Raw genomic sequence first — 44,760 nt, forward strand, 5'->3', positions numbered from 1 at the left:
CCAACCTCGGCGAACATATGCGGCCGCGCTCCCAGCGGGCTGAACTCCGGGTGAGACACGATCGCCATGAACTCGTCAACGTCGCCTGCTTGCGCAGCGACCTCCACCGGACGCATCCCGTAGAAATTCTTGCCGTTGACGTCGTTGGTCAAAGCGTCCCAGCCGTTGGTCTGCCCGTGGGTGATCAATTGATAGTGGTTCATCGATGGTTCATCCAGTTGGTCGAGGCGTCGCCGCCAGTTAGTGGGTGATCCGATAGCCGGACCCATTCGAGACGAGAAACACCTGCTGACCAGCAGCGAATTGCTGATCGTCGACCTGTGTAACGACCACGGTCTGACCGTTGGCGCGACGAAGGAAGACTTCGACACCGCTGTGGCGAGACATAGCCGCGCTTACGCGCTGAGCCACCAACCCTGAAACCGAGCCGGAAAGCGCGCCGGCGATATAGCGGCCGCTCCCGTTGCCGATGACTTGCGAGCCCAGGAAGGCACCTGCTGCTGCGCTAACGATCGATGCAATGCCCGACGAGCCAGAATTGCTCTCGATGGTGATCGGGCGCACGCGCATGATGGTTGCCTGCTCGAACTGGCCGATGCGTTGAACGTCGTAGCGCTGGTAGGTATCCGGCGAGCCGAAGTCCGCCGTGGCGCAGCCAGTCAGAACCGAAAGAAGCATCACGGAACAAAAAAACTTGATCATGGATCACCTCGAATGAACGTGAGGCAATCCATTCCCGAAGGGCTGGTTTGCCCCAAAGGGAAGAGAAACGGGAAATACGCAGCGAAAAGCTACGCGAGTCAGTCGGTAACCGAGGCGATTGCCGTCGAGACGTACACAACGACAACGAGAAACGACAGCATCTTCCAGGCTTCGGCGTCCTGCTTGGCGTACCAGGCGAGGCTACTGAGAGCGTGTTTGAGCATTGGAAACATGGGCAACTCCTGAAAAGGTAGGAGCCGCCCTCGATGGGAGGCTCCCATCAAGGAAAGATTTGGACCTGAAGAAACGGCGTCCAGCGAACTGCACTGGACGCGTCATTTACGAAGACCTACGAGGCGGTATGGCTGAGGTGATGCAGTCTGACACGACCGCTTTGCACCAGATGCCGTTCGGCTTGATGGTTGAGCGAATAGTCCCAATCCACCATTGCCGTGCCGTCGCTCCACACCGAATGAATACGACCGGTGTAAAGCTGCGGCGGGCTGGCCTCGACGTCCTGACCGACCACACGCTGATTCGCCATGAAACCGTTCTTGCTGGAAACTTTGACGACAGGTGCGAGATTGCGAGACATAGACAACTCCAAAAAGATAATGGGAGCTGTCTCCCGGAGGGATAGGCTCCCAACGGGACGAAAAAAGGCGACCAACGAGGGTCGCCAGAAGATTGCCGTCATAGACGGCTGGAGAGAAGATGGTCCTCCAGCACGCTGGAGGGGTAGGTCGATGCGCAAAAGCGCGGGGAATGGAGCACAGTCTACGGAGTCAATCGCGCAGTCGAAGTCGGAAAGCTCAACAAATCGCTATGCCTTTCGCTCCAGTACGGAGACGAACACTTCTCGAGTAGTGACTTCCCGCGCGACGAATCGACGAATCATCCGGAGCGGGGCCGGCAGCACGAAGCCGGGACAAAAAAAAGCGCCTGCTCCATTTCTGAAGCGGCGCTTGAAAGTCCGTCGCAAATCCGAGGGCCGTCGACGAACCTGAGAGAGACGCCATTCTAGCCATCGATACCGTAGCGGATGCGTTCAAAAGGACGCTAAAAACGTCGCTATTTTGAATAAACACCGTCCCAACGACCGGAAGCGAAGTAAATGCAGCGCGCTCCGACAGAAGCGCAAGGTGCAAGGAGACGCTGGTGGCTGCCAATTGCCAGGGCGAAGAAAAGGCCACCCAGGGACGCGCCCTGGATGGCCTCAGTTTTTCTTGTTTTTGTATTGTCTGGTCTCTCAGCACCCTTATTAGCGGGTAGGGTCAATATAAACTGACAAATAAAAACCGACTGTTGGATAGGTCACTTTTCTGTCTCATGCGAGCTTTCTCTTGTGCATCGGAGATTAGCAACTAAGCTATTACTGCGTGTCCTCTTGGCTGTGGACGCGCGCTGTTGTAGATCACATCCAGTAGCCCGCTGTCGTTAGCCGCGACGCGGGCTAATGAGATGGTCACCCCCACCCTACGAGCGGATTACGCTGTAGGGTGTCTTTCTTTCTGGTGAGGGCCATCATGCAAGACGTGACGCTGGTTGGAATCGATCTGGGCAAACATTCCTTTCACCTTCACGGCCAGGACCGGCACGGTAAACCCGTGTTTCGCAAGAAGGTAAGCCGCAAGCAACTGGTCGAGTTCTTCGCCACGTTTCACGCCTGCACCGTGGTCATGGAAGCGTGTGCCGGGGCCCATCATATGGCCCGCAAGCTCGCATCGTTCGGGCATCAGGTCAAGCTCATCTCGCCCCGGTTTGTGCGCCCCTTCGTCAAGAGCAACAAGAATGATTTCGTGGATGCCGAGGCGATCTGCGAGGCGGCGTCGCGACCTGCCATGCGGTTTGTCACGCCTAAGACCGAATCGCAGCAAACCCTGTCCGCTCTGCACCGAGTACGTGAGTCGCTGGTGCGCGACCGCGTAAAGACGAGTAACCAGATGCACGCATTCTGCTCGAATTCGGCATCAGTCTGCCCATCGGACAAGCTGTGATCAGGCGCTTGTCGACGGTACTCGCCGAGCATTCCCTTCCACCGTCGCTGGTTTCCAGCCTTGAGCGCCTGCACGCCCACTTCAAGTACCTGAGCGAACAAATCAACGAGATCGACAAGGAATTAAGCCGCCAGCTCGATGCAGACGACCTCGGCCAGCGCTTGCTGAGCATCCCAGGTGTGGGCCCTATAACGGCGAGCGTGCTGGCCGCCGAAATGGGCGATGGCAAGCAATACGGCTGCAGCCGGGACTTCGCCGCCTCGATCGGGTTGGTGCCGCGCCAGTACAGCACCGGCGGTAAGTCCAACCTGCTGGGCATCAGCAAGAGAGGTGACAAAAACCTCCGCAGACTGCTGGTCCTGGGTGCAAGATCGTACATGCAGCGGCTCGATAAGCACGCCGGTCGATTGGCCGACTGGGTCCGCGCGATGCTGACGCGGCGACACCCGAACGTGGTGGCCTGCGCTCTCGCCAACAAGCTGGCGCGCACCGCGTGGGCGCTGGCGACCCATCATTCGACATTCGACGCGGACTCGGCCTCCATGCCTGCCTGAACAGCCGCCCGGATCCTGCTTTACCGAGTCTACCCATCTGGTTTTGCGATAGCCTGAAATTTGATGACGTGAACGGTACATCGGCCTGACGAACAACCTGCCGAAAAAATTGGCTCTTGAAGCCGATGGGCTTTTCAGGATCGTCAGGCGCGACTCTCATCGTGGCGCGGGGAGATTTCCCCACAACGACGCCGGATAGATTTAAGCAAACCAACCACAACGTCAAAAATCAGGGGTTGCAGAAACGGGGGTGACCATAGATTTTTTCGGGCAGCTCGGCTCAGAAGCCCGCCCAGCTTGACTTTGCGCTGTAGCTGCGAAGATGAATCATCTACCTCGATCCTTCTTCGACCATGCTCCAGACCATCGACCTGTCCTCGCTTCGCACCCGTTCAAACGCCTACGCTCCAGCGCGTGCCCGCGACGTCGCACTTACCCCGGTGGTGGCGGCGCTGCTCACAACGGACGCTGTGGTCGCTATCGGCGTGAGCGGCGGCAAGGACAGCGTCGCCTGCGCCCTCGCGGTCGCCCGCCCCTTGACGCCATTGGCCACAACGGACCTCGTATCCTTGTTCATTCTGACCTCGGCCGTGTCGAGTGGAAGGACAGTGGTCCCGCCTGTGAGCGGCTTGCCGCTCACCTTGGCTGGGAGCTGCTCACGTTGCAACGGAAAGCCGGTGACATGCTCGCCAGATGGGAGAAGCGCTGGTCGAACAACGTCGAGCGCTATCGCGATCTCTCCTGCGTGCGGCTGATCCTGCCGTGGAGCACGCCGTCAATGCGTTTCTGTACATCCGAGTTGAAAGGAAGCCTAATCAATTCTGCGCTGAACAAGCGTTTTCCGATGCACAACATCGTTAGTGTCACCGGTGTGCGCCGTCAGGAAAGCAATGCTCGGAGCAAGATCGCTGTCGCCGCCCCGCTCGCTCCCCTGTCGACCAAGGGCCGCACCGGTGTGACGTGGAATGCGATCATCGAATGGACCGTTGACGAAGTCTTCACTGAGATTGCTGCGGCTGGACTGGCGCTGCATGAGGCGTACACGGTCTACGGCGCGTCGCGCGTCTCATGCGCGTACTGCATCATGAGCAAGGGCAACGGTGGCTGGCTGACGTCGCGCCGCACCTGCTGTCGCCGGAACTGGCGGCCGACGTCGCGCGCGCAAAGGCTGCGGCCGTCGAGCGCCAAGCGATCGAGGCGGAGATTCCTGAGCACCTGCTTTTCTCGTCGGGGTGGCCGACGGCGCGCCCGACGCCCGAGGAAGCGGAATTGCTCGCGAGCGTGCGCCGCCGCGTCGCCCAGACAGTGGGCATCGAGGTCGGCTACACCAGCGCGGCCGACGTTATGCGCCGGTACGACGAACTGCTGGCACAGCGGCAAGGCACACCCTCGTCTGCCGACGCAAATGCCACCGAACACGCAGCCGCGTCAGTCCCGGCGCAAGCAAGTTTCGCCTTCTAGCGGGCGAAAAAAAAGCCACGCCCCGGAAACCGGGAGCGTGGCGTTGATCAAAACAGCACTAGGCGAGGCACAGCGAGAGCTGAACGTCTGCCGCAAAGAATGCAGGATCAGCTCAGCGCCTGCGCGCGTGACTGGCACCTCCCACTGGAGTTGCGCATCGCTGAAAGAACCCAGACCGTACAACAGCCGGTCTGTGTCTTCGCGATTAAGCAAGTCGCCGAACGCAAAGCTGAAGACAGCCGGCGCACATGCGTCCTCAGCCACGAGGCCGAGCGTTCTCGCAAACTCGTCGGCGCGGCGAACCTTCCACTCCTCCGTGCCTTCGGGCGCACGCGTCACGGTGATGCGCGTCGCCGAAGGAACCTGCGGGGCGTTGCTCACGGCGTCGCGGAACGCTGGAATCGCCTTCTTGGCGAAGCCCGGCGCTTCCATCTCCACCGGATAGGCAACCTCCGTGACGAACGAACCGACCGCGCTGTACTGCCAGCCAGCGTGACGCCACGGAGCTGCACCCATTGCAACCAACAGATTGTGCTGGTCGATGGAATGACACCGCACCTCGGGCATCCGCTCTATCGCCGTCTTCGTTGTGGGCGGCACCGGCACTTCGATGTGTGCGGTTGCACAGTCGTACTCCTTGAGCACTCGCCAAACGCTGAGCGGCCCGCTGTTCCCATAGATCGACAGCAGCAGGTCGATGTCCGCGTGCAGCGAAACGCTCAAGCTGCCCCCGACCAACTCATCGATGCGAGACTCGAAGCCAGCGCGGATCAACGAGAGCCGGACATCGTCCAGCTGCGACTCAGGCACCGCCGAGTAGCATGAGGAACCGACTGACAGTTCGATCGCCCGATCCCGAAGAAGCGTGGGCTTGGCGAGTTCACTTCTCCAACTCGCAATGTAGTTTTCCGGCTTAATCGAGCCGTTACGGCTTCGAAGCATTCCGCCTTCGCAACTGGCCGCATGCGAGAAGATGCGGCGCATGACCTGCGCATAGTTGCCCAGTGCCACCGCCGACCAGTGGTCAGTGTGCGGATAGACGTTCGACTCATAGCCACGCTCGAACAACGCGTAGATCCACTCGCCGTCAGCCTTCTGCATTGCGCCTGCGCGCTTACCCGTCAAAATCGAAGAACCCATGTTTTGCTCCAGTGATACGCGGAGCAGCCCCAACGGGCTGCGTACCCGCTGAGGTGAAAGAGAACCGCTCCGCGAGGGAGCGGTTAATGCTGTTACCGCAGACGCGGCATAACGGAGAAGGCCGTCAAGCACTGCATGCTGCACATGACAAAGCCGAGCCAGGCGCCGAACGCTACGCCGAACAGGACGCCGTGTGCGCCGAAGGCGACGCTTGCGCCGATGACCACCACGACGCCGCGCGCAAGGTGCGACATCAGGAAGCGGTTCACGACCCAGTCGCATGCACGGGCAAAGAGCCCTGGGCGGGCGCGGTCTCGCTGACCGGCCACCCGCCATGCCAGCGAGGTCGCCAGAACGCCAAGGACCGCGGCCATGATTCGGCCAATGCCCGATGCGTCGTGCAACAAGTGCTCGTACGCGAACCTGACGGCCATGCCGACGTAGCCCGCCGGCGGGAGCAAATTTGCGGCCGTTGCGACAACAAAGGCCGCACAGCACCACCAGCGCTCTTGCCACAACGCCGCCGCCACTTTGAGCGGTGCCGAAAATACGATTTCAATGTCTTCCGACATTCGGATACTCCTGTTGAGGTTGTCGTGCCCGTTGAGCACGAGAAAAGAAAATGCCGACCCCTTGCGGAGGTCGGCAGTGATGGAACAGCGACTACTTACGCAGCGAGCTTGGCCTTGCGGCTCTTCCTCGCTTTCTTCACGGGCGGCTTCGGGACTTCGTACCCAAAGCGCGCCCACGCGGCCGGATCCAACGGAATCGGATTTGTGCGCCCCGTTGCGAGGTTCACAAACACGCCCGAGAACGGCACCGCGCCGGTTCGAAACATGGTCCAGAGCATGTTGAATGCTTGGACGGCGATCGCCTGATTGATGACCAGCGACTGCTTGCGCAGCGCCTCTGCCATCGAACAGGACGGGGTCTCGTCTTTCGCATCGAGCTTCGCGTCGATCAATTCCGGAAACAACTCGCCCACATGCGGCAGCCGTTCCGGATGTTTCAGCGCGTAGCTCTTGCCACAAACCTGACCGATGACAACTTGGCCGCGATCCGTGTCGTTGCCGCAATCGAGGTAATACGCCCCGCTGTGCTGCGCTGCGCCAACAATCGCGGCCCGAGCAGCACGCGTATCGACGCAGCCAATCACGAGATCGACGTTGTAGAGCGGCTCGCCCGGACCGAATCGCCGGGTTTCCGCCCGCCAGTTCGTGCCCATCAGTGCGTTGAGCCGATTGACGATGAGCGAGGCTTTGTACTCACCCACGTCGTTCGGATAGAAGCCCTGCCGGCCGACGTTGGTCGGGCTGACGGTGTCGTCATCGAACACGGTGCAGTCGATGCCGCCCGGGTGACCCAGTTCCAGCATCGCGTGGTGCAGCCGCGCCAAGCTCGGGAGCACAGCACTTCCGGTGCCGCCCGCGCCTACTACGACCACATTCCAGCTTCGCTCGAGCATCCGCGAAGGAAGTTGATGTCGGATAGTCCCGTTCATGCAACCTCCTGCGCGCGAGCCGCCGCGTACCAACTGCTCGGCACGCGCTCGACGTGCTCGAAGATGCCTTTGGCACACAGTCGCATCGCCATACTCGGCACCGATGACGCGCAGTTGCCGACGACGAAGGCGAACTTCGTCTCGTGTCGGTCATCTTCGTTGTCTGTCGGCGAGAAGTGCGCGGGATGCGCGCCATGCGAATGGCAGTCGATCACCCGCAGTTCACTTCGAAGAAGTTCCGGCCGCTCGTACTTCAGCGACCCGGTCCCCTGCGAAAGCACCTTCACAGGCGCGAGGCGAAACTGCTTCGTCTCGACGTTCCAGACGATCCAGGCACCGGTTTCCAGCGGATGCGCGGCGCGTGCCATCGCGACGAACTCGCCGACCAACTCGGGCGGCACCGCACCGCAACGCAACTCGGTCGACTCTGCCACTTTCCCGTAGGGGATTGCGGTCGGGACCGTGTAGTGCGCAATGCGGCGAACGACTGAGAGCCACGGCAGATCAATTTCTAGAAAGACACCGTTCTCGCCGATCAGCAGTCGCTCACCGGCCGACTGCATCGGCGCGACCGACTCACGCCGGGGCACCATGACGGAAGGAAATGAGCGTTGAAGCGCGGCATCTGCAGGATTCAAAGCACCAGCGTTCATCATCGAACTCCTTGTTTGCCAGCGATTAGCTCAGCGAGGGTAAGGTCCATAGGGACGAGCGCGTCTTTCGGGAATTGCTCGCCGTACTTGCCGTCGAGCATTTCCTTCCAGAAGGCGAATTCACCATTGGGATGCGAAACCCGTTTGTTCCCGTGGTTCGGGTGCGTGAAGGCCGATTCGAAGAATCCGCCCTCCCATCCGCCGATCGACTCGATATCGATCCGCTTAGGAACGTGCGCCGAGCCGATGCAGATCCGCCCCCAGTCCCAGGTGTTAAAGTAAGGCGGTTCGTGCAGCTTCGATTCAGGCGTTGGCCGGCTGTCTTCCTGCAGCGCGAACACGGAAAACCCGCTCGAAGCTGCACGGAACACCAACCCTGGATGCGGGACGACCGCACTGCGCCGCCCGATCTCCTGACAATCGAAGAAGACTCTTCGCATCGCCGGTCTGCACCACCACATCACCGCCTCTTGCGACACCGCGAGCACCGTCTCAGGCAGAAACTCGGCCTTAGGCGCAGCGTTCTGAGCCAGCTCGCGCAGGCAATCGACGAGCGCCATGCGGTCGATCGGCCTTCCGGCACCGATCGTTGCCCGGCCGCTCTTACCCTGCGTCACCGGATGAACGGTGCCGTAGACCGCGCTGCGATCCTGACGGCCGTACAACAAGATGGCGCTGATCGCCGCGAGTTCGTCAACGCGGTCCGAGCCGATATCAAGCCCTTTCATACAAAGCTCCTAGTTATGCCGCGAGACACGCGATGACGCGGTCCAATTGGCCAAGAATGGATAAGCCCTGCGACCAGTCCGCGTACTGCTTGCGGATGGCGTCAGGCGCGGAGGCAAGCGGCGTAAAGCCGAGGTAGGTAGTGCCGTCGCCGGCGCTGGCGAGGTACTCGTAGTGCGAATCGAGTACTTCCCCCACGCGGGTGTCGTTTTCCACGGTGAGGGTGGCCGACGCATAAGCGCAGCGCGGCCGATATTCACAGCCGAAGAGGTCGCGATTGCCGACCCGCTGCAACATCAACGACAGCTTCTCCAACTCCGCACAGATCCGACGCGTGCGACCGGCGGTGAACCGCTGAAGCCGTCTGAGCGCCGCAACGCCAAGTGCCCGTTGAGGCAGATAGCGCCGGGTTTTCGCGTGCCACCGGTAGACGTCCATGTCGTCGGGACAAAGCTGAGGACGTACAACGGAAGGGAGGTAGTAGTCCATCTCCGCCTCGCCTCGCCGAATCGGTCCGTCAGCATCTCGCGCGCTTCCTCATCGGTTGCGTTCGAGTCGCCATCCCAGAACCAGGAAGCGAATTCCCCAAGGAACTCATCCGGCGTCCGAACCCACATCGTGCGTCCGGCTGCACGATTGATCAGCACCATCGCCGTCGACACCAACCGCGGGTGAACATTGCGAAGCTCGGCGGCACGTCTGCCGATCTCGAAGATGCTCTCCTCCGTAATCTCGATGCCGAGATAAACGGGCGAGGTCGGATTGAACTCGCTGCTGTCCTCCTGATACTGGACAACGTCTTGCACCGCCTGCACGTCGCACAGCACGAAGTCAAAGCCAAGGCAGTCCAGACGCGGCGTATGACGCTTGGCCCATGCAAAAACCCCGTGGGCGAGCGCGTCGCCCGCGCCTTTGAACTCCGGTACGTCGCGCGGCCTCAGCACGCCCGAGTTGAACTGGGCGGAGATAAGACCGGCGACATCCTTTTCGGCGTTCCAACGCATCACTGCGCGCGTTTTGACGTCCGAGCCGATGGCCGGCAGGCTTAGAAAATCATTGGGAGTTCGACGTCCGGCAGCGGGAGCGCGTCGCGGTTGCCAAGGCTCTCCCGAGACAGCGACTTCTGCACCAGACGGGCGAGGATCGAAGAGCATTGCTCGATCTCCTTGTCATGAAAAAAAACCGCCCTTCCGGGCGGTTGCTGATGGGAAAGCGCCAGGTCCGGGTCGGACAAGGCTTTAAGGAGGTCGCGCTTACGCATGGACGCTGCAGGGCATGACTGCACCCTTGGCACCGGCCGCGCGCACGAACGTGAACCGCATCACATCGCCTTCCGTCGTCGGCCCGTCGATCGCCGCGGTCGTCAGCTCCGGATACTGCGCGGAATAGAGATCGCGGACATCGTCGGGCGAGAAGGTCGGCCCCGGATCGGGGAACGTCACGCCGTTGTAGACGAACTCGCGCGTGAGCTTCGCAACTTGGATAGCCATGTCTGCTCCTTAGTCGAAAAGCGATGCGAGGTTGGTCCCGGTGTTAGCCGGTTCCACCGATGCTTCCGACGAAGCCGAGCCCGGCGATGCGTTCGGGGCGGTGCTCTGCCCTTCAGCGTCGTCACCTGCGTCGTCATCATCGTTGTCCGCATCGGTGCTCGATCTGCCGGGCGCCGGCAATGCCGGCTTGCTGCCGCCCTTAGCCAGCGTCTTGGTCGCTTTGGAGACTTGCGTCGTCTTGGCGGCCTCGAGGATGGCGGTGGTCGCAGCAACCTGCTCGGCGAGCGACGCGTGCGCGCCGGTGTAGGCCACGAGCGCGTCAATAAAGCCCGCTTCCAGCTCGGCGGCCGTCGCGGTGAGCGCGAGCGGCTGCAGCATGGCGGCGTCTTTTGCCGTGCCTTGCGGCATGACGCAGACAACCATCTCGTCGCCCTTCATCTGCAAGGACAGGGTGAGCTTCGTGCAGTGACGCAGAAGCGGTTCAATAGCTGCAAACATGGAAAACTCCTGAGAAAAAAAGACCGCCATTCAAAGGATGGGCGGCCAATAAAGGATGGAAACTACGATCGATGCACGGGCGAGCCGCGCGTTAGAACTTGAGCACCTTCGGGATCTTGCCCGCGTAGTCGAGGCCTTCGACGGCCAGAAGCGCGTCAATGACCTCGGGCTTGGACTTGCCGAAGACCTTCTTGAAGTTGTCGCCGAGCGCGGCACGAATGCCCAGCTCGTCAGCAACCACCATCATTTCCGACTTCGTGATCAACTCCAGAAACTCTTTGCAGAGCTTCCAGTGCTTCGCGAGATCGAGGTGATGATGCTTGCACAGACGCGTGAGGTGCTGGACGTCGAGACCCTGGATCGCGGCGACCGTCACACCGGTGACGGCATGCGCGAGCTTCGCGTCGTTTGCGGCCGCCGTCGAGGCTGCCGCTTTCGACACATCGCCGGACGCGACTTGCTCTTCGGTGAGCTTTTCCCAGATGCCCGAGAGCGTCTTCTGATCGACGCAGCGCATCTGGTCGGACAGTGCGATCGCAACGAGGTATCGCTGAGCGAGTGCGGGATCGGCGCCCACCTCGCGGCGCAGGGCTTTACGCCACAACGCCACGCGATACGCTTTGATCCGGTCCGACTCAGCCACCACCGTCGCCGGCGGATTGCTTGTCGTCGATGCCGCGGACGAACCGGTCGAGCCCTTCGCTGCTGCAGGCGACGCTTTCGGGCCCCCCTTGGCTGCTTCGGGCTTCGGCTGCGTCGCGGCTTTGACCGCTTGCAGTTGCGCCGCCACCTTCTTCATGTTGCACACGGTGTCAAAACATTGGCCGCGATAGACCTTGCCGATTGAGTCAGGCAGGCCGCTCACCGCCGCGCCGTAGTTCTGGCACGCATGACACGCCTTCGCCTGCTCCTCGCCGACGCCTTTGGAGCCATCGACTGCGAGTTGCACGCGCGTGTGATTGTCGCCAGCACGCACGATGCGCACGACCGGATATTCGTCGCGCAGGCCGGTGGCCGTCGCTTCGAGCATCTTTTCGGTCTTCTCGTTGTAGCAGGTGCGGTTCGTACAGTTTCCGGTACCGATGGACTCTCCGAACATTTCGCCTTGCGTGGACGAGTTGTGCGGACATCCGGCGCACTCGGCCTTGTCGAAGATCGCGGCCGCCAACGAACAGGCGACCTGTTCGATGGTTTTCTTGACCTCCGCCACCGCCTTACCCTCCTTGATGATCACCGGCAGCAGCTTGTCCTGCGTCTCTTTGGGGAGCGCAGCAAGCAGCTCGGCGTGACCGAGGAGGATCTGGCGCGTGCTGAGCGCATCGAGCACGGGCGTGCTGCAGTTCATCAGCGCGAGACGCTTGTCCAGCGTCGCACGTGACCAACCGAAAATGCGCGCGACTTCGTCGCGATCGCCTTTGCACAGCCCGACTTGCTCGGCTGCGGCAATGGCTTCTTCGGCGGGCGACATGTCGGCTCGCTGGATGTTTTCGATGATGGCGAGCTGCTTCGCTTCGACTTCATCGATGTCGCGAACGACGACCGGGATTTCATAGTCCTCGCCGTGCGCCGCGAGCGCCGCCTTGTATCTGCGGCCACCAGCGACGAGGCTGAAGCCACCGTCGGCGAGCGTGCGCACGATGACAGGCTGGATGACGCCCTTTTCGCGTACGGACGCGGTCAGCTCTTCCATCTCCGCCGCATCGAAGTACTTGCGGGGATTGACGCTGACCTGAATTTGCTTGAGGGCGAGAGAAGGTTGCTGTTGCATGGCAGGGCTCCTGAGAGGGAACCTGCCCCCTTTGGGAGTGGTTCCCAAAGGGTTGAACAACGTGGGCTGACTGAAGTCAGCGCGGGGTCGATGCGTCTATGACGCGGGTGATGGAGTAAAGATAGCGGTTTAAATTGCGGGCACGCCAGGCAAAAGCTCACGAATTCATGCCGTCTTTCACAACCACGCTGGTCGTGGCTCTTTCGCGTCGGCATCCAACGGCTTGCCTCGTGTCCACGCAAGGCGATGCACTGCGATGAGGTCCGCAGCTAGCCGCTCCGAGTCCGCGGCCGACAACGCGAGGCCGAGCGAGCGAACATCATCCACGCCAACAGCGACTTTGACGAACAAGGTCACGTCCCGATAACCCGGCGCATCGAGTTTGTTGTCGTACTGGCAGGAGTGCACCACGTCGTCGTCCGGCAGCGGCGTGTGGGCCGGTTCGTCTGCCAGCCCCCATCGTTTGATCATCGCCTGCCAGCGGGTTTCCCCATTGGGAAAGTAGCGGTGCACTTCCGTCGCGTGCCGACTGTTCAGCCGTAACACCTGCAGGCAGTGCTCCAGCAAACCGTCATCGAGCCGTCGAAAGTCCGTGAGGCTGAACGGGTAGTCGTCGCCGTTGTAGATGCCTGCGAGGAACTGAGCGACGATGCGCGCCTGCCCGGAACTGCCCTCCGCCACCTCTAGGAGATGGGCGAGTGAATCCAGGCTCGCGTCACGATCCTGAGCGCGGATCTCGGCCGCTCGCTGCGCAGGGGTCGTTCCGCCTTCCGCTTGTGCGAGGAAGACGTCAACGGTCTCCTGGAGTGCTTCCGCCAAATGCGTCGGGACGGTAACTGCGATAGATCGGGTGCTGGGGGTTGGAGAATTACTCATTGCATTGTCGTGGCGTAACGGACGCTCCAATTCGCGTCTGTCCGCATGATGCCATGAGTAAAAAGGTGCGCCGGCAGAACGCCGGCGCCCAAGGCGGCCGACGCATAAACGGGGACGCCAATCCGCGAGTGAAGCGTATTTGGATTAAGGGACAAATGATGCGGCGAAACGAACACTCGCACTCGCAATGGCGCAAACACCCCGGGGCGTGGCCGAACGGTCATCAATTCTCGGGTAAAGGGCCGAAAAAAGGTTCATCGCAGTCCGGGGGACCGTTCGCGATAGGCTTTCCCCGGCCAGGAGCGGTCAACCGACACGGACGCCTGAATCGTTGACAATCGACGTGTGAATGGCAATTTTCTTCGTGAATTGAATTTCAGACCATAACGTGTAGAAGAATGTAAATGCCTCCGATCGACGATTTTCTTCTGCGTTATGGTTTCCGTGAACTGTTTACGCCGACCGAAAATTGAGCCACTGTAGGGATCGCGCCGACTGAAAATCGAGCCAAATATCCTGCTAGTTTTTCATGCAAGGCGTTTGGAGACGTGTCCCATGACTGAAAGTGTCCATCCCTTTTACGAGTCGAATCGCAGCGCCATGGAGTCCAGCATGCGCCATCGCCTTGATTTGGCCCAGACGATCTTGCGCGAATACGCGCACCTTTCCGACATCGAAGGCATCAAGCATGAAGTAATGGCTGAATTCGATATAGTGCTCACTCAGTTGCCCTATGTCGGCGGCTCGGAAAATCGCATGAGCAACTTCTTCATGCGCCTCATTGGCTTCCTTGCCATCGGCCGGGTGCTCCGACGGCACGGGGTCCCGTTGGCGATGATTAACGACATCGCGCGAGAAACCTTGAAGTCGCAAGGGCTAGCAGTGCCCGAAGCAGAGCGCCTCGCTGCAGGTCGCCAATTTTTGTCGCCAGAGAACCGAGCCCTGCTGAGCAAACAGGCCGTCATGAGCATGACAGAAGGGCACCGGAAAGCGTTTCCGGACGATTTTGCATACGAATTTGTTGAGCCGGGCCCAGGTGACAACTTCGAATTCGGGATCAACTACACAGCCTGCGGCTTCTGCAAGTTCGCCGCTCGCCATGGTGACAAGGAAATCCTGCCCAGCATCTGTGGGCTCGATTTCGACGACTATGCGACGCGGGGCATCCAACTAGAAAGGACCCAAACATTGGCAGGTGGTGCGAGCCATTGCAATTTCCGGTTCTCAATACTGAAGTCTGAATAGGACTCTCGGCTGGATGGTTGCAACGGGGCCTTCCGCAATTCCGAGAGGTATGCGCCGATCAAAGCCGAAAGTCTGGAGGCCCAGCACTCGCGGATGTTCACAATCGAAATGAGTTCGTGAGTGGCCGCTTTCGGGAGGCGTGACCGCCTGAAACGGGTCGGGCCCAGCCAACCGCGTCGGGCAGTAGCCGGCCAGTTGCCGCCGTTCGCCGTCGCCGCTACATGGTCATTCGAGCGGCTGCTCCGCCTCAAGCAGCGGACCTTCGCGAATGTGCCGCGAACCAGTGCTATCATAGCTATGAATATCATACTTAGAATCGTTGCGAGGTTCGAATGTCCGCGTTGTCCAAGAGAAGCGAGACGCTGTGCCCAGTCGCGCGGTCTCAGGCTGTCATCGGTGACCGCTGGACTGTCCTGATCGTGCGTGAACTGTTCATGGGCAATCGAAGGTTCGACGGCCTGCTGGCGCAGTCACAGGCAACACCACAGATGCTCTCGTCCCGCCTCAAACGACTCGAAGCAGACGGCATGATCGAGCGCAAGCGCTACATGAAAAAGCCCGCTCGCTACGAATACGAACTCACGGAGATGGGTCGAGCGTTCTATCCGATCATCCTTGCGCTTCGCGAATGGGGGGAAACATGGCACAAGTCGCCGGACGAGGACGTCGCGGTCCGCTATATTCACGTCACCTGTGGCCACGATGCCGGGGTTGGCACAGTCTGCCAGGCCTGTGGTGCACCGTTGCGGCGTGAACATCTAAAGGCAGAACTGAGCCCTTCCTACGCGCAGGAGCGCGCGGCGCGACAGGACGCAGTGAAGACCGCCAAGTCTGCTTGATTGATACCCGCCGCTAATCTGCCAGTCGTGACTCCCCTTTCGACTGGTCCCAAATTCGGGCGGCTTAAGTCAGAGAAGTCAGACCCGCATGTTCAAGCCGGGCTGGCTATCCGGCCGGCTGTTCTTGCATCAGGCAGACTGCGATGAGAGAGACTGAAGTCCCATGGTCGCTCGGGTCCTCGGTCGCGACAGGCATCTCGCAAACACCGGCGAGGTTCGGGCGCTTTCTCCGAACATATCTCGCCCGATCTGATCGCTCCGCATGCGGTGCCGTTCAATGTCCGCGAATGGCTATGCGCTCATTCGCCGTTCTGGACTGACTTGATAAGATTGTTCCGCAATGCCACGACCGCCGTTTGAATTTCTGCGAATTCATCGGGAGCGAGGCCCGTCTCGACGAGTTTCATTTTCAGGGCTTTTTCGCGCAGTCGCCGGCCGCTCTTCGTGAGACTGATTCGCACCTGGCGCTCGTCGCCGGGATCGCGCTGCCTTTCCAAATAACCCATCGCCTCGAGTTTCTTCAGCATCGGCGTAAGCGTGTTGGACTCGAGAAACAGCTTGGCGCCCAGACCGCTAACGGTCTGGTTGTCCTCCTCCCACAGCGCAATGATCGCAATGTATTGCGGGTAGGTCAGTCCGAGTTCCTCGAGTATCGGCTTGTACGCTTTGCCAAAAGCCAGGTTCGCGGAGTAGACCGCAAAGCACAAATAGTCTGACAGCGGCACGGCCGCAGCAGGCGCTTGGTTCGTCGTTTTCATCTGTATCCTTTTGGCTGAATCCTGATGTTCCGCAAGACATACAAAAGTGAGATATATCGCATGCGATTATATCGCAACACCTGCGCGCCGTGGCCGACGAACGTCTGAGCGCCTTTGTCGACGTCCGCTTCAGGCTGGCACGCGATACAGGGCTCCAAGCTTGTTGCCATCCGGATCGCGCAGATAGGCGAGATAGAGGATGCCAAACGCGGCCTCACGCACGCCGGGCGGCGCCTCAGCCGATATTCCACCGTTAGCGACCCCGGCGGCATGCCAGAGATCGACCTGCCTGGTCGACTGACAGGCAAAGCCGATCGTTCCGCCATTGGCAGCGCTCGCCGGCCGACCATCGAGCGGCTGCGTGATAATGAAAAGACCCGTGTCGCCGCGATAGGCATAGCGTCGACGCTGATCATTATCATCACTGAGGCCTTCACCATAGCCGATCGCGCCTAGCACGGCATCGTAGAATCGCTTTGCTTTTTCGAGGTCATTGGTACCGACCACTACATGACTGAACATTCCTTCCACCCTCCTTAGTAAATAACGACCCATCCGATGCTGTGGCCGTCGCGCATGAAGAGCAACAATGCGCGACGTCCCGGATGCGGACGGACTCGCGACCTAGCGGCGGGCGAACAGGTTATCGCGCGGCGTTGCGGCGGCACGTTTGCCCACCTGGGAGCGTCCGGAGACTGCACCGCCATAGGCCCCGTGTGAGTCCGTTGCGCCCTCGCGTTCGGCGACGACGGCTCGCAGGCTCTGCCCGCTTTGCGAAGCAGGGGCGCCAACTAAGGGCTGGTAGAAGGGAGCCGGTCCATAACCGCTGGCGAACGCCGGTGCGGTGACGGAAGCGGAAACGGCGACGAGCAGAGCAACGATGAGCTTGGTCTTCATGATGGGATTCCCTAAAAAGTTGTTCAGTGAGGGGCACGTGTCCCGGCGGGAGGCACGTGCCCTGACGGGTTACTGCGTGACGACGGCCGTGCTGACCTCGATGTTGCCGCGCACGGACTTCGAGTACGGGCAGATCTGATGGGCCAGGTGCGCGAGCTCTTCGACGACTGCCGTTGCCAGACCCGGAACGCGGACGGTGAACTCGGCGCCGAGAAACCATGCGCTACCGGTCTGGCCGACGTTCACCTTGATGCCCACGGAGTAGTTGTGCGGCAGCGTGACCTTCTTCATCTGGGCCACCATCCCGAACACCGTGGTGTAGCAGGCCGACCAGGCGCCGGCAAACAGCTGCTCGGCTCGCGGGTGGGGGTCAATGCCGACGAGTCCGACGGGTTCAAGGCCGGGCGCGGTAAGCGTGAGGTCATAGGCGCCGAACTCGCCGGGCTGGACATTGGGGTCGCGGTTGACCGACGAATGAGTGTTGCCCGAAGCGAGGACTTTTTCGATCTTTTCCATGATGAATTCCTGTGTGTATGAAGATATCAAGCGTATTTAAATCTTTCGCGATGTAATCGTATGCGATGTTTTAATCACGCCGTAATGACGTTCAGGCCGACCTCGATGTTGCCGTGCACGGCCTTCGAGTACGGGCAGATCTGGTGGGCGAGGTTCGCGACAGCCTCGACAACTTCCGCTGCCAGACCCGGAGCGCGGATGGTGAACTGCGCGCCGAGGCAAAAGCCGTTGCCGACCGTCCCGATGCTGACCTTGATGTCCAGGGAGTAGTCGGTGGGCAGCTTGACCTTCTTGATCCCGGCGGCGATCTTGAACGCGCTGATGTAACAGGCCGACCACGCGCCCGAGAACAATTGTTCGGCTCGCGGGTGCAGCTCGGTTGCAATGAAGTCACGGCTGTCACCGTCGGCTGCCGACAACTTGAGGTCGAGCACGCCGTGCTCGCCGCGCTGGACGTCGGGGTCGTGATTAACCGTGGCGTGGCTATTGCCCGAAAAGAGGACTTGATCGATCTTGGTCATGATGAGTGCCTGTGTGAGTAGGGGGTAAGCTTTTATATCGCATGCGATGTAATCGCTTGCGTCGAATAATGAAGAAGGGCACGCCCGGTGTCAATCGCAAAAGATTTAATCGCATACGCTTGTTCGATAGCTTGGTCGCAGATCCGACTGTTGGCCAGTGGTGGCGCCGATCGTATCAACCCGTCGCGCCGGGTGTGAGCGAACAAGCCACCGCCGGTCCAACCTGGGCGTCCGCGGACGGTGTGAATTGCTGCCGAGTCCTGTCGAGAGCACGCGCGGGCTCCCGTCTGGCGCCTGGCGTCCCTTGTCCGGCGGTGACGGCGCGCAGCACATCACGGGTGGGAAAACCGCTGCTAAGGGGGCGCCAGGACGAACTGCCGACTCGACAGGAAATCGTCGATGAAATCACGCGACGCTTGACGATATGAATTTCATAGCTATATCCTTCGCCATCGTCGTATGCGATGCGTGAGCGGTCACGAATGTCACGAATCGTTCGACAAAAGCAATCCGGCGTCGGCTGAGCGAATGCAGCATTGTTTCCACCAGATCTCACGCGCCCGGCGAGCCGACGCGCATGCGATTCCATCATACGAAAGGAAGGACTATGAAGATCGAAGATGCTGTCGTTTTCGTAACGGGCGCGAACCGCGGGCTTGGCCTCGAGTTCGCAAAACAGGCGCTCGAAAGAGGAGCGCGGAAGGTATATGCGGGTGCACGCAACCCTGCCAGCGTGACGCTGCCGGGAGTCATACCCGTTAAGCTCGACGTGACCGATCCCGCGGCCGTAGCCGCGGCGGCGGACGCAGCGCAAGATGTCACGCTACTCATCAACAACGCTGGTATTGCGCGGCTCGGTAGCCTGTCGGACGACGGCGCGATCGACGCGCTGCGCGATCACTTTGAAACCAATGTGGTCGGCATGCTGGCGGTGTCGCAAGCGTTCGCTGGGAGGTTGGCCGGTAACGGCGGCGGCGCAATCCTGAACGTGCTGTCGGTCGCGAGCTGGGTGAACCGGCCGATTCTGTCTGCCTATGGCGTGTCAAAGTCGGCCGCGTGGGCGCTGACTAATGGCTTGCGCCAGTCGCTGCGCGAGCAGGGCACGCAGGTCGTCGGCCTGCATGCCGGATTTATCGATACGGATTTGGTGCGCGAATTCGAAGTTCAGAAGGCGACGCCGGCGGACGTTGTGCGTCAAGCGTACGAAGCCATTGAGGCCGGCGCGGAGGAAGTGTCCACCGACGAACTCACGCGGCAGGTGAAGGCCGGGTTGTCGTCTGGCATCTATCTGAAAGATGCGGCGCAACGCTAACAGCGCCAAAACGAATCGTCGATGCGTGCCGATACCTTTCATGGAGAGTAGCTGACATGAGAGCTGCACCTAATTGAGCTCGCGTACCACCCTGGTTTCGTCGTCGCGGATGGTATGTCCGTCAGGAAAATCAAACTCTTATGCCGACTCTTTTTGACCCTCTCCAGATTGGCGACCTCACGTTGCCGAATCGCATCATCATGGCCCCGCTGACCCGTAAGCGCGCCGGTGACGAACGCGTGCCTAATGCACTGATGGCAAAGTATTACGCCGAGCGCGCCTCCGCCGGACTGATCCTCACAGAAGCCACCTCCGTGACGCCGCAAGGTGTCGGTTACGCCGCGACGCCGGGTATCTGGTCGCAGGAACAGGTCTCAGGGTGGAAGCTCGTCACCGAAGCCGTGCACGCCGCTGGCGGCAAGATCTTCCTGCAACTTTGGCATGTCGGCCGCATGTCGGACCCAATCTTCCTGAACGGTGATCTGCCGGTTGCACCGAGTGCGGTCGCACCACAAGGCAACGTAAGCCTAGTGCGTCCACAGCGGCCATATGTAACGCCGCGCGCGCTGAAGGTGGCCGAAATTCCGGGCATCGTCGAAGCCTATCGCACGGCTGCCGAAAATGCCCAGGCCGCCGGTTTCGCCGGCGTCGAAGTGCACGGTGCGAACGGCTATCTGCTCGACCAGTTCCTGCAGGACAGCACAAACCATCGCACTGACGCGTACGGCGGCTCGATTGAAAACCGCGCCCGCCTCCTGCTCGAAGTAACCGATGCGTGTATCGAGGTGTGGGGCGCTAACCGCGTCGGCATGCACCTCGCGCCGCGGGGCGACGTGGGTACGATGGGCGACTCCGACGCGGCGGCTACATTCGGCTATGTCGCTTGCGAGCTGGGCAAGCGCACCATCGCGTTTATCGCCGCTCGGGAATCGCTCGGCGACAGGCGTCTCGGGCCACAACTGAAAGCCGCGTTCGGCGGTCCATTCATCGCGAATGAGCAGTTCACCCGGGAATCGGCACAGCAAGTACTCAATGCAGGCGAGGCGGATGCCGTCGCGTGGGGTCAGCTGTTCATCGCCAACCCGGACTTACCGCGCCGCTTCGAACTCGACGCACCGTTGAACCAGCCCAATCCCTCCACTTACTACGCCGAAGGGGAAACCGGTTACACAGACTATCCGGTGCTGGAAACAGGAGGTTGAACGCGGGCTCGACGTGATACTCAAGGAACTTGTCTCCGCGGTCACGAAGTAGAAGTTGTCTTATGTGGAGGGTGTGACTTTGCCGGATGTTGCTATGGCGAGTAACAACGGAACGGCAGCCGCGTCCGCGGTGGGAATAACGTTCAGTGGGAGCGGTAACTACCGTCATGGTTAGCCTCTCCAAGTTTTGTAGGTTGTTCCTGTCCATGATCGTTTGATATCCTGAATTCGCGCGGTTGAAAACTGGGCTGTGGGCGAGCGTCTATCTGAATGGAACGAAGCCTGCTCTAACCATATACCTAACGTCAACGGGCGTCCGAAGCACTTCTATAGCGGTTATCGACGTCTTGTGCTGGCGGCCGGCCGTTCAGGGTCGCGCGGCGCCGCTCGGCGTCAGGCAGCCGCCGGTTGGACAAGGTGCTTCGCTTACGTCAGGTAGCTATACTCCAACTCGACGAGAACCTTCAATCTGCAGCAAGATTTCCTGCCCGTAGATCAGCGTCCGTTACTTTAAGTTAACTCTCTACAACCATGCTGCCAATTGCCGACCGTTGGTTTGAACTCAAGCGCATCAGTGATGAAATCACCCTGCTCTGGGAACCTTATGTCGTGCCTCTGATGCGGTGCAATATTTGGCATGTGCGGGGCCGCGACCGCGACCTGATGATCGACACAGGAATGGGCATCGCCAGTCTACGTGACGCGGCCCGGCATCTGCTCCAGACGAACGTGACCGCAGTCGCGACACATACTCACTCAGATCATGTGGGCGGACATCACGAGTTCGAGCACACGCTTGTCCACGAACTTGAGGCCGACAATCTGCGCTCGCCACGCGAGCGCGGCACGCTCCTGGCGTCGGTATTGGGCGATGCCGCGATTCGCCGATACCAAGAATTCGGCTATCCATTCGATGGCGATCTGATCACAGCCGTTCCAAATTCCGATTACCAGATGTCCGATTACCGCGTGCGAGCTGCGTCCGTCACGGAAATTGTCAAGGAAGGGAATATTGTCGATCTCGGTAATCGGCATTTCGAAGTCCTCCATCTGCCAGGTCATTCACCAGGAAGCATCGGTCTTTGGCAGACGAGCACTGGCACGTTGTTTTCCGGCGATGCGATCTACGATGGCCCGCTGCTGGACGAGATCGGCGGTGCCGATATCCCGACCTATGTGCGTACGATGAAGCGTTTGCGCGATTTGCCCGTGCAAATCGTCCACGCGGGACACGACGCGAGCTTCGGACGGGACCGACTGGTCGCCCTGATCGACGCATATCTGGCGAAGCGCGAATGATCGTTATCAAAATTACAGCGTGGAACGGCGATAAACCATCGGCATGGATCCCTTTTCGGCCAGTAGTTGCCGTGCGGCGAGGATAGGACCCTGCCATTGGAGCTTCCGCATTGCTCCGCAACCTTTGGCGCGCAAGCTTCATTGTGCCGGACGCACAGTTTCACTAAGGGTCTCTTTCAGCCAGCGCACGACGATACCCGCGATATGCTGATTTCTTCCGAGATAGGAATGATTGATCCGTTCGTAGCCCGGATAGTCGCGCAAATGCGTCTGTCGGGGCCGGACGCGCACGACCTTGGCAATGTCGGCGCTCGACTCAGCAACGAGACCATCGTTCGGCCGCTCGCCGATGAGACGCTGCAGCACGAGGTTGCGCAGCATCCCGGCAAAACCGCCGTTACTGCCTCTGCCAAACTCCAGAAACGGCAATCCGCCCGATATCGACAGTAAGGGAAGGCAGCGCGCATCGGCGGCAGCGTCCTGGTTTAGCTTGCCGACGAGACCGGTGGCGCTCGCATCGGTGAGTTGCATGGACGACGGGCACACGGGCGAACGGTTGAAGGGGTTGGGCAGCGTGACGGAATCGGCCCAGTCGAGCAGATGGCCGACGTGCCGCTTCGAAAGCGCTCCGCTGTGAGGCGTTCCAAGCGTCGCGATACCGCGCACCCGGATGCCCGAGCGTTCTGCGCCGTATTGCACGAAATGCCGTGCGACGAGCCCGCCCATGCTGTGTCCCACGAGAAAGATGCCGTCTTCGCGGATAACCTCGTCGAGTTCCCCGAGTAGCATCTCCAGATCACGCGCTGCCTGATCGATGCCGCGGTACGAATCGTAGTTGAACAACGCGGCCGCGAAGCCGTGCGCGGCCACAAACTCCGCGAGACGGCTAAGGTAGCGGCCGTGCGCGGTGAAGCCGTGCACGAAGACAACGACAGGGACGCGCGCATCGGTCACGAGAAACCATTTGCCGGTATCGGGGTGAATCAGCTCTGCGCCGACGCGTATCACGTCGCTGTATTCAATGCTCATTCGGCGGCCTCCTTATCACGACGATGTCGAAGTGGGATTCGATCGGCCGCGGCACGGGGACCGGAATGTACTCGCCCGGGTCGAGCACCGCGAGCGGGTCCAAGAGCTTCAGCGCGAAGCGGTCGTCGTGCATGAGAAGCGCGGCGGACAATCCGCGCACTACCTGCGACGGGTAGGCCGCGAGAAACGTGAGCGACGAGCTAACAGTCAGCGCGCCGGCCACGCAATGCGTCATGTCGATGCCGAGATCAGCTTCGTCGCTCACGGCGAAATCGGCGAGTTCCTCGAGGGGAAGCTGAGCGGCAACGCGTGCATGCACTCTGAGCGGCCCCAGCACGATGTGCTGCAGAATCCACGCATGCTCACGCAAGGCGCGCGCAAATATCTCGATCACGCGCGCGGGCTCGGCGCTCGGCCCGATCGCGCGAAGCTCGAACGGCGGTGGACGGGCGGGATCGCCGCCGTACGTCGCGTCATCTATCGCACCTGCATGCTCGGGCCGGGCGTCGGTCGACCGCGCATCGGCGGGTTGCGTCGCGGGGACGTCGCGCGCCGGCGGCCGATCGAACACGTTCTCGAGCCGCATCGTGATTTCGATCGGCCCGACGTCGCCATCGAAGAGATAGCCGAGCCAGACCGCCAGCACAATATCGACGCCCTGATCGCGCGAATCGGCTTCGCTCACCTGCACGTGCACGATGGCGTCCCGCAACGGCCGCAGCGGCGTCGGCGCTGCGCCGTCCGTTGCAACGTATCCGTCCAGCCAGTTCTGCACACTACGCGCGAGTGAATCGAAGGGCCGAGGCTGCGCGCCGCCCGCATCGATGGATGGACGCGCAGGCGCCAGATTCCATACGGCGGGAATGTGATGCACGAAGCGCGAAGCACACAAGAGTGTTCGAAGGTCACGTTCCGGCGTCTTCGCGTCCCTCCGCCGGCCTGTGGGGTCGATCGATTCTCGCCGGTACGGACTTAGCACCGCGTTGATGACGAACTCGGCGTGGCCCTTTCTCTGCAGAAGGACTGTGAATCCGGACTGCATCAGCTCTCGCTCCCGTGCATAAGAGACGGACGTTTCGATCGGTCCGACGACTTCTTGCTCTCCGTCATCCGTGTACACGATTTGCGCGGGCAAGTCGTCAGTCTTCCCGGGCGCTTCGCTGCCGCAAAGCGCGGCGAACCATCCGTCCTGATCGAACGACTTCACGATGGCATCGCCCACGGCCCAGGCTGCGTTGCCCCACAACACATTTGACTTGCCGAGCAAATCCTCTTCGAAATCGAATTCCGCGCAAGGAGCCTGACGCTTGCCGTAAGCCGCTCGAAGCATCAGCCGAGGTAGTGCGATGCAAAGATAGCGTGATTCGGCCTTCTGACGCAGCCCGTCCCATCCGCCTCGCTCTGGCGAGAACCGTTCGACCCGAAGGTCGCGCGCGGCGTGTATCTCATCGAAGTTCGCTAGGCCGAACATCGCCGGGGCGGCGTTGGTGACGAATACCGCATGCGCCTTTGCGCCGAGGGACGCGAGATGATGGAGTATCTCAAGATCGGACCCGCCCGAATCGAATTGGAAGTCCACGATGATTGCCCCGAACGGCTCGCCGCCGAAGGTCGCGAGGCCATCCCTATAGACCATGTCGTACAGCGGACTGTAGCGTCTGCTTTTCGTCATGCGATAGACGTCCCGTTTCGACGCGTTGAGGACTTTCAGCTTCACTTCCAGGACGGGTTCGGTTCGCGAGCACACGTACCAGAGTCCCCGCCAGGCCGCTTCTAGCCGCCGGAAGTCGGGGTGATGCATGATCTCGTTGAGCTGCTCGGTCAGCTTCGCATCCAGTTCGTAGATAAGGCTTTCGAGCGTCCGTCTGGCGTCACCGGGGACCGCGAGGCCGCTCTCAAGAGCTTGCGACGCTGCGGTGTGCAAATACTCGCGATACCTTGGCGGATCGTATCCATCCGCGTCCTCTCCCAGACCGGTCTCCTTCTCGAACAACCGGTAGATTTCATTTACCTCGGAAGCTCGATCGCGCTCTTCGCCTGGGTAGTGCACGTTTCCTCCTCAAAACGCATCTCCGGCTTGACGGCAGGTTTGGGCTGCCGCGCAGGCGGATGCCTCGGCCTCACCCCTGGGTGGGGCACCCTCGCGCGTTTGTCTTTCACGTAAACGAATTAAGGAGGAGGATTTTGAACGAGGTTTAGAATTGCTGCGCTCCCTCCTGAAGCCGTGGCTCGCGTCCCCGGTAGCCAAGCTACGCCGAACGCCCGCCAGCGAACGGACCATCGCAACCGTCTTTGCTCAACTTGGCCGACTCTACTCGACACGGTCTTTTCGGATCTGCGACTGGCATTTCCGATTGGTCCAGTCGGTAGTCGGAAGCTGGTTACCGCTCCGCGCCCGACGTAGATTCTCTGGGATGACTACAACGAGACCACGTTCTTGCTTTCGGGAAGTGCATTTAACTGCCGGCAGTGGCTTTGGCTCCGCCCTGCGTCTCGTTTGACCGGTCCCTCTCGGTCTCTGGAGGCTATCGGACCGTTCGTCTATTGCAAGCGGTTCGTGCGCTTCGGGTCCGTACGAACGGAACGGCGCTTTCAGACCGAGTGGCATCCGAGGCTTAAGGCAACTGGAGATTGATTGGCGACGTCATTCTCACGTCGAGCCAAAGTGCGGATTCCCGGGCAATGCCAATATACGACAACTCAAGCACGGCAGCCTTTACACACGTATCGGAAGCCATACTTTAGCCAAGAGTAGCCTTGAATATTGGTCTCGCAAGTGCGAAGTACGCAGGGCCTGGAAGATGCCTTAGCGGAATACGTCCGCAGGCCAAAATTATGGTTCAAGTCTCTGGGCGGCAAGTGTGGCGCACAAAGGAGGTTCTCGCGTAGCAGGAGATTTTTTTATCGCCGCGGTCGGTGAATCCGCAGTCGAAACCCGCTGATCAAAGGCAACCGGGCGACCGTTCACCAAGTCTGCACATTTCATGGTCGCCTCACAGCCCTACAGCGGGCGCTGTTCTCGATTCCAACCGTCGTCTGCAAAACGCGACCGCCACCCAATACCCCCAGTCTGAATGACCGGAACAATCGGTTAGCCGCCCCTGAATGCTCGACCGCGCGACCGGCCGTACTGGGTCGTGTGTTGCCGATCGCGCAATGATTTCGTTGATTGCACACCGGTTGGCAATTAACGGCCAGCCAACTTCAGACATCGACACCCGCAATCACGCTTCTGATTCGCAGGACCCGGTACCCTCGGTTTTCTAACCTACTAGGCTCCGAAGCGTGTCCGCGTTAAAGCTCGCGGCCGGCCACCCTCGCCCGAACAAGACCTCTAGCCTCCCCCGCCATCGAGGGACCTGATCAGATATCGAATCCCGATTCGTCGTCATCGCTTCGAATTCACGGAGCGCGTCGTAGATTACTCGCGCCGCCGGCATTACGACAAGCGCGTCGATCGCACGCTTTTGCATGCCGACCTGCTCGGCAACCCAGTGCAATAGTCCCGGAAAGGCATCAGGTTGGCGCAAGGAGTCAGGCAGGCAGGTCCATGCAATATCGGCTATCGAATAAAGAATCGCCATTTTGCGGAAATGCATGTCGGCGACGTCGGCAGGTTCGGGTTCGATGCCAGACACAATCGACAGACGCACCCGCTTGATCATCGCGTGGTGGAGATCGGCTAGGGCCATGATGAGATAGTAGGATCGCGCGATGCACAAATAGCCCTTGAGCCACACATTCACATCGTCACTATCGGCATGCCATACGCTGGCATGGCTGTTGGCCAGTTGGACCAGAGCATAGGCATCGCAGACAATCTCCTCAACTATTGCGCCCTTGATTGCTTCGAACCGAATTCTGCGGTCGGCGAGGTCTTGGCGCATGCGGTCGAGTGCGCCCGGTTTGAACCTGATCTTCCCTCCATAGGTAGCAATAGCCTCAAAGTCTGGGTCGCGGTCGTAGCAGACCTGGTCCAATGCGAACGTGAACGCATTGTTCGCGCACGACATGAGACCAGACATAAAGGGATCCGGTCGGCGCACCATGTAGTGAGCAGCTTCGTGGGCGAGGATGTAGCCATCGACTAACGATGAAGTCCAATCGACGAGAATTGTCGGCAAAATGGCCTTCAGCGCGCCATAGTGCACTATCAGCTCGGGCTCTTCATGCGAGTAATGCCCCTTATACGGCACCTTGAGCGAAAGCAGCGCTTCAAAAAGCGTCGGACTTTCGTCGGCAATCGCCAGCCCAGCCGCGGCCGCAATGATTTCGGCCGCCTCTTTGTAGGGCTGATCTGTGCCGACCGCAACGACCGAGTCGAAAAGACGCTTCAGCACCATCGACTGGGCGAGATCTAGGAGGATAACAGCCTCATTGCTGCGCTCAACCAGACAGGCGCTTTGTCTTTTGCTGGCGACGATCTCCAGCGAGAGCGTCGGCGGCTTTGTTCCATGAATATTGCGCAACAAAAGTTGGCGAAGTACCTGATGCACTTCATCCTTTACCGAGACTGGATCGCAAAGGTCTGATTGGCGCTTCGCTCGACGGCGCGACCAGTCTGTGCTCCAGACTAGGGGGTGGCACACGACGCTACTCAGGCTTGGCCGCAGCACCGATGTCAATTTCGACACCATTCTTCGACGCCTTGACCTTTATGCCGCGCCCCCTCAGCGCCCCAATCAGGAGGGAAATCGACGCCGAGAGCAGTGGGGCGTTTTCGATCACCAGGTTGAGTAAGGTGCCGCCGTCCTGGCCGCTGCTGGTCTCGACCTCCGCTTGATCCCTATGCTCGGCGGCGAAGGCATCGAACAAATCCTTTGCATCCAGCGATGCCTCCAAAATCAGTTCGCTCATATACCCTCCTTCGCCCCTAGAAGACTACACAAGCAGAATACATCAGGAAGTCGTATGCCGGATGTCATGGACTCGAAAGTCAGACGGAGAAGCGCAGGATCACCGCGACCGTGATCTAACCCCATAGAGGTAGATGCCGTGTCGGGCGGCGCAAGTCTTCAACACAGAATTAGCACCTGCCCGTAAGCAGCTGAATAGCAAAATTCCCCTGCGATTTAGCCGCTGCTAACTTCACCATCGAGCGCAATATATTGCCTGATAATTACCGGCGCCCCGCCCAAGCAAGGGCGGCTTGACTGTACTGCCCGACACACGTCGTGCGAGTGCCCTCGGAATGAGGTGTCGGTTCTCGACCAACTCGCGAGTAGCACGAGTATGTCTGGCAACGTTCGCTGACCGCTGAACGCGACCGACCGGACTGGCAACGCTTTCCGACGTTCGCAATGGCGAGTTTGAGGGGCCGTAACGGGTCGGCTTCCGCCGGATGCAGCCATATGAACGCCCCCCTCCCATCAGCTGAGTATGGGCCGGTCCTGTTCTGTCTCTTCAAGCCGCATCTCGAGAATGGAGGCGAGCACAACACCGTAGGCACTGCGACTGGCCTGACCCAAACCTACACCGGTCTCATTTGCAATCACATATAAAAGCACACTCGCGCTGTTTCGCCTGGCAGCGCATTAGCAGGCTGCTGAAGTACACCCGAGTTAAAGAGGCCCCGCTCCAATTACGCGACTTTCGTCGCAAGATTTTTCGCATTGTGCAGATCCAATGCGAATTCAACGTCCCTTCAAGCGTTTTGAGGCCAGTTCCTGGCCTCATTTCCGCGTTTTCCGTCACTACAGACGGACTTGTGACAAGGATCGCAGGCGCACGAGGTTGTATGCGGCCATGTTCAACACGAACATCTGATCCACCTTCTTTAACCCGCGCACCATTGCCTGGCGCATACGTCCCACGGTCTTCGCCCATCCAAAGCCTTGTTCGATCAGCTTGCGCTTTCGCTGGGAAATGGCGTAGCCCGCGCTCGAGGAAATCGTATCGGCCACCGCCGAACGCCGCCCCGAGGTGTTTTGCGCTACGTGCGGTGTGACCTTCATCTCGTGGCAGGCCTCGATGAATTCCCGTGCGTCGTAACCCTTGTCCGCGCCCAACGTGATCTCTGCGCCCGCATCCTGTAGTGCTTGCCGCGCGTCGTTGATCATGATCTTGGCCGCTTCACGCTCAGCATGCCCGTCAGCGCGTGTCACGCGCGCGTTGACCACCAGACCGTGCCGGTTATCGGTCAGCGTATGGCCCATGTATCGCAATTCGCTGCCCGTCTTGCCTTTCCGGTAGAGCCGCGCATCAGGATCGGTACTGGACTGATGCGTCTCGTTGCTGCGCTTGCTACCTTTAAAGTCGCCCGCGCTGCTGCCTTCGTCATCCTGATCGTCATCGTCCTTGCGAACGAAGCTCTTGTGTCCCGCCCACGCCTGGATCAGCGTGCCGTCTACGCTGAAGTGCTCGCCCGAAAGCAGATCCTTCTTCTGAGCGATGGCCACCACTTCGTTGAAGAATTCGATCACGGCATCGTGCTTGATCAACCGCTCGCGGTTCTTCGTGAAGACCGTGGGCACCCACACCATGTCATCCATTGCCAGGCCGATGAACCAACGAAACAAGAGGTTGTATTGCACTTGCTCCATCAATTGCCGCTCCGAGCGGATGCTGTAGAGCACCTGGATCAGCATCGCCCGCAACAGCTTCTCCGGCGCGATGCTCGGCCGCCCGCCCTTTATGTCGGCTTCGTACATGCCGGCGAACAGCCGATCCATCTTCGCGAGTGCTTCGTTCGCCATGACGCGAATCGCACGCAGCGGATGTGACGGCGGAATGAAGTCGTCCAGCTTGCGCATGGAAAACAGACTCTCGGTGAATGTGTCGGCGCCGCGCATAATCTTCATCGGGTAGTTGGGCTCCTTCTATCAACGCTTCACGAACCCTGCGCGATGACGCGTTTCAGCGGTACTTCCGCAGCCTGTTAGGCGGAACATGCATCAAGCAATGTCGGAAATCGATTAGAGAAGCCGCTTTTCAAACGTTTCCGTAGACCTAGAATTTTTGCATGCGAGGACGCTGATGATCACAATTCGGCCGCAATCTTTTAGGAGAGGGGGATGCCATGGCGTATTACTTCGCCTACGGGCTTGACATGCAAAACGACGCGTTGTTGCCGCCAGCCATCGCTCTGATGCTGGGCGGTCAGGCACCGGAACCGAGCGCTCAAGCGGTTCTTTCGGACTGTGCACTGACCTTTCGTCGATCGACCATCAATACGAATACGACGTCGTGGGCACTGACCGAGGCCCACGGGCGCATGGTTTGGGGCGTGCTGGTCGACCTTCCATCGAGCGTTATTAGCGCACTAGCAGAAGCCAAGGCGGAAACGCATGATCGTGTACAGAAGTCCGTTACCGTGCAACTGGTGATGCCTGGCGTGCCCCTTCCTTCTCAGCTTGTCGTTGGTGAGCAGGCAACGGCAATTTGCCTGGTGCCCAGATCCGACTCATCCGAGGTAGTTCTTCCGGACAGTGACCTTTTGCGCCGCGTCATCAATTGCGCGCTTAGCTGCGGCTTCCCGATCAAGTACGTCAGGGCGATCGCGGCGGGCGGCGTGGGCGCGGGAATGACCGTGGACGAGATCAAGATCGACGCGGAAGACATCACGCAACAAAAAATCGAGCGGATCTTTTACAAGGCACCGCCTCGCTTCGCCGTCTACGCTGCGGACAAGCGCGTGATGGTGCAGTACGCCGACGATTCTTTTCTCGAAGTGAAACAGCGTACGGACATGGCGTCACTCAACGGGCTTCGCAGTCAGATCAACGGGCTGATCGACGGCTGGCAAACGAGCAGGAGAATAAAGAAACAGACAAAAGCTGCGAAATACAACGCGCGGGTCGCCGCGGCGTTGAATCTTTGTCTGGAGGGGGATGGCATCAACGCGCTAATTGCACTCCAAGAAGTCAAAGCCGACATAGTCGATGAACGCGCGTCGTGGGGACGATTCGAATATCTTATGAGCGCGTTATTTACAGCCATTCTCTTTTGCGTCGGTCTCACACTCGTTCGGAGCCGCTACTATGCTTTTGATATCGACACGCAAGCCTTGTGGAACGCGGCACGCGCTGGAGCCATCGGTGCTTTTTTTTCGATCGCCATCGCGATACGGCAACGCACCGTCCTCACTGACCTGCGATGGGTGGACAACCTCGCCGACGCGGCGCTAAGAATCGCGATAGGCGTCATCGCCGCAACGGTACTCGCCCTGTTGCTGCGAACGAATCTCGCGCCCGCGATTTCGATAGGCGGAGCCGAAAATCACTTGCTGACGGGCAAAAGTGTGGAGTGGGACATGGTCGTGACGATCGGCTTCATCGCTGGTTTTCTCGAGCGGCTCGTGCCCGATATGCTGAGCAAGGCAGAAACGTCGAATGGCGCGTTAAAGGGCAAGTGATCGCTTTGCAGTGCATCATCCATCATCAGCGGGCTAGCGTTTTCCCAAACGTCTGAACGGACGTTCGACTGAAGCGAGTCTGACGGCTGGAGGGATGGTGGCGCGGTCGCCGGGAAGAATGCGGTTTTCAACCCGGAAGGCCGTCGTTCCTGTCTGCTCTATCGCACTCGGGGCAGGTTTCGCTTGCCGAGATCGCTCAGCACCTTGTCCATTGCGTAGCCGAGCAGCTTCTTGCGCAACAGCGCAATGCCGAGGCTCGCTGCCTTGCGCTCGATCCACGACACCTTGAACATATCCAGCGCACTGCCCGCGACCGCCATCACGCGTGCCTCCAGCAACTGACGCAACGGCGTCAGCTCGACCGGCTGGGTTGGCCACTTCGGCAGGGGAATCTCCTCGCGCAGCTTTCCGACCAGCGGAATGATCGGCAACTCGCCGCCGCTAGCATGCCATTCCGTTCGCACCGCGTCGCTCCAGCTTCCGTACAGCGGATTGGTGTCCGGCATGCTGAAATGCTGCGAGAGAAACTGCTGGCAATTGCGACGGCCGAGCAGATAGTCGTGTCGCCGGAACTCCTCGCTCAGAAAGCCGCCAAAGCCGCCCAGGCAGCCGCTCGCCAGATCGAAGCCGTTGGTTTCGGTGCGCGGGTCCGTCGGCGACGTACGGCGGCTCGGCGCGATCAGATAGCGGCTGTACACGTCGTCCATAAACGCCAGCGCGAGATCGGCGGGATCGAAGCGCGCCTGGTTCTTCCACGCGCCGATCAGACCAATGCTCGAACTGAACAGATCGCCGCGTTCTCCCGCAATCGTATCGTTCACTTCGGCGAGCGTGTCGGGAAACGGATCGATCATGACGACGGCGCGAATCGCTTCATTGCCGCCGCGCGGATTCTGCTCGATCTGACCCGCCAGTTCGGTCCGGGCGAAGTCGAGCGGTTCGTTGTCCATCGTGCCGCCGTCGACGACGAAGCCCTTGAAGAACTTCGGCGCGGCGGTCGTGTTTCCCTGAGCGTCCCACGCCGGAAGGAGCGGTTTGAATTCCTGCTGTTTCGTCGCCGGATCGATATAGGTGAAGAAGTGATAGTTGAGATCCGCCACCCTGCGATTCTCCTCGCGCGCCGCGAGTCCGACGGGAAACGCGCCCGAGCCGAGCGCGGCATTGCCGAGCGACTTCCACGCGCCGGTGGACGAGTTGTTGATGCCGGAAAGAATCTCGTCGTCGGGGCGCGCGCGTGGAACAGCGTCGGTATAGCTCGCGGCGAAACTGCGATAGCTTTTGTGCATCCACATGCCGAGGCCGGCTTTGTACGTGCTCTCGATCGGCAGGTAGTAAGGCACGCCGCGCAGGCTCGCCTGCGAAAAGATGAATCGCGTGCGCTCGCGCAAATAGGGGCGCGCTTTCGCAGTAGCGGTGTAATCGAGCGCGCGATTGGTGATGTCCTGGAGCACCGTCGAATCGAGCAGAGAGACGAGCGTGCCCTGCTTGGCGAGGTCGTCGGACTTGAGCAGTTCGCGGATGTCGATGTCTTGCACCCACGCGCGATAGAATGGATTCGCGCTCTTGTCCTGCGCCGGCGCGCTGCCGGCGTCCACATGCGGAAAATCGTACCTGAGCGCGACCGCCGCGATGGCCGCCGTCATGCTGCCCGCCGACGCGCCCGCGAACACGCGCAGCACCACGTCGTGCGGCGGCACCGACCATTCTTTTTGCGGCTTGCCCGACTTACGTTCCGCTTCCTTGGCCGCTTCCCAGGCGTCGAGCGCCTCGATCAGAAAGTCCATCACGCCTGAACTGTATGCGCCCGCCGAAATCGCGCCCGCCAGGACGATGCCAATCTCGAACGTGCCTTCAGCGGGCGGACTTTCACTTCTGACGTATGGACAGATTTTCGCGGCTACCGCGCCGGATGCATCTGATTCGCTCTCGTTGCGCTCGTCGGGCATGAACTTCTCCTCGCCTGGATGAACGTGCGTTTTTATCAAATGGTGGACGACACGGCATGCTAACCATCGCGATTCGCTGAGCTGACGCCGCCCGGGCTCGCGCATCGGAACACCAGTCCTTAAAATAGCTCAAGCGAATAGCATTGCAAGTTCGCGCGCAAGGAGATATCGGCCAACTTGTCGCCTCCGACTGACCGAGGATTCCGACAAATTCAGATCAAAAGCCGGTGGACACGGCGGCCGTCCATTCTCATCTCGACAAAAGCAGGGTTGTTTCAGGAACTTGGATCAAAGAACAGAGCACCCCTTCTCCGTCCTTTGAATTCGAAGTCTGAATTTGCGGCATTGGATCGACTATCGCGACTCAGCCATTGCTTACAAGACTCGATGGGCACAGCGCCGTTTCAATGACCGAATTTTCATGTCGCCGTCCCTCGCGCTTTTGTTATCTGACTAGTTCGCCCGGAAAGCGGCGTCGATTTCCGGCCGCGACAAATGGGCAACCGTGTTGACGTCGCAGTCGGGCACTTCGTCTCTCGGCGGATAACATAGATCCGAATTGCAGAGGCGGGATGATTCTCACGCCTCCGGATGGCCTATCGTTCGCGGCGTACATAAAGAAGGCGCTCGCAGACGAGCTGAAGGCGGCTGATTCGTACGGCGACCTCCAGCCAAAGGTGACTCTTTCAGGGAAAGTTGAAGAGCTCGAGTCCTCTTCAACGGTAGGGCTCACTGGTAGCTATTGGAACATCAAGTTGCTAGCCGCGCCGCTATCCGTCGGCAGGCTTCAGAACCCCCGAAATCGCCTTAAACGTGGATCGGTGTTGAACGGTCAGTGACTGGCCGTTGGATGAGCTAACTCTTCAATAGTAAGCGCTAAAACGAGCACACCTTTCTTCGAGGGGCGTTAAGAGCGACGATTGCGTCCGCAACCCACATTGCGGACGCAGACCATGAGCGACGATGAGTTTGACTTTCTGCCACTCCGAGTCATCCGAGAATGCTCCAACGGCAAACGAAGGTACGACCCTGAAGGCAAGCGCCGACTGATTCAGGCGTGCTTGCGACCGGGGGCGTCAATTGCCGGACTCGCACTCAGGGCACAGGTAAACGCAAACCAGCTTCACAAGTGGATAAGGTTACATGAGAAGGCCAACTCTGCTCGTGCAGCACGAAACACGGTTGAGCCGTCACCGGCGGCCTTCGTCCCGGTCCTTGCTATCGAACCGGGCTCTACGCAGCCACCCCTCGAGCTCGAGAACTTGCCGGCGTCATCGAGTCCCAAGCAACCTGCGACCGCGTCGCGACCAACGGCGCGCCTGTCAGCGCACCTCCCGAACGGGGTAACAGTCGAACTTGAGTGCTCACGGCACGATGCGCCGCTCGTCACGGCCTTGATCGCCGCGCTGGGAGAGCGTTGATGTTCCGCCTTGATTCCGACCTCCGCGTTTATTTGCATCGCGAACCGATTGACTTTAGGGCGGGAATCAACAGCCTCACGGCGTTGGTTGAGCAGTCGATGCAACTCGACCCCTTCGCTCGCGCCGTGTTCGCGTTCCATAATCGCAAGCGGAACCAAACAACATTCAGCATACCGATTGAAGCTCGTCACAATGGAGTATCCATGGCATCCATTGCACGGCCAGCAACTTCAAGTGGTTCGCCGTAAGGGGCGAGGAGCCACGGAAGTCATTCATGTCGAGGCAACTCAGCCGAGCAAGCGCCGAATCGTGCCGCCAAAATTGTTCTCATTTTGTCCCGTCGCTGACTCGTTCTCGTTGAATGGCGCGCGTTGTATTGCCGCGTACACAACGACATTGCCTGCTCGGCTTCCAACGCTGACGCAGGTCGTGCTATGGATCGCAAAGCTCGGCGGTTACCTCGCACGCAAGCATGGTCGTCCACCGGGGCCAACCGTTATGTGGCGCGGCTTTCTCGCTCTGCACGAAATTACGGCGATGTATCGCATCTTCAGGCAGAACGAATGACCTTATTTGTGGGTAAAGACCAGAGTTCGGGGACAGGGAGCAAGTCAAGACGCATTCTTCAGGACAGCGACACCACATTTGATAACTCGCCTCGCCTCCTCCTCGTGCTCGGGACTAGATAACGTAGCAAGGTAATCCACTTGTGGCTCAAAGAAACTGACCATGTCACGTGTGGCAAAGCCTTCCCAATGGTGAAAATCGAAATAGGTAAAGTGCCCGTCAGGATCGCATACCGCCATTAGCCTTCTAAGAACATCAATGGTAAAAGTCTTATATCCGAGTGACGACGCCAGATCTCTGTACTCGAACTGGAAGAACTCTGAAAGCAGGTCCATCTGGGCATCGAACCTATCTCTGTTTTCTTTTGATGATTTACGCAAGGCAGCGCAGGACGTAAGTGAATCTACATCTAGGTGCCTTGAATCGAATTCGGAGTTCTTTATTACTGCGCGAAGAAATGCGCCACAGTTGCCGCCGGAGAATTCACCGCTCCGCCTCAGGCCTTGTTCAATTACCTTCCGTTGGTCGCTATAAGTCCATGGCGCGTACGAAGAGGCGTAGCAGGGTTTCAAAAAAGATGCAACGCAGGTTGCTATGCACAAGGCAGCGAGAAGTCGTACGGTGTTTGATTTTAAAGTCATGATGTACCTCGGATGGAAATCGATTCGCGAAATGGAAGCGAATCCGAATAAGGGGAAAGGTGATCGACCATCAACGTGCCGCTGCGGACACGGTGCCGGTGCATTTAGTAATCGTGGCCATTGATAACGTGCAATAGGCTAGCCATTCGTCGGCTTCATCTGAGTCGGAAGAATGAACTACCTCACTGGATTTCGGCCAATACGACACAACAAATGCGCATTGATGACTTGCTATCAGGACAACCGGTTGATTGGGTCCAGGTCCCGGTCGCTGACTGAGCGCAAAGGTGTCAGGACATGCTGCCTTGATCTTCGGAAGTATCGATTGCGCAGATTTGTAGGCCGCTTCCAGTTCCTCCTTATTGCGCTTTCCTACTTGCGCCCATTGCGCAGCAATAACAACAGGTGCTTCGTCTATCGATGATGTATCGCTAGCGCCTACATGTTCGGCTTGACCTTCGCGCAAGCTTACGTAGGTGCTTTCATCGAGCAAACCCGTCCGACGCAGTTGCGGATTACTCTTTTGATAAGCCAGTAAAGCCGCTCTGTAACTCGCATCGTCGACCGGCTTCCCCTTCAGAGGAAATCCCCGGGCGGCAAGCGCATGCCAGGCGTTTGCCGTCGGTGCTTTCGCCCAAAGCGTTCCGGTGGAAATGCACTTTTTGCACGCTGTAATCGCCACAACAGCTGGCGGGGCTTCTTCGCCGACAGCGTCGAGATTTGCTCCCGCGTTAATAAGCAACGCGGAAATCTCTGGGCTGTGGACAATGACTGCAATTGTTAGTGCCGTTAAGCCATCCGTGCTCCTGTAGTTCACTATGTCCGAGTTGCTGCCCGGGTACTTAAGCATCAACCGCACCACTTCGGGGTTCCCGCTTTGTGCTGCGTTCATCAGTGGCGTCCAACCCTGCGCGTCCGGGAGGTCAAGGTCGATATGAGGCTCCGACAAAAGTAATCTGACTGCGGACGCCGACCCGGCCGCCGCGAATTTATGGAGCGTAAATGATTGATCAATCTTGCGCGCCACCTCGGACGCCAGGTCTGCCTGGCCATAGGCGGTACCGACCATGGCTACGAATAGGACTGGCCATACAAAAGCGCTTTTGGGTTGGGTGTCCATGTTCCACGCGATTTCGAACGTTGAATTGAAACTCAAGTCGATACCTTCCGTGGACTTTACTGATTCGGCTTAGTACCCGGCACCGTATAGCGGTAAGGGGTTATCGCTGGGGACGGATCTGGTGGGCGCGGTGAAGGTGGCGGCACCGGAGCGGCAGAGTAATGCGGCTGAAAGACCGGCGGTGAAGGGCGCACAGGGGCTTGTTGCGGTGCCGCCTGCGCGGCTGAATAATACTGGCGGTGTTGTGGCACCACCTCAGCAGGCCTGGCGTCACCAGGAACGCTCTGTGTCGCAGGTGGCGGTTGATACCTTCCCCCCTGATAGGGGGAGCTGCGTCGTACCACAGCCACATCGCTATGACCGGTACCCTGCTTAGCTGCGGGGGGAGGCCGAACTGGAACGTGTTGCAGCGCATCGATAGTGGAAGGGTGTTGTTGCCGGCTTACCGGAGGGGGCTGCTCTGGGTAGCCTTCTTGCACCACCGGAGCGACCGGTAAGCCGTAGTAACGCTGTTGACCCTCCACTGGTTCAGGGGCCCGTTGAGAGCCAACCGACGCGCCCGGCAACCCGTTATACCGCTGTTGGCTTGCGCGAGGCATTTCTGCCCCGCCATGGAAGGTCGCGATCGACGTGGAGACTTCGTCCATTTTGTGGACAAGCGCGTTGCTAACGCTCTTTAACTGTTCGAAATTGTGCTTGATAATGCGCTCGACAATTGGATCTGGGGAGATGTGATCAGTCGTCTTGTCGATGAGCTTAAACAGCCCGTCAATTCGAGGATCCGAGTCCCGTTTCTGCTTTTCGTCGTCCCGTAAATTTTGCTGCCTGACGCATTCATCGACGTCGGCTGAAATCTGGGCGAGCTTTGCACCAAACGCCGGCTCGCACCTCACTTCCCAAAGCTTCGGGGCAAGTCCAATGGAGTTCTCGCAATTCTGCAACTCCTGCCAATTACTCGAACGCATGTCTCTGCCGGCGTCGAGACAGTCCTCGATTCTTGCCGCGGCGGGGCCGAATATCCCGCCCAGAACAATCAGAATGCCGAACTTCTCGTAACGCGAGCGAGTGCGCATCTCTACACTCCTTGGCGTGGACTGCTCTTGGCGCCTCGGCTGACGATGTGCCGTGCTTCGATGACTTAGCGGGGCGCGTCAGGGGTTCACGAGGCCGTGACGGAAAACGAATCGCACATTGGCTTAAGTCTAGGCGCTGCGCGCCGGAAGGCAATTAGGAAGGCCGTGGCGCGTTAGCCATCCTGACACAGCGCCTTCCATCACACTGGAACGTCGCGCCAGACACGCGCGCGCAGCGCCTCAGGCAGGCGGCACACCGCCTTTGTGACGCTGATGAACACGCGCATTAACTCTTCGAAACCACGATGCGCAGGTCCGGATATGGCGCGAACATTGCAACTCCGCACGGCCGGACGCAGCAGGTCGAGACTAGCCAACCCGCTGGCAGAGGAACCCAAACACATCCGAAGTCGCACTGGCGAAAGTGGAACGACGGGAAAGTAACCTAGCTGACGCACCGCTCCTGGTTTTTGAACGTCGCCTAGGCCGAAGTACTGTGCTCGAGACGACGGCTTGAATGACCGGACCGCTCCGGTACCCGCCTTTGGATCTATTACGACGCGACCGTCGGCAATGGGTCGCATACAGCCCTTTCCCGAAATCCCACGAAGAAGAAAAAAACCCGGCTCGAGAGCCGGGTTTTGATTAAAGGATGTTACGAGTGGCATCCGAGGATGCCACCGTGTCTTATGCCGCCGCGCCAGTCGGAAGCGGCATCGATCGAGACAGCAGAGTCGTGACCGCGCCCGCCAACGTCCACTCGCCGAATTGCTGCTCATGGCTTTCATGGACGAGACGGTCAAGGCACAGCACCTCGACGCCATCGACTTGTACCTTGCCGAGGACGTTCGCCAGCACCGCGCGATTGGAGCCTTCACGTTTAACCGTGACGACGCCCTCCCCGACCACCACATACACGTTCGAGACCTTCGGCATTTACGCTGCCTCCTTCAAAAGTTTGCGCATGTCACCGGACGTTTCCGCCGACAACAATGCAAGGTCATCGACAAAACGATCTAGCAGGGAGTCCATATGAAGGAAGGTCTCGTCGTCCAGTTCCGGCGTCGCCCAGTCCAGCCCCGCCTGCGTCGCATCACGTTTGTGCGCGACCATTTGGTCCTGATACTCGTCGATGCTTCCCGGTAGGTGGAAATAGACCACCTTCAACACGCCCTTCCGGTTCCAGCGCAGCGCTCGCCGCATCGCCTGATACTCAATGCGCCACGTCCACGACCGGTCGTAGAAGAGGATGTAGTCGGCGTTCGGGAGGTTGTAGCCCGCGCGGCCCGATGCCTTGGTGGCCATCAGTCCGGTTGCCAGTCCGCCCAAGAATCGCTTGTCCTTATCGGCCACGCGACGCTTGATCGGGATCTCGCCATGAAACGGAACTGTCTGCACACCATGCGCATCCAGCTCGCGCGCCAGAAGATCTAGCACGCCGGGGTTCTCGGCAAAGACGATTGCCTGCTTGCCTTCAGCCGCGATCGCACGCATGCGCGCCACAATCGCGCGCTGTTTGCTCGTCAACCCGCCGACGTACTCCACGCCCTCCATGCCGAACTGCGGATAGTTGGCGGCAAAGTGAACCGCGCGGATACGAGCGAGGATCGTCACCAAGTTGCACGCCTTCTTATCATCGCGTGATCAGCGATACCAATCGGCGAACTCGTCAGCGGCGCGCAGGTACGCGGCCAGATGGCCGCGATCCCAGTCGACTGTCTCCACCTCGAACTGCGGTGGTTCGATCTGGATGTAGCGCGAGACCTCAGGCTCTGCGACCAGCCGCCGCTTGATGTGCGGCGCGAGCATCGCCCGGTAGAGATGCAGGTTGCCGATCTTCGGCACCTCGCGTTTCGCCCCATCCTGCAGGCTCTCCGCGAACTGCCACGTCACCCACTCCAGCACCACGAAGTCATCCCTGAATCGATCGACGCCGCGCATCGCGTACTCCACCGAATTGATCCAGTTCTGCTCGAGGTAGCCCACCCGATAACCGTACGGCTGGGCCGCCGTCCCATCACCGCCTGAGAACGCGATCAAACCGAATGCATCTCTCGGATAGTTCGGTATGGGACTTCCCGTCAAAACGAACCGGCGCCGCGCCGAAAGCTGCCAAAACGCGCGGCTTTGATCGCTCGTCGGATTGGCTAGGCGCTCGCCTTCATCGGCCACCAGCAGCCCGGTGCGACGCCGCAGTCGATGCGCGTAAGTCACGCGGGTCGAGACTGCTTTGTCGACCGGCATGCGCAGCCGCTCGTACGAGATGAGGTTAATCTGCCGGAGGTCGGTGAGATCCGCCGCTGACTCGATTACCTTCACCTGATCGGTCGCGATCGGCAACTGGGCAACCTCCTTCAACATCTCCTCGATAAGCCGGGACTCCACAACGATGAGGCCGTGCTTCACACCCGAGACGAGGATCAGCGCCAACGCGAGCCGAGACTTGCCGCATCCCTGCTCCCACGCGACGACACAGCCGGTCGGCTTCAGTAGCGTTTCGACCAGATCATCGACCTGAAACTCCCAATCGAGCCACTGATCGACGCCCAGCGCCTTGACGCGCGACCGCAGCGCCGCCGCTTGGTCAGGAAAGCGTGCGCACAGACCTTCGTGCACCACCTCCCATCCCTCGCTGACGTTCTCGACCGCGAACCGCGCATTGAGCTCGTCGACCGACAGGTGATACCGGACGCCATGCAGCGCGTATCGGTAGCGCCCATCGGCTTCGCGATCAAACTGGACTTCGTCGCCCGCCTTGATGAGCGGACTGGCCCAGCGCGTCGCGTCGACCTTGTGGGTTTCCTTCGCGATGCCCGACACCTGATCTCGCGATCCTGCGCCAGTTGTCCACGCCACGTGCCGCAGCGGTATCGCCTGTCGCACGCCGCGTCGCATGCGTCTGTTGAAGTGCTCCATGAGGCCGGGCGCGAGTTGCGGGTTGCCACCGACGCTGCGGATTCGATCGAGCAACTGACCGAAGGCCTCGACGGGATCGTCTTGCACCAGATACGTCTCCATATCCAGCAAGCCTTGCCCGGAGTAACGAAAGCCACGCGGGAGCCGGTGGCCGTCGCGCGAGTAGATGCGCTTCACGAGAACCGCGTTGAGCACCATCGCTTCGTTGAAGCCGCACGCAAAGGACAAGCGAATGCGCCGGCCATCGTGCAACACCTTGACCGACTTGTCGCCCGTCACAGCACGCGTGATGAACGGCACGCTGTCATCGAGGTTCTGCAGCCGCAGCCGAGCTTCCCCGAAGGATCGCTCCTCGAAGTGCAGCCCGAGGTCTGGGCCAGGCTTGGCCAGGTCCTCGACGGCCACACGAACGAAGTCTGAGGGACGATCGCGATAACGGTCGAACACCACGACGGCCGTGCGCACGTTCGCGCCTTCCAGCTTGAACGCGTCCGCCGGCAGTTCGAAAAGGCCTGCCGCGCGGCGCTTCAAGCGGTCGCCCTGCTCGCCCGCGATCATCGATTCGGCGGTCGTGATCGGCAGGAGCGCGACGACGATGTTCGCCGCCTCAAGCGCCTGATGCACGGCGTAGTCGTGGCTCAGCGCGCTGGTGTGTGCGCCGTACCGGCCCCACGTTGTGCATTCGAGCGTCTGCAGATGTGGCGACTCGAGATGGATCGAGAACGGCGGATTGATCAGTGCGATATCGAAGCGCGCCGGATGGATATCCTCCATGCCGGCTTGCCGGAACTCGCAATCAAACCCTGCGTCCTCGAACACCTTCTGGCACTGCTGGATGACATCGGTGTGCACGTCGACGCCGTACACGGCATGGCGTTCCGGGTCTGCGTACTGAAGCAGCCGGCCGGAGCCGGCCGAGTTATCCAGGATGCGGATAAGCCGATTGACCTTCCAGCCGCTCACGAAGCTCCACATGAACGCCGCAATGGCGTCGGGCGTGAAGAACTGCCCGAGGTGCTGACGGCGTACTGCGGCCAGTTCACCCTGATGGGCGATCGACGGTGCCTGCGATCCCAGACTTCTGATCGCGCGCAACGGCTCATACCAATCCGGCTCGAACGAAAAGAGATCTCTCTGCATGAATTGCCTCTAGAAATAAAAAGACCCGCAGAAGCGGGTCGAAAGGATGGAACGGTGGACGCTTTAGTACCGGTCGCGCGAGGCGAGGTACTTCGCGCCGAACTCACTAATGAAAAGGGACAACCCGTCGCCCACGTCGTGAGCGAACTTGAACTGCCATTTGTCGTTGAACAGCACGATCTCCAGCCCCGTGAACGACAGCTTCTCGCGAGTGGAGAACGTCAATCGGTGGACGCTGAAGTTGCGCAGTTGCATCGCCAGCGCGCCGAACTGATGCTTCTTCGCGAAGGTCGCCAAGCCGTCGAAGGTTGTGGCGACCGCCTGCTGAGAGGAGTAATACACCTCCCGTTGCCCCTTCGAATGGAAGCACGACTGGGAGGTGACGCGCTTTTCGAGAATCACCGCGCTGCTGGTGCGCTTGATCTCGGTATCGGGCTTCAGCCAGAAGCCGTCGATGATGGCCTTGGCTGCCTGCTCAAACGCAACGCGCTCGCCAGCTTCACCGCCGAACGTCCGCTCGAGGTGTTGCCAGAAGCCGTCCAAGTCAGGGATCTTGTTTTTCCTCAGATCCTCTTCGATATCGAGGCCGCATCGGTCGAGTTCGCGACTCTGGTCAATCTCGATTCTGCCGCCGGCGGGCGCGAACTTGCGGCTTGCCTCCATCACAAGCCGGGACAGCACCCTACGACAGAACGTGTTGAGCTCGCGCTCGACCTTGTATTCGCTGCGCACTTCCATCGCCGAATACTCGGTCAGCCCGCCGGCGAAGGCGTCGCGCTCCGCTTGGACGACAGCGCCATAGGCTGCTGCTGCCGCGGTTTGTGCCGTCTTGAATTGCTCGATTAATTGCTTGTACATGCGATTGCTCCATGGAATGAGCAGGCGCACGCCCGCGAAGGGGACATACCCCTGCGGGTTGAAAAGGAGATTGATTGCGCGGTGAGCTTGCTAAGCGCCGCATCGTCGATGCGCTAGAAGCGCGGGTGATAGTGCAACAGTACATGCACGAGGTTCCGCCGCTGACACGAAAGGCGATCTTTTCATGGTGCCTTTCGTGCTCAGGCCTGGACACCTTATCCACAGTTTCTGTGGCTAACCTTGGGGTAACCTCAGCCGCCGCCCGATGTTTGCGATACATCTACGGTTGCGGGAAAACGCGCAAGCGCGCGCATCTTCCTCAAAAGGAACAACGATTTCGGTCCCTTTCGCCGGTCCGCCGCTGGCCTGCTGAGATCAGAATTTCGAGGGTGCACGCGCGTGCGTGCAATCCCTTCGGGCACGTCCATGAGAGTAAGTCACATTGCGACCATCGCGTTCCTTAGTGCCTCAGCCGTCGGCATGACCGGAGCGGTCAGCGTTGTCGCGCGCCAATTCACGATCGAACGTTCAGCCGTCCAGGTCGTTGTTGATACCTGCATCGCCGCACGACTTCAGGGCTTGTCCGACGCGATGGAACACGTCCCGGCCGCTGGCCGTCCGTTGCTGCTGAAGAAATACGGCTTCAGGGACGAGACGGCGCTTGCTGCAGCCCTAGCAGCGCAGCGACGTGATCTGGACTCAGCAGAGAGACTGCGCGCTGCGGAACTCGCTGCCAACGAAAAACGCTTGGCCGCTTTGCTGGCGGCATGTGGCCTCAGTGCGATTGTCGCCATTATGGGAGCCGTTGCGCTCTACGACGCGCACGTGGCTCGCGGCCGAGTGACGCGCGAAGCCGACACCGTTGCCGCCTAGCGCCGTGCCATCCAACCTCGCTTTACCGATACAAGATGAATCTGATCGTTGTTAGCTTCGAGGACTTCACGAAGGACCCCGCCGGCGCGCGTGCTGACTCTGTACCGTCTCCGGGCTTCCCCGACAGCTGGATCGACGCGCTGGTCGGTACCGGCTCCGTCTTCTCGCGTGATGAAGCAGCGCCCGGCGCTGTAAAGACAATCGGCGTTCGCTTTCCTAGCGGCGCGCACGCCGAGCAGTTCTGTCTGAGCGTACGCAAAGTGGCCAATCTCCTTGGGACTCGGGCACACATACACAAGGTTCCTGCGCATCAGGTCGACCTGACACTGAGCGAGGCCTCAAGACATCGTGCAAGTGTCATTTGACGGACTCACCGTCGCACTCGAAGACGTTCAAGACAACCCGGCGCGGTACGCACGCCAGCTCGAACGCGCAAAGAAGTCACCGGGCTACGCTGTATGCCGCTGCCAGGAGCGCGTCGCGGGCAGACTCTTGCGCCTCGTTGTGCGACGCTACGGCGCGCTTTTTCATCTCGCAAGATGGCCTGACGACGGGCCAAACCACAACGAGATCTCATGTCCGTTCTATGCCGCGGCGCCCATCAAGATGGAAGAACGCCCGACGCCCTCAGTGCGATCCAGCAAACGCCCGCAGGGCTGAACGTCAAGCTCGACGCCTCGCTATCTGTTCGAACGCTTGAACGGTCGATACGCGCTGAAGGCGGCTCCTCGCTCACCACCACAGCTCGCCGCGCCGCACCGCTCCTTGGGTTTCTGCAACGCGTTTGGCTCGAGGCCAATCTGCACGTCTGGCAAGGAGCTTCTACGCGCGGTTGGGGTCAGTGCAACGCACAGCTTGTGGCCGCTCT

Annotated in this window: 48 protein-coding genes and 3 pseudogenes (1 of these 51 only partly in view); 16 read left to right on the forward strand and 35 right to left on the reverse strand. The window is 59.8% G+C overall.

Annotated elements, in window-relative coordinates; translation table 11 throughout:
* The 4 genes from PQR08_RS25120 to PQR08_RS25135 all read right to left on the reverse strand — a co-directional run.
* Positions 1–203, reverse strand: the 5' portion of a protein-coding gene (locus PQR08_RS25120; RefSeq protein ID WP_250487120.1) for a hypothetical protein. It extends 82 nt beyond the left edge of the window; 203 of the gene's 285 nt are visible here — the first part of the coding sequence; the start codon lies at positions 201–203; the stop codon falls past the left edge of the window.
* 37 nt (positions 204–240) lie between these two features.
* Complete coding sequence (locus tag PQR08_RS25125) at positions 241–702, reverse strand: outer membrane lipoprotein (protein ID WP_408162678.1); 462 nt, start codon at positions 700–702, stop codon at positions 241–243.
* Positions 703–800: 98 nt separating this feature from the next.
* A complete protein-coding gene (locus PQR08_RS25130; RefSeq protein ID WP_408162680.1) occupies positions 801–935 on the reverse strand; it encodes a hypothetical protein in 135 nt (44 codons plus the stop codon).
* A 116-nt stretch (positions 936–1,051) separates the two neighbouring features.
* Positions 1,052–1,297: a hypothetical protein gene (locus PQR08_RS25135; RefSeq protein ID WP_213234609.1), complete on the reverse strand. Its 246-nt coding sequence runs from the start codon at positions 1,295–1,297 to the stop codon at positions 1,052–1,054.
* 931 nt (positions 1,298–2,228) lie between these two features.
* Here PQR08_RS25135 and PQR08_RS25140 point away from each other — a divergent pair.
* Positions 2,229–3,253, forward strand: a pseudogene (locus PQR08_RS25140) (IS110 family RNA-guided transposase).
* A gap of 811 nt (positions 3,254–4,064) precedes the next feature.
* On the opposite strand, the gene PQR08_RS25145 reads toward PQR08_RS25140, so the two are convergent.
* The gene (locus PQR08_RS25145; protein WP_408162682.1) at positions 4,065–4,286 is read right to left on the reverse strand and encodes a hypothetical protein; all 222 of its coding nucleotides are present in this window, start codon (positions 4,284–4,286) and stop codon (positions 4,065–4,067) included.
* Positions 4,287–4,321: 35 nt separating this feature from the next.
* On the opposite strand from PQR08_RS25145, the gene PQR08_RS25150 reads away from it, so the two are divergent.
* Positions 4,322–4,714 carry a hypothetical protein gene (locus PQR08_RS25150; RefSeq protein ID WP_408162684.1) on the forward strand — a complete coding sequence of 131 codons (393 nt, stop codon included), beginning with the start codon at positions 4,322–4,324 and terminating at the stop codon, positions 4,712–4,714.
* On the opposite strand, the gene PQR08_RS25155 is transcribed toward PQR08_RS25150, so the two are convergent.
* The 12 genes and pseudogenes from PQR08_RS25155 to PQR08_RS25210 form a co-directional block, all read right to left on the reverse strand.
* On the reverse strand, positions 4,682–5,854 hold the full coding sequence (locus PQR08_RS25155; RefSeq protein ID WP_408162686.1) for a hypothetical protein: 1,173 nt from the start codon (positions 5,852–5,854) through the stop codon (positions 4,682–4,684). The two genes, PQR08_RS25150 and PQR08_RS25155, sit on opposite strands and share 33 nt — an antisense overlap.
* A gap of 92 nt (positions 5,855–5,946) precedes the next feature.
* Entirely contained in the window at positions 5,947–6,426 is a 480-nt protein-coding gene (locus PQR08_RS25160) for a hypothetical protein (RefSeq protein WP_408162688.1), read from the reverse strand.
* A gap of 95 nt (positions 6,427–6,521) precedes the next feature.
* Positions 6,522–7,355: a PRTRC system ThiF family protein gene (locus tag PQR08_RS25165; protein WP_244818636.1), complete on the reverse strand. Its 834-nt coding sequence runs from the start codon at positions 7,353–7,355 to the stop codon at positions 6,522–6,524.
* Positions 7,352–8,008 (reverse strand): PRTRC system protein A, encoded by a 657-nt coding sequence (locus PQR08_RS25170; RefSeq protein WP_408162745.1) that lies wholly within the window; start codon positions 8,006–8,008, stop codon positions 7,352–7,354. The genes PQR08_RS25165 and PQR08_RS25170 overlap by 4 nt, the downstream gene beginning before the upstream one ends.
* Positions 8,008–8,736, reverse strand: coding sequence for a PRTRC system protein B (locus PQR08_RS25175; protein WP_244818473.1), 729 nt, complete (start codon positions 8,734–8,736; stop codon positions 8,008–8,010). The genes PQR08_RS25170 and PQR08_RS25175 overlap by 1 nt, the downstream gene beginning before the upstream one ends.
* A gap of 13 nt (positions 8,737–8,749) precedes the next feature.
* Positions 8,750–9,223: a PRTRC system protein F gene (locus PQR08_RS25180; protein ID WP_408162690.1), complete on the reverse strand. Its 474-nt coding sequence runs from the start codon at positions 9,221–9,223 to the stop codon at positions 8,750–8,752.
* 23 nt (positions 9,224–9,246) lie between these two features.
* A pseudogene (locus PQR08_RS25185) lies at positions 9,247–9,738 on the reverse strand (PRTRC system protein F); the annotation flags it as partial.
* 41 nt (positions 9,739–9,779) lie between these two features.
* Entirely contained in the window at positions 9,780–9,995 is a 216-nt protein-coding gene (locus tag PQR08_RS25190; protein ID WP_045463750.1) for a hypothetical protein, read from the reverse strand.
* Positions 9,988–10,224: a PRTRC system protein C gene (locus PQR08_RS25195; protein ID WP_061138267.1), complete on the reverse strand. Its 237-nt coding sequence runs from the start codon at positions 10,222–10,224 to the stop codon at positions 9,988–9,990. The genes PQR08_RS25190 and PQR08_RS25195 overlap by 8 nt, the downstream gene beginning before the upstream one ends.
* Positions 10,225–10,233: 9 nt before the next feature.
* Positions 10,234–10,752 (reverse strand): PRTRC system protein E, encoded by a 519-nt coding sequence (locus PQR08_RS25200; protein WP_408162692.1) that lies wholly within the window; start codon positions 10,750–10,752, stop codon positions 10,234–10,236.
* Positions 10,753–10,813: 61 nt separating this feature from the next.
* Positions 10,814–12,490, reverse strand: coding sequence for a PRTRC system ParB family protein (locus PQR08_RS25205; RefSeq protein WP_408162694.1), 1,677 nt, complete (start codon positions 12,488–12,490; stop codon positions 10,814–10,816).
* A gap of 177 nt (positions 12,491–12,667) precedes the next feature.
* Complete coding sequence (locus PQR08_RS25210; protein ID WP_408162696.1) at positions 12,668–13,366, reverse strand: DUF7673 family protein; 699 nt, start codon at positions 13,364–13,366, stop codon at positions 12,668–12,670.
* A 555-nt stretch (positions 13,367–13,921) separates the two neighbouring features.
* On the opposite strand from PQR08_RS25210, the gene PQR08_RS25215 reads away from it, so the two are divergent.
* Both PQR08_RS25215 and PQR08_RS25220 read left to right on the forward strand, forming a co-directional pair.
* The gene (locus PQR08_RS25215) at positions 13,922–14,611 is read left to right on the forward strand and encodes an L-2-amino-thiazoline-4-carboxylic acid hydrolase (RefSeq protein WP_062258336.1); all 690 of its coding nucleotides are present in this window, start codon (positions 13,922–13,924) and stop codon (positions 14,609–14,611) included.
* A gap of 332 nt (positions 14,612–14,943) precedes the next feature.
* Positions 14,944–15,450: a winged helix-turn-helix transcriptional regulator gene (locus tag PQR08_RS25220; protein ID WP_408162698.1), complete on the forward strand. Its 507-nt coding sequence runs from the start codon at positions 14,944–14,946 to the stop codon at positions 15,448–15,450.
* A gap of 299 nt (positions 15,451–15,749) precedes the next feature.
* Here the strand turns inward: PQR08_RS25220 and PQR08_RS25225 are convergent, their stop codons facing one another.
* The 5 genes from PQR08_RS25225 to PQR08_RS25245 all read right to left on the reverse strand — a co-directional run bounded on the left by PQR08_RS25225 (position 15,750) and on the right by PQR08_RS25245 (position 18,142).
* Positions 15,750–16,208, reverse strand: a complete 459-nt coding sequence (locus PQR08_RS25225) for a MarR family winged helix-turn-helix transcriptional regulator (protein WP_408162700.1) — start codon at positions 16,206–16,208, stop codon at positions 15,750–15,752.
* 129 nt (positions 16,209–16,337) lie between these two features.
* Positions 16,338–16,730 carry a VOC family protein gene (locus PQR08_RS25230; RefSeq protein ID WP_408162702.1) on the reverse strand — a complete coding sequence of 131 codons (393 nt, stop codon included), beginning with the start codon at positions 16,728–16,730 and terminating at the stop codon, positions 16,338–16,340.
* Positions 16,731–16,832: 102 nt separating this feature from the next.
* On the reverse strand, positions 16,833–17,105 hold the full coding sequence (locus PQR08_RS25235; protein WP_408162704.1) for a hypothetical protein: 273 nt from the start codon (positions 17,103–17,105) through the stop codon (positions 16,833–16,835).
* Between the two features lie 69 nt (positions 17,106–17,174).
* Positions 17,175–17,621 (reverse strand): OsmC family protein, encoded by a 447-nt coding sequence (locus PQR08_RS25240; protein ID WP_408162705.1) that lies wholly within the window; start codon positions 17,619–17,621, stop codon positions 17,175–17,177.
* A gap of 74 nt (positions 17,622–17,695) precedes the next feature.
* On the reverse strand, positions 17,696–18,142 hold the full coding sequence (locus PQR08_RS25245; protein ID WP_408162706.1) for an OsmC family protein: 447 nt from the start codon (positions 18,140–18,142) through the stop codon (positions 17,696–17,698).
* Between the two features lie 607 nt (positions 18,143–18,749).
* On the opposite strand from PQR08_RS25245, the gene PQR08_RS25250 reads away from it, so the two are divergent.
* The 3 genes from PQR08_RS25250 (at position 18,750) to PQR08_RS25260 (ending at position 21,955) form a co-directional block, all read left to right on the forward strand.
* A complete protein-coding gene (locus PQR08_RS25250; RefSeq protein ID WP_408162708.1) occupies positions 18,750–19,454 on the forward strand; it encodes an SDR family oxidoreductase in 705 nt (234 codons plus the stop codon).
* 140 nt (positions 19,455–19,594) lie between these two features.
* Positions 19,595–20,656, forward strand: a complete 1,062-nt coding sequence (locus PQR08_RS25255) for an alkene reductase (protein ID WP_408162710.1) — start codon at positions 19,595–19,597, stop codon at positions 20,654–20,656.
* Positions 20,657–21,187: 531 nt separating this feature from the next.
* Complete coding sequence (locus PQR08_RS25260; protein ID WP_408162712.1) at positions 21,188–21,955, forward strand: MBL fold metallo-hydrolase; 768 nt, start codon at positions 21,188–21,190, stop codon at positions 21,953–21,955.
* Positions 21,956–22,093: 138 nt separating this feature from the next.
* On the opposite strand, the gene PQR08_RS25265 is transcribed toward PQR08_RS25260, so the two are convergent.
* From PQR08_RS25265 to PQR08_RS25285, 5 genes are all read right to left on the reverse strand, one after another.
* On the reverse strand, positions 22,094–22,984 hold the full coding sequence (locus PQR08_RS25265) for an esterase/lipase family protein (RefSeq protein ID WP_408162714.1): 891 nt from the start codon (positions 22,982–22,984) through the stop codon (positions 22,094–22,096).
* Positions 22,974–25,034 carry a type VI secretion system contractile sheath large subunit gene (tssC, locus tag PQR08_RS25270; protein ID WP_408162716.1) on the reverse strand — a complete coding sequence of 687 codons (2,061 nt, stop codon included), beginning with the start codon at positions 25,032–25,034 and terminating at the stop codon, positions 22,974–22,976. Before tssC ends, PQR08_RS25265 begins: the two co-directional genes overlap by 11 nt.
* A 1,213-nt stretch (positions 25,035–26,247) precedes the next feature.
* Positions 26,248–27,480, reverse strand: coding sequence for a hypothetical protein (locus tag PQR08_RS25275; RefSeq protein WP_408162718.1), 1,233 nt, complete (start codon positions 27,478–27,480; stop codon positions 26,248–26,250).
* A gap of 97 nt (positions 27,481–27,577) precedes the next feature.
* The gene (locus PQR08_RS25280) at positions 27,578–27,841 is read right to left on the reverse strand and encodes a hypothetical protein (protein WP_238218508.1); all 264 of its coding nucleotides are present in this window, start codon (positions 27,839–27,841) and stop codon (positions 27,578–27,580) included.
* Positions 27,842–28,677: 836 nt separating this feature from the next.
* Complete coding sequence (locus tag PQR08_RS25285; protein WP_408162747.1) at positions 28,678–29,775, reverse strand: IS5 family transposase; 1,098 nt, start codon at positions 29,773–29,775, stop codon at positions 28,678–28,680.
* A gap of 227 nt (positions 29,776–30,002) precedes the next feature.
* On the opposite strand from PQR08_RS25285, the gene PQR08_RS25290 reads away from it, so the two are divergent.
* A complete protein-coding gene (locus PQR08_RS25290) occupies positions 30,003–31,337 on the forward strand; it encodes a hypothetical protein (protein ID WP_408162720.1) in 1,335 nt (444 codons plus the stop codon).
* A gap of 158 nt (positions 31,338–31,495) precedes the next feature.
* Here the strand turns inward: PQR08_RS25290 and PQR08_RS25295 are convergent, their stop codons facing one another.
* A complete protein-coding gene (locus tag PQR08_RS25295) occupies positions 31,496–33,283 on the reverse strand; it encodes a patatin-like phospholipase family protein (RefSeq protein WP_408162722.1) in 1,788 nt (595 codons plus the stop codon).
* Between the two features lie 572 nt (positions 33,284–33,855).
* On the opposite strand from PQR08_RS25295, the gene PQR08_RS25300 reads away from it, so the two are divergent.
* The 4 genes from PQR08_RS25300 to PQR08_RS25315 all read left to right on the forward strand — a co-directional run bounded on the left by PQR08_RS25300 (position 33,856) and on the right by PQR08_RS25315 (position 35,271).
* Complete coding sequence (locus PQR08_RS25300) at positions 33,856–34,122, forward strand: hypothetical protein (protein ID WP_408162724.1); 267 nt, start codon at positions 33,856–33,858, stop codon at positions 34,120–34,122.
* Between the two features lie 114 nt (positions 34,123–34,236).
* Positions 34,237–34,704 (forward strand): IS66-like element accessory protein TnpA, encoded by a 468-nt coding sequence (gene tnpA / locus PQR08_RS25305; protein WP_408162726.1) that lies wholly within the window; start codon positions 34,237–34,239, stop codon positions 34,702–34,704.
* The gene (gene tnpB, locus PQR08_RS25310; protein ID WP_408162728.1) at positions 34,704–34,952 is read left to right on the forward strand and encodes an IS66 family insertion sequence element accessory protein TnpB; all 249 of its coding nucleotides are present in this window, start codon (positions 34,704–34,706) and stop codon (positions 34,950–34,952) included. Before tnpA ends, tnpB begins: the two co-directional genes overlap by 1 nt.
* Entirely contained in the window at positions 34,882–35,271 is a 390-nt protein-coding gene (locus PQR08_RS25315; protein ID WP_408162753.1) for a hypothetical protein, read from the forward strand. The genes tnpB and PQR08_RS25315 overlap by 71 nt, the downstream gene beginning before the upstream one ends.
* A 44-nt stretch (positions 35,272–35,315) precedes the next feature.
* Here PQR08_RS25315 and PQR08_RS25320 read toward each other — a convergent pair whose 3' ends face one another.
* The 7 genes from PQR08_RS25320 to PQR08_RS25350 all read right to left on the reverse strand — a co-directional run bounded on the left by PQR08_RS25320 (position 35,316) and on the right by PQR08_RS25350 (position 43,019).
* The gene (locus tag PQR08_RS25320; protein WP_408162729.1) at positions 35,316–35,912 is read right to left on the reverse strand and encodes a hypothetical protein; all 597 of its coding nucleotides are present in this window, start codon (positions 35,910–35,912) and stop codon (positions 35,316–35,318) included.
* 70 nt (positions 35,913–35,982) lie between these two features.
* Complete coding sequence (locus PQR08_RS25325) at positions 35,983–37,032, reverse strand: ankyrin repeat domain-containing protein (protein ID WP_408162731.1); 1,050 nt, start codon at positions 37,030–37,032, stop codon at positions 35,983–35,985.
* A gap of 56 nt (positions 37,033–37,088) precedes the next feature.
* Complete coding sequence (locus PQR08_RS25330) at positions 37,089–38,105, reverse strand: hypothetical protein (protein ID WP_408162733.1); 1,017 nt, start codon at positions 38,103–38,105, stop codon at positions 37,089–37,091.
* 687 nt (positions 38,106–38,792) lie between these two features.
* Complete coding sequence (locus tag PQR08_RS25335) at positions 38,793–39,041, reverse strand: hypothetical protein (protein WP_250487133.1); 249 nt, start codon at positions 39,039–39,041, stop codon at positions 38,793–38,795.
* Complete coding sequence (locus PQR08_RS25340; RefSeq protein WP_408162749.1) at positions 39,042–39,719, reverse strand: helicase-related protein; 678 nt, start codon at positions 39,717–39,719, stop codon at positions 39,042–39,044.
* Positions 39,720–39,749: 30 nt separating this feature from the next.
* The gene (locus PQR08_RS25345; protein ID WP_408162735.1) at positions 39,750–42,161 is read right to left on the reverse strand and encodes an SNF2-related protein; all 2,412 of its coding nucleotides are present in this window, start codon (positions 42,159–42,161) and stop codon (positions 39,750–39,752) included.
* 63 nt (positions 42,162–42,224) lie between these two features.
* A complete protein-coding gene (locus PQR08_RS25350; RefSeq protein WP_408162737.1) occupies positions 42,225–43,019 on the reverse strand; it encodes a hypothetical protein in 795 nt (264 codons plus the stop codon).
* Positions 43,020–43,499: 480 nt separating this feature from the next.
* On the opposite strand from PQR08_RS25350, the gene PQR08_RS25355 reads away from it, so the two are divergent.
* The 4 genes and pseudogenes from PQR08_RS25355 to PQR08_RS25370 all read left to right on the forward strand — a co-directional run.
* The gene (locus tag PQR08_RS25355; RefSeq protein ID WP_408162739.1) at positions 43,500–43,892 is read left to right on the forward strand and encodes a hypothetical protein; all 393 of its coding nucleotides are present in this window, start codon (positions 43,500–43,502) and stop codon (positions 43,890–43,892) included.
* A 35-nt stretch (positions 43,893–43,927) separates the two neighbouring features.
* On the forward strand, positions 43,928–44,257 hold the full coding sequence (locus tag PQR08_RS25360; RefSeq protein WP_408162741.1) for a hypothetical protein: 330 nt from the start codon (positions 43,928–43,930) through the stop codon (positions 44,255–44,257).
* Positions 44,247–44,552, forward strand: coding sequence for a DUF1173 family protein (locus tag PQR08_RS25365; protein ID WP_408162751.1), 306 nt, complete (start codon positions 44,247–44,249; stop codon positions 44,550–44,552). The genes PQR08_RS25360 and PQR08_RS25365 overlap by 11 nt, the downstream gene beginning before the upstream one ends.
* Positions 44,468–44,760 (forward strand): annotated as a pseudogene (locus PQR08_RS25370) (DUF1173 family protein); the annotation flags it as partial. The gene PQR08_RS25365 and the pseudogene PQR08_RS25370, both read left to right, overlap by 85 nt.

This window comes from Caballeronia jiangsuensis (assembly GCF_046030135.1).
GTDB lineage: Bacteria > Pseudomonadota > Gammaproteobacteria > Burkholderiales > Burkholderiaceae > Caballeronia > Caballeronia jiangsuensis.

What these genes read in the sequence shown, in the direction of transcription:
- PQR08_RS25125 (WP_408162678.1), bottom strand. Translation starts at nt 702, where the DNA reads ATGATCAAGTTTTTTTGTTCCGTGATGCTTCTTTCGGTTCTGACTGGC.
- PQR08_RS25130 (WP_408162680.1), bottom strand. Translation starts at nt 935, where the DNA reads ATGTTTCCAATGCTCAAACACGCTCTCAGTAGCCTCGCCTGGTACGCC.
- PQR08_RS25135 (WP_213234609.1), bottom strand. Translation starts at nt 1,297, where the DNA reads ATGTCTCGCAATCTCGCACCTGTCGTCAAAGTTTCCAGCAAGAACGGT.
- PQR08_RS25145 (WP_408162682.1), bottom strand. Translation starts at nt 4,286, where the DNA reads ATGCAGCGCCAGTCCAGCCGCAGCAATCTCAGTGAAGACTTCGTCAAC.
- PQR08_RS25150 (WP_408162684.1), top strand. Translation starts at nt 4,322, where the DNA reads ATGCGCGTACTGCATCATGAGCAAGGGCAACGGTGGCTGGCTGACGTC.
- PQR08_RS25155 (WP_408162686.1), bottom strand. Translation starts at nt 5,854, where the DNA reads ATGGGTTCTTCGATTTTGACGGGTAAGCGCGCAGGCGCAATGCAGAAG.
- PQR08_RS25160 (WP_408162688.1), bottom strand. Translation starts at nt 6,426, where the DNA reads ATGTCGGAAGACATTGAAATCGTATTTTCGGCACCGCTCAAAGTGGCG.
- PQR08_RS25165 (WP_244818636.1), bottom strand. Translation starts at nt 7,355, where the DNA reads ATGAACGGGACTATCCGACATCAACTTCCTTCGCGGATGCTCGAGCGA.
- PQR08_RS25170 (WP_408162745.1), bottom strand. Translation starts at nt 8,008, where the DNA reads ATGAACGCTGGTGCTTTGAATCCTGCAGATGCCGCGCTTCAACGCTCA.
- PQR08_RS25175 (WP_244818473.1), bottom strand. Translation starts at nt 8,736, where the DNA reads ATGAAAGGGCTTGATATCGGCTCGGACCGCGTTGACGAACTCGCGGCG.
- PQR08_RS25180 (WP_408162690.1), bottom strand. Translation starts at nt 9,223, where the DNA reads ATGGACTACTACCTCCCTTCCGTTGTACGTCCTCAGCTTTGTCCCGAC.
- PQR08_RS25190 (WP_045463750.1), bottom strand. Translation starts at nt 9,995, where the DNA reads ATGCGTAAGCGCGACCTCCTTAAAGCCTTGTCCGACCCGGACCTGGCG.
- PQR08_RS25195 (WP_061138267.1), bottom strand. Translation starts at nt 10,224, where the DNA reads ATGGCTATCCAAGTTGCGAAGCTCACGCGCGAGTTCGTCTACAACGGC.
- PQR08_RS25200 (WP_408162692.1), bottom strand. Translation starts at nt 10,752, where the DNA reads ATGGCGGTCTTTTTTTCTCAGGAGTTTTCCATGTTTGCAGCTATTGAA.
- PQR08_RS25205 (WP_408162694.1), bottom strand. Translation starts at nt 12,490, where the DNA reads ATGCAACAGCAACCTTCTCTCGCCCTCAAGCAAATTCAGGTCAGCGTC.
- PQR08_RS25210 (WP_408162696.1), bottom strand. Translation starts at nt 13,366, where the DNA reads ATGAGTAATTCTCCAACCCCCAGCACCCGATCTATCGCAGTTACCGTC.
- PQR08_RS25215 (WP_062258336.1), top strand. Translation starts at nt 13,922, where the DNA reads ATGACTGAAAGTGTCCATCCCTTTTACGAGTCGAATCGCAGCGCCATG.
- PQR08_RS25220 (WP_408162698.1), top strand. Translation starts at nt 14,944, where the DNA reads ATGTCCGCGTTGTCCAAGAGAAGCGAGACGCTGTGCCCAGTCGCGCGG.
- PQR08_RS25225 (WP_408162700.1), bottom strand. Translation starts at nt 16,208, where the DNA reads ATGAAAACGACGAACCAAGCGCCTGCTGCGGCCGTGCCGCTGTCAGAC.
- PQR08_RS25230 (WP_408162702.1), bottom strand. Translation starts at nt 16,730, where the DNA reads ATGTTCAGTCATGTAGTGGTCGGTACCAATGACCTCGAAAAAGCAAAG.
- PQR08_RS25235 (WP_408162704.1), bottom strand. Translation starts at nt 17,105, where the DNA reads ATGAAGACCAAGCTCATCGTTGCTCTGCTCGTCGCCGTTTCCGCTTCC.
- PQR08_RS25240 (WP_408162705.1), bottom strand. Translation starts at nt 17,621, where the DNA reads ATGGAAAAGATCGAAAAAGTCCTCGCTTCGGGCAACACTCATTCGTCG.
- PQR08_RS25245 (WP_408162706.1), bottom strand. Translation starts at nt 18,142, where the DNA reads ATGACCAAGATCGATCAAGTCCTCTTTTCGGGCAATAGCCACGCCACG.
- PQR08_RS25250 (WP_408162708.1), top strand. Translation starts at nt 18,750, where the DNA reads ATGAAGATCGAAGATGCTGTCGTTTTCGTAACGGGCGCGAACCGCGGG.
- PQR08_RS25255 (WP_408162710.1), top strand. Translation starts at nt 19,595, where the DNA reads ATGCCGACTCTTTTTGACCCTCTCCAGATTGGCGACCTCACGTTGCCG.
- PQR08_RS25260 (WP_408162712.1), top strand. Translation starts at nt 21,188, where the DNA reads ATGCTGCCAATTGCCGACCGTTGGTTTGAACTCAAGCGCATCAGTGAT.
- PQR08_RS25265 (WP_408162714.1), bottom strand. Translation starts at nt 22,984, where the DNA reads ATGAGCATTGAATACAGCGACGTGATACGCGTCGGCGCAGAGCTGATT.
- PQR08_RS25280 (WP_238218508.1), bottom strand. Translation starts at nt 27,841, where the DNA reads ATGAGCGAACTGATTTTGGAGGCATCGCTGGATGCAAAGGATTTGTTC.
- PQR08_RS25285 (WP_408162747.1), bottom strand. Translation starts at nt 29,775, where the DNA reads ATGCGCGGCGCCGACACATTCACCGAGAGTCTGTTTTCCATGCGCAAG.
- PQR08_RS25290 (WP_408162720.1), top strand. Translation starts at nt 30,003, where the DNA reads ATGGCGTATTACTTCGCCTACGGGCTTGACATGCAAAACGACGCGTTG.
- PQR08_RS25295 (WP_408162722.1), bottom strand. Translation starts at nt 33,283, where the DNA reads ATGCCCGACGAGCGCAACGAGAGCGAATCAGATGCATCCGGCGCGGTA.
- PQR08_RS25300 (WP_408162724.1), top strand. Translation starts at nt 33,856, where the DNA reads ATGATTCTCACGCCTCCGGATGGCCTATCGTTCGCGGCGTACATAAAG.
- tnpA (WP_408162726.1), top strand. Translation starts at nt 34,237, where the DNA reads ATGAGCGACGATGAGTTTGACTTTCTGCCACTCCGAGTCATCCGAGAA.
- tnpB (WP_408162728.1), top strand. Translation starts at nt 34,704, where the DNA reads ATGTTCCGCCTTGATTCCGACCTCCGCGTTTATTTGCATCGCGAACCG.
- PQR08_RS25320 (WP_408162729.1), bottom strand. Translation starts at nt 35,912, where the DNA reads ATGACTTTAAAATCAAACACCGTACGACTTCTCGCTGCCTTGTGCATA.
- PQR08_RS25325 (WP_408162731.1), bottom strand. Translation starts at nt 37,032, where the DNA reads ATGGACACCCAACCCAAAAGCGCTTTTGTATGGCCAGTCCTATTCGTA.
- PQR08_RS25330 (WP_408162733.1), bottom strand. Translation starts at nt 38,105, where the DNA reads ATGCGCACTCGCTCGCGTTACGAGAAGTTCGGCATTCTGATTGTTCTG.
- PQR08_RS25335 (WP_250487133.1), bottom strand. Translation starts at nt 39,041, where the DNA reads ATGCCGAAGGTCTCGAACGTGTATGTGGTGGTCGGGGAGGGCGTCGTC.
- PQR08_RS25345 (WP_408162735.1), bottom strand. Translation starts at nt 42,161, where the DNA reads ATGCAGAGAGATCTCTTTTCGTTCGAGCCGGATTGGTATGAGCCGTTG.
- PQR08_RS25350 (WP_408162737.1), bottom strand. Translation starts at nt 43,019, where the DNA reads ATGTACAAGCAATTAATCGAGCAATTCAAGACGGCACAAACCGCGGCA.
- PQR08_RS25355 (WP_408162739.1), top strand. Translation starts at nt 43,500, where the DNA reads ATGACCGGAGCGGTCAGCGTTGTCGCGCGCCAATTCACGATCGAACGT.
- PQR08_RS25360 (WP_408162741.1), top strand. Translation starts at nt 43,928, where the DNA reads ATGAATCTGATCGTTGTTAGCTTCGAGGACTTCACGAAGGACCCCGCC.